We start from the raw sequence: 55728 nt of genomic DNA, 5'->3' as shown, positions 1-55728 counted from the left end.
CGGTCTGCGACAGCGGCTACCAGGCCGGCATCAGCTGCCGCTACCTGAGCCCGCATCATGCCTTGTCGGATTTCATCTTCGACCCGAGCTGCCAGCTCTACACCGTGGACGATGTGGAGCTGCTCGACGAAGCGCGCCAGATCGCCGTATTCTCGCTCTACAACGAGGTCCGGGCCCACGTGCGCACCGCCATCGTGGTGGCCGGCAGCCAGGCACCGCTGGCCATGCCGGTGCGCGAGGACCTGCGCACCCGGCTGGGCTGGGGCCTGGTCTACCAGCTCGCGCCGCTGTCGGACGAAGACAAGATGACGGCGCTGGTGCAGGCTGCGCGCGAACGCGGCCTGCAGCTTTCGCCGGAAATCCCGCACTGGCTGGTCACGCGCAAATACCGCGACATGCCCAGCCTGATGGCGCTGCTGGACGCGCTGGACACCTATTCGCTGGAGCGCAAGCGCGCCGTCACCCTGCCCTTGCTGCGGGAAATGTTTGCCGAGTTGCGGGAGTGAGCGCGGGCTGCCGGCACGGCGCGCACGGCACTTGGCATGTCCCGTGCTTGTATTCGTTGCCAGCCGGTCACGTTAAAGAAACGGCCACAGTCACGTTAATGTAAAATCGCCGCCCATGAATCTGGCATTGTTCGACCTCGACCACACCTTGCTCCCGACCGACAGCGACCACGAATGGGGCCGCTTCCTCGTGCGCCTGGGCGCTGTCGACGAGGAATCCTACCGCCGCAGGAACGATGAGTTCTACGGCCACTACAAGGCTGGCACCCTGGATATCCAGGCTTTCCTGCGTTTCGCGCTGGCGCCGCTGGCGGCCAACCCGCGCGACCGGCTCGAAGCGTGGCGGGGTCAGTTCATGCGGGAAGTGATCGATCCGGTGATGACGCCGCAGGCGCGGGCGCTGGTCTACAAGCATCTCGACGCCGGCGACCTGTGCGCGGTAGTCACCGCCACCAACAGCTTCGTCACCGCCCCGATCGCGGCGGCCTTTGGCATCAAGCACCTGGTCGCCACCGAGCCGGCCACCGCCAACGGCAAGCCCGACGGCGCCTTCACCGGCGAAGTCGCAGGCATTCCATGCTTCCGCGAGGGCAAGATCGCCCGCGTCGAAACCTGGCTCAAGAGCATGGGCACCCAATGGGATGCCTTCGAAAACACCACCTTCTACAGCGATTCGGCCAACGACCTGCCGCTACTGGAAAAGGTCAGCGAACCGATCGCCGCCAACCCGGACGATCGCCTGCGTCACCACGCCGCCGCGGCCGGCTGGCGCATCATGGATCTGTTCTGACGTGATCAAGAAGCTAATCAACCGGCTGCTCGGCAAGCCGGGCACCCAGCAGCGCCCCACCAAACGCCGCGGCGGACGCGCCCATACGCCGAATATCGTTGCGCATGCCGAGCACCAGATCGACCAGTCGCTGATCTCGCGCAACGCCATCAAAGTCACCTCCACGCTGCAGCAGGCGGGCTACCAGGCCTTTATCGTCGGCGGCGCGGTGCGCGACCTGTTGCTGGGCATCAAGCCCAAGGACTTCGACGTCGCCACCAACGCCACGCCCGACCAGGTGCAGGCGCTGTTCCGCCGCTCGCGCATCATTGGCCGGCGCTTCCAGATCGTGCACGTGACCTTCTACGGCGGGCGCGATCAGGAGATCATCGAGGTCTCCACCTTCCGCGCGCTGGTCGACGCGGTTGCCAGCGAGACCCTGCCCGAAGGGCGCCGTCTCAAGCGCGCGGAGCTCGACAGCAAGACCCACGCGATCGACGCCTTCGGACGCGTGCTGCGCGACAACGTATGGGGCTCGCAGGCGGAAGACGCGGAACGCCGCGACTTCACCATCAATGCGATGTACTACGATCCGGCCGAGCAGACGGTGTATGACTACCACCACGGCATGGAAGACATCCGCGCGCGCACGCTGCGCATGATCGGCGACCCGGTCACGCGCTACCGCGAAGATCCCATCCGCATGCTGCGCGTAGTGCGTTTCGCCGCCAAGACCGGTTTCACCATCGACGAGGAAACCCGCCAGCCGATCGCCGACCTCGCCTCGCTGATCCATAACGTGCCCAGCGCGCGCCTGTTCGACGAGATGCTCAAGCTGCTGATGTCCGGCCACGCATGGGCCTCGCTGCAGGAGTTGCGCAAGGCCGGCCTGCACCGCGGCCTGCTGCCGCTGCTGGACGTCGCGCTGGAGCAGCCGATGGGCCAGCGCTTCGTGCAGCTGGCGCTGGACAACACCGACCAGCGCGTGCAGGTCGGCAAGCCGGTGTCGCCGGGCTTCCTGTTCGCCGCGCTGCTGTGGCACCACGTGCTGCAGCGCTGGACCACGCTGCGCGAGGAAGGCGAGCACGCCATCGCCGCGCTCAATATCGCGATGGACGATGTGCTGGAGCGCCAGACCGGCCAGCTCGCCATCCAGCGCCGCTTTGTCACCGACATGCGGGACATCTGGGGCATGCAGCCGCGCTTCGAGAAGCGCGTGGGCCGCATGCCGTTCCGCCTGATCGAATCGCCGCGCTTCCGCGCCGGGTTCGACTTCCTCTACCTGCGCTGCCAGTCCGGCGAGCAGCCGGCCGAGCTGGCGCAGTGGTGGCAGGATTTCCAGGACGCCGATAGCCATGGCCGCGAGGACCTGATCGATGCCGTGCGCCCGGTGCGCGGTGGCGGCAGGCAAGGCGGCGGCGGCAGCGGCGGCGCCGAGGGCGGCGAGCCGGCCGACGATGGCGAAGGCGGCGCTCCGGCGCGCAAGAAGCGCCGCAGGCGCAGTCCGCGGAAATCGGATACAGTTTCTTCGCGGAGTGATTTGGACGCGAGCCCGGATTCCGGCTCCACTGCAGACCGGAAAGCCGGCAAGGTACGCGTCCAGCCGGAGGAATCGTAATGACACTTGCCTTTATCGGCATCGGAGCCAACCTGGGCGACGCCCGGCAAGCCCTGAAAGATGCCATCGTATGCCTGGCCCAGCAGGTCGGCATCACGGTGATGGCGAGATCATCGCTCTATCGCACGGCTCCGGTCGATGCGACGGGCGGCGACTATTACAACGCGGTGGTCAAGGTGGAAACCTCGTTCACCGCTGCGCAGCTGCTGCGTATCTGCCACCACATCGAGGACCAGTTCGGGCGCGAACGGCCATTCCGCAACGCGCCGCGCACCCTCGACCTGGACCTGCTGGTGTTCGGCGACGAGATCCACCAGGATGAAAAGCTCGTGGTGCCGCATCCGCGCGTGGCCGAGCGCGCCTTCACGCTGGTGCCCCTGCTCGAACTGGATGCCGGCCTGGTCATCCCGGGACTTGGCCCCGCGGCGGATTACCTGGCTGCGGTCAGCGGGCAGCGTGTCGAGAAAGTCTCGTTCTGCCAATGCACGCGGCAGCGGGATGCGCGCGACGCTTCCTGATGCCATGACCGGCCCAGGCCAGCCGGCCCCGCTTCATCCGCCCTCTTAGCCTGGCATCAGCCGACCGGACCCGCCCATGCTCGAACACCTGCGCCGCATTGTGGTGGAAGGCCCCATCGGGGCCGGCAAGACCGCGCTCGCGCAACGCCTGGCGCAAACCCTGCGTACCGGCGAGCTGCTCGACGCGGCACGCGAAAACCCCTTCCTCGAACGCTATTACCGCGAGCCAGCGCGTTACGCGCTGCCGCTGCAGCTTTCGCTGATGAACCAGCGCGCGCAGCAGCTCCAAACCTGGCAGGCGGCATTGCTGGCGGGACAGCGCATGGTGGCGGATTTCCTGTACACCAGGAGCCGTCTCTACGCCGGGCTGACCTTGCCCGAGGACGAACTGGCGCTGTACGACGCCCTTGCCGCGCGCCTGCCAGCCCAGGGCCAGCGCGTGGACCTGGTCATCGTGCTGCAGGCCTCGCCTGCCCTGCTGCGCGAGCGGATCGCGCGCCGCAACGCGCCCGGCGAGTCCAGCATCGACGAAGCCTATCTGGAGCGCCTGTCCGACGCCTACGGCGAGCTGTTCCATCGCTACGACGAGGCGCCGGTAATGATCGTCGACACGGCCCACTTCAGCCCGGTAGACAACGACGCCGATTTCCGTACACTACTGTCGCGCATCGAAAACATGCGCGGCCGCAAGGCCTTTCTCAATCTCGCTGCGCCCTGACAGGTTCCCGCCTGCCAGCCTTAACCATAACGACAACAGTCGCTGCCGCGAAGCCAGCGCCCGTCCAGATCGGGCCGCGTACCTCGCTGCGAAGCAAACTGAAGGGGGCAAAAGCCTTGCCGCAAGGATGCAGATGCGCTGATGCACTGAGCTTGGATGCACTGCGGCATTGCGGCCGGCCCGACTCCCGTCTCTCTACCGGCCCAACGTCATGAGTTACCTCCTCGACCCCTCCCGCAAGACCGTCACCATCCCCAGGCTGCAGGCCATGCGCGCCGCCGGCGAAAAAATCGCCATGCTGACCGCGTACGACTCCAGCTTCGCCGCGCTGCTCGACTACTGCGGGGTCGAGGTGCTGCTGGTCGGCGACTCCCTCGGCAATGTCATGCAAGGCCAGCAGACCACGCTGCCCGTGACGCTGGAGCACGTGGTCTATCACACCGAATGCGTGGCGCGCGGCAACCAGAGCGCCCTGCTGGTGGCGGACCTGCCGTTCGGCACCTACCCCACCCCGGAAGCCACCTACGCCAGCGCCGTGGCGCTGATGCGGGCCGGCGCGCACATGGTCAAGCTGGAGGGCGGCGACTGGCTCGCGCCCACTGTCAAATTCCTGGTCGAGCGCAGCATCCCGGTGTGCGCCCACATCGGCCTGACGCCACAATCGGTGCACGCGCTGGGCGGCTTCAAGGTACAAGGCAAGACCGACGAGAGCGCCGCGCAACTCAAGCGCGATGCGCTCGCGCTACAGGCAGCGGGCGCCCAGCTGATCGTGATGGAAGCGGTGCCGGCAGCGGTGGCTGGCGTAGTCACCGGCTTGCTGACCATCCCGACCATCGGCATCGGCGCCGGCGCGGATTGCTCGGGCCAGGTGCTGGTACTGCAGGACATGATCAACGTCTACCCAGGCCGCAAAGCCAAGTTCGTACGCAACTTCATGGATGGCGCCAGCTCGATCGAGGCTGCGGTACGCGCCTATGTGGCGGCCGTGAAGGACGGCAGCTTCCCCGCCGTCGAGCACACCTTCTCGGCCTGACCGGCCGGCTCCGGACATGGAGATCGGTGCCGCCACAGCTACGGCCTTCCATCTGCTGGCCAGCGGCGACGGCGCCTTGTGGTTCATCGTCTGGACCTCGCTGGTGGTGGCCGTGCTGGGGCTGGCGCTCGCCACCGTGCCCGCCATCGGCGCGGCCTACCTGATCGCCACCCACGATTTTCCCGGCCGCCGGGTAGTCGTGGTGGTGGCGCAGGCCTTCCTTTCCTTCCCGACCGTGCTGGTCGGGCTGATCCTGTATCTGCTGTTCACCCGCCAGGGACCGCTGGGCGATTTTTCATTGTTGTTCACCCGTAGCGGCATGGTCTTCGGGCAGGCGGTGATCGGCTTCCCGGTGGTCCTGGCCTTTGCCCTGTCCACCCTGCAGGGGGCGGACGTTCGCCTGCGTGAAACGGCGTGGGTGCTGGGCGCTGGCCGCTGGCGGACCTTCTTTACGGTGCTGCGCGAGCTGCGCTTTGGCCTGATGGCAGCGCTGGTGGCCGGATTTGGGCGGGTCATTGCCGAAGTCGGCTCCGCGCTGATGATCGGCGGCAATATCGAAGGCGCTACCCGAACCATCACCACCGCCATCGCGCTGGAAACCAGCAAGGGCGAATTTGCCCAGGGCATCGCGCTGGGCATCGTACTGGTGGCGCTGGCACTGCTGGTGAATGTGATGCTGGCGTGGCTGCAAGGCGCGGGAGGATTTCGCCGATGAGCACACTGCCCGCACGCCAGACTCCCGACGGACACGCGCTGCCGCCTGCGCAATTGCCCCCGCTGCTGACCGTGCGCGGCCTGCGGCGGCAGGTCGGCGCACGGTGTCTGTTCGACATCGGTGAACTGGCCTTTCCCCGCGCCGCCGCCGTGGTGCTGACCGGTGTCAACGGCGCCGGCAAGACCACGCTGCTGCGCATGGTGGCGGGGCTGGAGCGCGCGCCCGGTGCCAGGGTGTCCTGGACCGGTGCGGACGGCCAGCCGCACGAGGCGGCGCTCGATCCGCTGCCGGCGGCGCTGCGGCAGCGCATCGCCTATCTCCACCAGCATCCCTACCTGTTTCGCACCTCGGTACGGGAGAATATTGCCTACGGCCTGAAAACCCGCGGCCTGGCCGCCGACGAGATCCGGCGGCGCGTGGGAGCCGCGCTGGGCTGGGCCGGCATCACGCATGTGCAGAACACCGCGCCCGAACGCCTGTCCGGCGGCGAGATACAGCGCGTGGCGCTGGCACGCGCCAAAGTGCTGGAGCCCGACTTGCTGCTGCTGGATGAACCCACCTCCAGCCTGGACGGCCACGCGCGCGAACAGGTGATCGCACTGGTGCGCGAACTGGCCGCCGAGGGCCGCACCGTGGTGATGATCTGCCACGACCGCGACCTGATCAACCTGCCGGGCGTGGTGCGCTGGAAGCTCACCGACGGACGCCTGGATACGCGCCATCGCTGAGCGGCCGGATCAGTCCTCCGGGCGCAATTCCGCCGGCAATACCGCCGGCAATACCCCGCGCAGCGAGTTGGCCAGCGCCAGCGCTTCGGCGCGGCGCAGCATGGCCCGCGTGATCACCGCCTCGCTCACCGGTCCGCCCAGGTAGCGCGCGCCGTCGGCCAGCACCGCCGCGCGCATCACGCCGGGCAGGATGTCCGCGGTCAACGGCGGCGTCAGCCACGCCCCGTCCACTTTGACGAACACTGAACTGCGGCCACCCTCAAGCAGTTCGTCGCGGGCGTTGAAGAACAGGCTATCGAAGGCGCCTGCGCGCTCTGCGGACTGCCAGCCGCCATCGTAGACGGCGCGCGCGCTGGTCTTGTGGCGGCGCAGCGGATCAGCGCATGCCAACGCCTGCGGCGCCAGCGTGACCAGCACGGGGACGGCGCCCAGCGGCGCCAGCGGGCCGTGGGCGATGGCGAAACCGCCGGCCTTGTCCAGCGCCAGGCGCAAGCGCCAGGTACCGGCGCCGAGATCCGTCACGGCACCCTGCACGGCCGCCAGCGCGCGGTCCCGCTCGAAGCGAAAGCCCAGGTGACCGGCGGAAGCGGCCAGCCGCGCCAGATGATGGGCCAGGCGCTGGCACTTCCCATCCTCCACGCGCATGGTCTCGAACAAGGTGAAGCCCGGATCGTGCGCGGTCAGGAAGCGGGCCTTCCAGCCGCATTCGGCATATTCTCCCGCGGCGTCGCTGTCGTGCACGATGCCGCCGCCGACGCCCATCTCGCCCGCGCGCAGGCCATCCGCGCCCGGCGCGCCCAGCACCAGCGTGCGGATCGCCACGGACAGGGCGAAGGCGCCGGGCCACCCATCGGCCTGTTTGCCGCCGGGCGCATCGATCCAGCCCAGGGAGCCCGTATAGAGGCCGCGCGGCGCCTGCTCCAGTTCACCGATGATCTGCATGGTGCGCCGCTTGGGCGCGCCGGTGATGGAGCCGCAGGGAAACAGCGCGCGCAACAGGTCGGCCAGGCTGGTGCCGGGACGCGCGGCGGCGGTGACGGTGGAGGTCATCTGCAGCACCTGGCCGAACGGCTGCACCGCGAAGCGGTCCGGCACGGCCACCGTGCCGGGCACGGCGACGCGGCCGAGATCGTTGCGCAGCAGGTCGACGATCATCACGTTCTCGGCGCGGTTCTTCGGGTCCGCCGCCAGCGCTGCGGCGGCCTCGGCATCGCGCGCGCTGTCGCCGGTACGCGGGGCGGTGCCTTTCATCGGGCACGCCAGCAACCGGCCTTGCCCGTCATGCCGGACAAACAGCTCGGGCGACAGCGACAACACCCAACCATCGCCCGGCAGCCGCGCCAGCGCGGCGTAGGGCACCGGCTGAGCGGCGCGCAGCGCGGCATACAACGCCAGCGGGTTGCCGAAAGCGGCAAAGCGCAGCCGCTGCGTGAAATTGACCTGGTAGGTATCGCCAGCCTCGATCCACTGGTGGATCCGGGCAATGGCCGCGTGGAAAGCCGCTTCCGGCGTGTCGGCTGTGACGTCCATCACGCCGGCCGGTTCGCCCGAGGACGGCGCCAGCCACTGCGCGACCTCCCGCGTGTCCAGCCGCCGCATCTGCCGGAACCACAGCAGGCGCAGCGCGCCGTCATGGAAAGGCAGCGCGCGGTCGACATGGACCGGCACGCCGACCAGCGGGCCGCCGAATTCGTAGGGGGCGAACAGCGTGGCATGCCAGCCCTGGCGCCAGCCTTCTGCCAGCATGGCGTCGAGCGCGCCGAGCGCGGAGGCATCGGGCAGCGCGTCTTCACGGGCGAAGCCGGTGTACAGGCGCGAAGAGGCCTCGGCGGGGGCGGCGGTGGCGTCGTCGAGCAGGACGAAGGGCTCGGCGGCAATGGCGATCGGATCGTGCGATGACGCGAGGGTGGGGGTTGGCGAAGCCGGAGAAGAAAACGAATGCATCGGGGGCACAAGCACGGAGAAAGCGCGGGCACCGGCGGAACCGGCGCGCGGGGAGGACACCGCATTATCGCCCCCAAAACAAAAAAGCCGGCCACACATCAACGCGTGGCCGGCCGCATGCCGTTGCCGGATCAGCTGAAGAAGCTCTTCACCTTATCCAGCCAGGATTGCTCCTGCGGGCTGTGGCGCGAGCCGCCTTCGTGCACCGAGCGGTCGAACTGGCGCAGGATGTCCTTCTGCGCCTCGGTCAGCTTGACCGGCGTCTCCACGTTCACATGCACGTAGAGGTCGCCCGGATAGCCCGAACGCACGCCCTTGATGCCCTTGCCGCGCAGACGGAACGTCTTGCCGGGCTGGGTGCCTTCGGGCACCGGGAAGCTGGCCTTGCCGCCCAGCGTGGGCACTTCCAGGTCGCCGCCCAGCGCCGCGGTGGCGAAGGAGATCGGCATCTGGCAGTGCAGGTCGTCGCCGTCGCGCTCGAACACCGAGTGTTGCTTGATGTGGACTTCCACATACAAATCGCCCGGGGGCCCACCGTTGATGCCCGGCTCGCCGTTGCCCGTGGAGCGGATGCGCATGCCCTCGTCGATGCCGGCCGGGATCTTCACTTCCAGCGTCTTCTGCGACTTCAGCTTGCCCTGGCCGTGGCACTTGGTGCAAGGCTTGGGAATGTGCTTGCCGGTACCGTGGCACTTGGGGCAAGTCTGCTGCATCGAGAAGAAACCCTGCGACACGCGTACCTGGCCCGCGCCATGGCAGGTCGGGCAGGTTTCGACGTTGGTGCCGGGTTCGGCGCCATTGCCATGGCAATGCTCGCACTCGTCCCAGTGCGGCACGCGGATCTGCGCGTCGTGGCCGTGGGCGGCCTGCTCCAGCGTGATCTCCATGCTGTAGCGCAGGTCGGCGCCGCGGTACACCTGCGGCCCGCCGCCCCGGCGTCCGCCGGCCTGGCCCTGCTGGCCGAAGATATCGCCGAAGATATCGCCGAAAGCTTCGGCGAAACCGCCATAGGCCTGGCCGCCACCACCGAAACCGCCCGCCATGTTGGGGTCGACGCCGGCATGGCCGTACTGGTCGTAGGCTGCCTTTTTCTCGGGATCGGAGAGCATCTCGTAGGCCTCTTTGACCTCCTTGAATTTCTCTTCGGAATCCTTGCTGTCCGGATTGCGGTCCGGGTGGTGCTTCATCGCCAGCTTGCGATACGCCTTCTTGATGTCGTCGTCGCTGGCGTTCTTGCCCACCCCGAGCACTTCGTAAAAGTCACGTTTTGCCATGGTGGCTGCTTACCTGATTGGCCCGGAAGCGCGTGCAAAACCCGCCCGAGCAAAATAGCAAAAAAGCCGAGCGAGGCATTCGACGGCGGTAACCCGCTTGGTCCAATGTCCGTCGCCCGGCGTCGGGATGGGGGCTGGCGCAGCTTGTGTGCCGCGCCCCCGCCCCGCTCTTCCATTACTTCTTGTCGTTGACTTCCTTGAATTCGGCGTCCACGACGTTGTCGTCCTGCGGCTGGGCATGTTGCTGCTGGCCCGCGCCGGCAGCACCGGCACCGGCCGCGCCCGCCGCACCGGCGTCGCCGGCCTTGGCTTGCATGTCGGCGTAGACGCGCTCGCCCAGCTTCTGGCTGGCGTCGGACAGCGCGCTGACCTTGGCATCGATCTCGGCCTTGTCGCCACCGCGTGCGGCGTCTTCCAGTTCCTTGATCGCGGCTTCGATCTTTTCCTTCTCGCCCGCTTCCAGCTTGTCGCCGTATTCGGTGACAGCCTTCTTGGTCGAGTGGATCAGCGCATCGGCCTGGTTGCGGGCGTCAGCCAGCTCGCGGGCCTTCTTGTCTTCCTCGGCGTTGGCCTCGGCGTCCTTCACCATGCGCTGGATCTCGTCTTCCGACAGGCCAGAGTTCGCCTTGATGGTGATGCGGTTTTCCTTGCCGGTCGCCTTGTCCTTGGCGCCCACGTGCAGGATGCCGTTGGCGTCGATGTCGAACGAGACTTCGATCTGCGGCAGGCCGCGCGGTGCCGGGGCAATGCCTTCGAGGTTGAACTCGCCCAGCAGCTTGTTGCCGGTCGCCATCTCGCGCTCGCCCTGGAACACCTTGATGGTCACGGCCGGCTGGTTGTCGTCGGCGGTCGAGAACACCTGCGCATGCTTGGTCGGGATGGTGGTGTTCTTGGTGATCATCTTGGTCATCACGCCACCCAGGGTTTCGATACCCAGCGACAGCGGCGTCACGTCCAGCAGCAGCACGTCCTTGCGGTCGCCCGACAGCACCGAACCCTGGATCGCGGCGCCAACGGCCACGGCTTCGTCCGGGTTCACGTCCTTGCGCGCTTCCTTGCCGAAGAACTCCTTGACCTGTTCCTGCACCTTCGGCATGCGGGTCATGCCGCCGACCAGGATCACGTCGTCGATCTCGCTGACCTTGACGCCAGCATCCTTGATGGCGATGCGGCACGGCTCGATGGTGCGGGTGATCAGTTCCTCGACCAGCGATTCCAGCTTGGCGCGGGTCATCTTCAGGTTCAAGTGCTTCGGACCGGAGGCATCCGCCGTGATGTACGGCAGGTTGATTTCGGTCTGCTGCGAGCTCGACAGTTCGATCTTGGCCTTTTCAGCGGCTTCCTTCAGGCGCTGCAGCGCGAGCACGTCCTTGGACAGGTCGACGCCCTGGTCCTTCTTGAACTCACCGATGATGTAGTCGATGATGCGCTGGTCGAAGTCTTCGCCGCCCAGGAAGGTGTCGCCATTGGTCGACAGCACTTCGAACTGCTTCTCGCCGTCAACGTCGGCGATCTCGATGATCGAGATGTCGAACGTGCCGCCACCCAGGTCATACACGGCGATCTTGCGGTCGCCCTTTTCGTTCTTGTCCAGGCCAAAGGCCAGCGCGGCCGCGGTCGGCTCGTTGATGATGCGCTTGACGTCCAGACCGGCGATGCGGCCAGCGTCCTTGGTGGCCTGGCGCTGCGAGTCGTTGAAGTAAGCCGGCACGGTGATCACGGCTTCGGTCACCGGCTCGCCGAGGTAGTCTTCGGCGGTCTTCTTCATCTTGCGCAGCACTTCGGCGGACACCTGCGGCGGCGCCAGCTTCTGGTCGCGCACCGATACCCATGCGTCGCCGTTGTCGGCCTTGACGATGGAGTACGGCATCAGGCCGATGTCCTTCTGCACTTCCTTTTCTTCGAACTTGCGGCCGATCAGGCGCTTCACCGCGTACAGGGTGTTGCGCGGATTGGTGACCGCCTGGCGCTTGGCAGGCGCGCCGACCAGGATCTCGCCGTCTTCCATGTAGGCGATGATCGACGGGGTGGTACGTGTGCCTTCGGCATTTTCGATCACCTTGGGCGTATTGCCTTCCATGATCGCGACGCAGCTATTGGTGGTACCGAGGTCGATACCGATGATCTTACCCATTTATTCTCTCCTCTTGAGCCCCGCTATCCGCGGGGACTGCAATTCGTCCTGAGGGCGAAATGTGGCCGTCCGGGGCCATTTCAAGGGCCGGACGCGCAAATCCGACTAAATTTCTCGACTTCTCCCTCCGGCCAGCGGCGGCTCGGCCGGCCAAGTTGAGGGGCGTTCCGGGACGTTGCGCGACGGCCGGGCTTTTTGTGCTCTTTGGATCACCAAAAATCGAGGCTACCTTGATGGCTAGCGGCCCCGCTGCCACAAGACATCGCTGCCCCCGCCCGCCCGGTTGAGCACGCGCGCCAGCACGAACAACAGGTCGGAGAGCCGGTTCAGGTACTGGCGCGGCGCCTCGTTCAGCGCCTCCTGCGCGCCCAGCGCCACCAGCGCCCGCTCGGCACGCCGGCAAACCGTGCGGCATACGTGCGCCACCGCCGCGGCGCGGCTGCCGCCCGGCAGGATGAACTCGGCCAGGCGCGGCAGGCCGGCGTTGTAGTGGGCCAGCCATTCGTCGAGCTGCAGCACCTGCTCGGGCTTGACCAGCTCATAGCCGGGGATGGACAGCTCGCCGCCGAGATCGAACAGGTCGTGCTGGATATGCAGCAAGGCCGAGCGGACGTCTTCGGGCAGCGCCTCGGTGAGCAGCACGCCGAGATTCGAATTGAGCTCGTCGACATCGCCGATGGCGGCGATGCGCAGGCTGTCCTTGCTGGTACGGCTGCCGTCGCCGAGCCCGGTGGTGCCGGCGTCTCCGGTGCGGGTGGCGATCTTGGTCAGGCGGTTGCCCATGCGGGTCTCCGGCGTTGGCGAATCTTGCATTATGGCGCGCTTCTGGTCGGCGACGGGAGAACCCGCGATACCTCTCAAGTGGCCGTTGCGGCGCCCCGGCAACGACCCAGGCCGGGGGGCGGCGTAGAATAACGGGATTCGCTTGAAACGCTACCGGGTGCAAGCGCAGGCACCGTTGCGCGCGGCTACGAAAAAGCCGCCGCCGCACGGCATCCAGCCACTTCAGCCCCGCCGGAGACGCCATGAACCATCCCCTTTCCCACGCCACGCTGGTGCGCCAACCCCTGCCCGCCGCCGTGCGCGACGCCCTGCAGGCCCGCTTCGGCGAACGCTTCTCCACCTCGCCCGGCGTGTGCGACCACCACGGGCGCGATGAGTCGCCCTTCCCGCCGGCGGCGCCGGACGGCGTGGTGTTCGCCCGTACCACCGAGGAAGTGGCCGAGGTGGCCCACCTGTGCAACGCGCACCGCGTGCCGCTGATCGCCTACGGCGCCGGCTCCTCGCTCGAAGGCCACCTGCTGGCGGTGGCGGGCGGCATCAGCCTGGACCTGTCGCAGATGAACCGGGTGCTGTCGGTACAGGCCGAGGACCTCAACGTGACGGTGCAACCGGGCGTGACCCGCAAGCAGCTCAATCAGGAAATCAAGGACAGCGGCCTGTTCTTCCCGATCGACCCGGGCGCCGATGCCTCGCTGGGCGGCATGTGCGCCACGCGCGCCTCGGGGACCAATGCGGTGCGCTACGGCACCATGCGCGAGAACGTGCTGGCGCTGACCGTGGTGACCGCCGACGGCCGCATCATCAAGACCGGCACCCATGCGCGCAAATCTTCGGCCGGCTACGACCTGACGCGCCTGATGATTGGCAGCGAAGGCACCCTGGGCATCATTACCGAAGTGACGGTGCGGCTGTATCCGCAGCCCGAAGCCATCTCGGCTGCCATCTGCGCCTTTCCCAGCATGGGCAGCGCGGTGCAGGCGACCATCGACACCATCCAATTGGGCGTGCCCGTGGCGCGCGTGGAATTCGTCGACGCGCTGGCCATCCGCGCCATCAACCGGCACGACAACCTGTCCATGCCGGAGATGCCGCACCTGTTCTTCGAATTCCACGGCACCGAGGCCGGCGTCAAGGAACAGGCCGAGACCGTGCAGCAGATTGCCGCCGAGCACGGCGGCCAGGGCTTCGAGTGGGCCACGCGGCCCGAAGACCGCAGCCGGCTGTGGAACGCGCGTCATACCGCCTACTTCGCCATGCTGCAGCTCAAGCCGGGCTGCCGGGCGGTGACCACCGACGTCTGCGTGCCGATCTCCCGGCTGGCCGATTGCGTGACCGAGACCGAGCGCGACCTGAACGCATCCAGCCTGCCCTGCCCCATCGTGGGCCATGTGGGCGACGGCAATTTCCACGTGGCGATCCTGACCGATCCCGAAAAGCCCGAGGAACTGGCCGAAGCCGAGACCATCAACCGGCGCATCGTGGAGCGCGCGCTGGCGATGGGCGGTACCTGCACGGGCGAGCATGGCGTGGGCCTGCACAAGATGGATTTCCTGGTCAGCGAGCACGGCGAGGACGCGCTGGACCTGATGCGCGCCATCAAGAACGCGCTCGATCCCAACCACATCCTCAACCCGGGCAAGATCTTCCGCGCGGTGCGCTGAGGACCGGCGCGGCATGGCTTCCGTGTTCAACCGCGTTCCGCCGCTGCACCTGCTGATCGCGTTCGAGGCCGCCGCCCGGCTGGGCAGCTTCGCGCGCGCGGCCGAGGAGCTGTCGGTCACACCCAGCGCGGTATCGCACCGGATCAAGAACCTCGAGGAATTGTGGGCCGAGGATCTGTTCGTGCGCTCCAATGCCGCGCTGCGGCTGACCGCGTCGGGCACGCGCTACCTGCGCAATGTGCAGGACGCCCTCAAGTCGCTCAACGAACTGGCCCGGCCGGAGTACAACAAGCAGCGCACCCGGCTGCGCGTGGCGATCCCGCCCACCTTCGGCCGCCAGCACCTGGTGCCGCGCCTGCCCGAGTTCACGGCGCTGTATCCGCATATCGACACTGAGTTGCACCTGGCCATTCCGTTCCTCGACGTGAAGGCGGAAGACACCGATGTGGAAATCCGCTATGGCACCGGACGCTATCCCGACCTGAAAACCACCAAGCTGCTGGTCGAGCCTGTGTTCCCGGCGTGCGGGCGCGAGTACTACGAGCGCATCGATGGCCGCGCCATCACCAGGCCCGAGCACCTGCACAACCTGGTGCTGCTGCGCAGCCCGCTGGAGCCGTGGAAGCCCTGGTTCGAAACCGCCGGACTGGACTGGCCCGAGCCGCAGACCGGCCCGCAGTTCAACGATATCGGCCTGATGCTGGAGGCCATCGCTTCCAACCAGGGCGTGGCCCTGGTGCGCCAGCGCATGGCCCGGCACTGGCTTTCGCTGGGCCAGATGGTGCGGCTGCTGGATATCGAGTCGGTGTCGCCGCACGGCTACTACATCGTCGAGCGCGAACAGGCGCCGCTCAAGCCGGAGGCTAGGTACTTCGTCGACTGGCTGCTGGGCCTGGACTGGTAGCGCCCGAACTGCAACAGAAACCAAATAAGACAGAAACCCGGATGAAAGAGGATCCTCGCCCATGCTCGCCCTGAAGTTGCTGCTGGTGCCCGCCTTCATCGCCTGCATCTCCGTGGCGGGCAAGCGCTGGGGACCGGCCGTGGCCGGCTGGCTGGCCGGCCTGCCCGTGGTGGTTGGCCCGATTCTTTTCCTGCTGGCGCTGGAACGCGGTGCGCCTTTCGCCGCTGCGGCGGCCACCAGCGCCCTTTGCGCGGTATTCGCCTCGGTTGCGTTCAGCCTCGCCTATGCCTGGAGTTGCCGCCGGCACGGCTGGCCGCTGGCGCTGGCGGCGGCGCTGGCTGCCTGGCTGGCCGCCGTGGCACTGCTTGGCTGGCGGCCCTTCTCACCGTTCGCTGCGCTGGCGCTGGCGCTGGCGCTGGCCACGCTGTTCATTTGCCCATCCCTCTTCCCGCCGCCGGGTGCCGCCGCCCGCGCTGCGGGCATATCGCGCACAGGTCTGCTGGTCCGCATGCTGGCCGGCGCCGGCCTTACGCTCGCGGTGACGACCTTGTCCGCATCGATCGGATCCACGTGGAGCGGACTGCTGGCGCTCTTTCCAGTCCTTGGCATCGTGCTCTCGGTATTCTCGCACCGGGCGGCCGGCCCGGACTTTGTTGTCGCGTTGCTGACGTCGATGGCCGGCGGATTGTTTTCCCTTGTCGCCTTTTGCTTCACCCTGGCCGTGCTGTTGCCGCGAAGCACCATCGCCATCGCCTTTGCCACAGCCATCCTCGCGACCGCCGCGACCCAATGGGCCGTGAAAGCGGTCGGGGACAGACGTGCCAGGAAACAGCCCGGGATTGCCGAACAGGAGACCGCATGATGCCCACGCAGATCCGCCTGCTTACCCCCGCCGATGCCGGAGCTTTCCAGGCGTTGCGCCTGGAAGGCCTGCTGGAGGCGCCCGCCGCCTTCGGCTCCAGCTTTGAGGATGAGCGCGAATTGCCACTGGCCACCATCGCCGGCCGGCTGGCGGCGACGCCCGGAAAGGCCGTGATCGGCGCCTTCGAGCACGGCGATGGGGCCGCCGCGCTGGCCGGCGTGGTCGGCGTCATGCGCGAGGACAAGGTCAAGCAGCGCCACAAGGCCTTTGTCTGGGGCATGTATGTGGCGCCGGCCTATCGCGGCCGGCGCCTTGGCCGGCAGCTGATGGCGCAGGCACTGGCCGTTGCCGCCGCCATGCCGGACCTGCGCCAGGTCACGCTGAGCGTCACCGCCGCCAACGCGCCCGCGATCGCGCTCTACGAATCGATGGGCTTCCGGCGCTACGGCGTCGAGCCCCAGGCGCTCTATGTGGCACCGGATTATCACGACAATCTGGAAATGGTGCACATGCTGGCGCCGCGCTGATGGCGCGCCGAGAAAAAAGAGCCCCATTACCGCCTTGCATCGCGCCGGTGCTAAGCTGGATTTGAACTGGCCCGGCCGCCGCGCCACGCCCCGCATGGCACGCTCCGGCCCAACGCCGTCATGAGCGATTTTGATCGGCCTGCCATGCGGAATTCACGTCGCCATGAGGTTTCGCAGCCACCAGGCTGCGCTATAGTCCTTGCTCCCCACCCGCTTGCGCCCTGCCATGGCGGACGCCCGCGGCCATTACAGGAGTTGCCATGAACGCCCCGCACGAAGTCTCTCTGGTCGCCGACGACGCGCGCCGCAACGCGCTGCTCGAAGGCCTGGCGAAAATCCTGCCCGATGCGGCCCTGTTGTGGAAGCCCGAAGACACCGTGCCCTACGAGTGCGACGGCCTGGCGGCCTACCGCCAGATCCCGCTGGCCGTGGCACTGCCCGATAACGAGGAACAGGTCTGCGCGATCCTGCGCCTGTGCCACTCGCTGCAGGTGCCGGTGGTGCCGCGCGGCGCCGGCACCAGCCTTTCGGGCGGGGCCATGCCGATCGCCACCGGCCTGGTGCTGTCGCTGGCCAAGTTCAAGCGCATCGTCACCGTGGATGCACGCTCGCGCACGGCGGTGGTCCAGCCCGGCGTGCGCAATCTCGCTATCTCCGAGGCCGCCGCGCAGTACAACCTGTACTACGCGCCCGACCCCTCGTCCCAGATTGCCTGCACCATCGGCGGCAACGTCAGCGAGAACTCGGGCGGCGTGCATTGCCTCAAGTACGGCCTGACGGTACACAACGTGCTGCGCGTGCGCGCCGTGACGATGGAGGGCGAAGTGGTGGAATTCGGCTCCGAAGCGCCCGACGCGCCGGGGCTGGACCTGCTGGCCGCCGTGATCGGCTCCGAAGGCATGCTGGCGGTGGTGACCGAAGTGACCGTCAAGCTGATCCCCAAGCCGCAGCTGGCACAGGTGATCATGGCCAGCTTCGATGACGTGGCCAAGGGCGGCAATGCGGTGGCCGACGTGATCGGCGCCGGCATCATCCCCGCCGGGCTGGAAATGATGGACAAGCCCGCTACCGCCGCGGTCGAGGAATTCGTGCGCGCCGGCTATGACCTCGATGCGGCCGCCATCCTGTTGTGCGAATCCGATGGTACGCCGGAAGAAGTGGCCGAGGAAGTGGAACGCATGAGCGAGGTGCTGCGCGCCTCCGGCGCCAGCCGCATCCAGGTGTCGCAGAGCGAGGCCGAGCGGCTGCGCTTCTGGAGCGGGCGCAAGAACGCCTTCCCCGCGGCCGGGCGCATCTCGCCGGATTACTACTGCATGGACGGCACCATCCCGCGCAAGCATATCGGCACGCTGCTCAAGCGCATCGAGGAGATGGAGCGCAAGTACGGCCTGCGCTGCATGAACGTGTTCCATGCCGGCGACGGCAATATGCATCCGCTGATCCTCTTCGATGGCGCCGACCAGGACGAATGGCACCGCGCCGAGCTGTTCGGCTCCGACATCCTGGAGAGCTGCGTGGAACTGGGCGGCACCGTCACCGGCGAGCATGGCGTGGGCGTGGAGAAACTCAACTCCATGTGCGTGCAGTTCTCGCCGGAAGAGCGCGAGCTGTTCTTCGGCGTCAAGGCCGCCTTCGACCCGGCACGGCTGCTCAATCCCGACAAGGCCATCCCCACGCTGGCGCGCTGCGCCGAGTACGGCCGCATGCATGTGAAACGCGGGCTGCTGCCGCACCCCGAACTGCCACGCTTCTGAACATGCCAGGTCAAAACGCCACGCAGCGCGCCCACAGCAGCGCGCAGACCCGCCAGCGCCTGGGCAAGCCCGAATCGGGCTGGCGCGAGCGCTGGTACACCATCATTTTCGAAGCTGACACGCGCTACGGCCGCCTGTTTGATATCACCCTGCTGGTAGCCATCGTCGCCAGCGTGCTGATCGTCGTGTTCGACAGCCTGCCGGCGATCAGCCTGCGGCTGGGCCGGATATTCACCGTGCTGGAATGGCTGTTCACGCTGCTGTTCACCGCCGAGTATGTGATGCGCATCCTGGTGGTGCGGCGTCCCTTGCGCTATGTGTTCAGCTTCTTCGGCGTGGTCGACTTCCTGTCGATCATCCCGACCTGGCTCGCCTTCTTCGTGCCGGAGCTGGCCTTCCTGATCGACGTGCGCCTGCTGCGGCTGCTGCGCGTGTTCCGGATTCTCAAGCTGACGGTGTACTTCGAAGAAGCGCAGATCCTGTATCGCGCGCTGGCCAACAGCCGGCGCAAGATCTTCGTCTTCCTCGGCACCGTGTTCATCATCACCGTGATCCTTGGTACGGTGATGTACGTGGTGGAAGGCCCGCAGCACGGCTTCACCAGCATCCCAGTGAGCATGTACTGGGCGGTGGTGACGCTGACCACCACGGGTTTCGGCGACATGGTGCCCAAGACCCCGCTGGGCCAGTTCATCACCTCGCTGACCATCCTGCTGGGCTACGGCATCATCGCCTTCCCGACCGGCATCGTCGGCGCGGAGCTGGCCGCGAGCATCATGAAGCGGCCGCTGACAACGCGCACCTGCAACCATTGCCTGACTGAAGGGCACGATCCCGACGCCGTCTACTGCAAGCACTGCGGCAGTGCATTGCCGCATTACCAGAACGAGAGCGAGCACGCGCAGATCGCGCCCGGCGCGCCGCCGGACCGCCCGTCTTCCTCCGCCTGATCTCATTCACGCCAACCTCAGCCAGCCACCATGCCAGCCGACCTGCAAGCCACCCTCACCGCATTTCGCGACGCCATCCGGCACGCCACCGACACGCGCGCGCCGCTGCGCCTGCGGGGCGGCGGCAGCAAGGACTTCTACGGGCAGCAATTGCAGGGGGAAGTGCTCGACACGCGCGCCTATAGCGGCATCGTCGATTACGACCCGCCCGAACTGGTCATCACCGCGCGCTGCGGCACGCCGCTGGCGGAGATCGAGGCGGCGCTGGCGGAGCGGCGCCAGATGCTGGCGTTCGAGCCACCGCATTTCAGCACGGGCGCCAGTGGCGGCGACGTGGCAACCCTGGGCGGCGCGGTGGCCGCGGGCCTGTCCGGCCCGCGCCGGCAGGCGGTCGGCGCGCTGCGCGATTTCGTGCTGGGCACGCAGGTGATGGACGGCCGCGGCGACATCCTGAATTTCGGCGGCCAGGTGATGAAGAACGTGGCCGGCTACGACGTATCGCGCCTGATGTCGGGATCGCTCGGCACGCTGGGGCTGATCCTGGAAGTCTCGCTCAAGGTCCTGCCGATGCCATTCGACGACGCCACGCTGCGCTTTGCGCTGGGCGAGGCCGAGGCGCTGGACCGTCTCAACCAATGGGGCGGCCAGCCGCTGCCGATTGCCGCTTCGGCGTGGCACGACGGCGTGCTGCACCTGCGCCTGTCAGGTGCGGCCGCGGCGCTGCGTGCCGCCCGCGCGCGGCTTGGCGGCGAAGCCGTGGAACCCGGCGAAGCCGATGCGCTGTGGCGCGCGCTGCGCGAGCAAGGCCATCCCTTCTTCGCCCCGGTGCAAGCCGGCCGGGCCCTGTGGCGCATTGCCGTGCCCACCACCGCGGCGCCGTTGGCGCTGCCCGGCGGGCAACTGATCGAATGGGGCGGCGGCCAGCGCTGGTGGCTGGGCGGCGCCGATAGCGCCGCCGACGGCACCATCGTGCGCGCCGCCGCGAAGGCCGCCGGCGGCCACGCCACGCTGTTCCGCAACGGCGACAAGTCGGTGGGCGTGTTCACGCCGCTTTCGGCGCCGCTGGCCGCCATCCACCAGCGCCTCAAGGCCAGCTTCGACCCCGCCCGCATCTTCAACCCGCAGCGCATGTACGCCGGCCTCTGAGCCACGCGTCACGCCCTTCCGATCCCCAGCCAAGGCACCAGAGAGTCCCCGAACCATGCAAACCACCCTGGCCGAATTCCTGCGCGACACGCCCGATGGCGAAGAAGCCAAGTCCATCGTCGGCAAATGCGTGCATTGCGGCTTCTGCACCGCGACCTGTCCCACCTACCAATTGCTCGGCGACGAACTGGACGGGCCGCGCGGCCGTATCTACCTGATGAAGCAGGTGCTCGAGGGCCAGCCCGTCACGGAAAGCACACGCCTGCACCTGGACCGCTGCCTGACCTGCCGCAACTGCGAATCGACCTGCCCTTCGGGTGTGAAGTACGGCAGGCTGGTCGACATCGGCCGCAAGGTCGTCGATGACCGTCTCGAAGCGCAAGGCATCCAGCGCCCCGCGCGCGAGCGGTTCGCGCGTTGGGCGCTGCGCGAGAGCATGACCCGGCCCGCGCTGTTCGGGCCGGCCATGCGCCTGGGCCAGCGTTTTCGCCCGCTGCTGCCGCAGGCCCTGCGCAACAAGGTGCCGCAGCCGGTGGATGCCGGCACCTGGCCGCGCAACACGCATGCGCGCAAGATGCTGTTGCTCGACGGTTGCGTGCAGCCATCGATGTCGCCCAACATCAATGCCGCCACGGCCCGCGTGTTCGACCGCCTCGGCGTGCAGCTTGTCGTGGCGCGCGAGGCCGGCTGTTGCGGCGCGGTGCGCTATCACACCGGCGACCACGACGGCGGCCTCGACAATATGCGGCGCAATATCGACGCCTGGTGGCCGGCGGTGCAAGCGGGCGCCGAGGCCATCGTGATGACGGCGTCGGGCTGCGGCGTGATGGTCAAGGAGTACGGGCACCTGCTGCGCAACGATGCGCGCTATGCGGAGCGCGCGCGCCAGATCTCGGCGCTGACCAAGGATCTGTCGGAGTTGCTGCCGGATTTCTCCGACACACTGCAAGCCCTCGCCACCGAGGCACGGGAGGGCAAGAGCGGCAACGGCCAGCGGGTCGCCTACCACCCGCCCTGCACGCTACAGCACGGCCAGCAGATCCGCGGCAAGGTGGAGACGTTGCTGACCGGCCTGGGCGTGGATGTCAAGCTCTGCGCCGACAGCCACTTGTGCTGCGGCTCTGCGGGCACGTATTCGGTGCTGCAGCCGGAGTTGTCGTACCGCTTGCGGGATGAAAAACTCGCCAACCTGCAGGCTTCGGGGCCGCAGGCCATTGTCTCGGCGAATATCGGCTGCATCACGCATCTGCAAAGCGGCACCGGAACGCCGGTGATGCACTGGATCGAACTGGTGGACCGGATGTTGGGGTAAGTGGCCGGAAGCCTGGGACGAAGCTGACCGGCTGCGCCCACGGCGTCTGGCACAGCGCTGGCCGTCGCGCCTTCCCGCGCAAGCGGGAGAGGGGCGCAAACCCGCTGCCAGAAGAGGCCACTACGAGTTACCATGCGAGGGCTCCAATCCCGGCTGTCCGCGCCCCGCTCTCACATGCTTCAAACCTTTGCCATCCTCCTGGTTTTCCAATCCGTCGGGGAGGCGCTCAGCTACGCCCTGAGCCTGCCCGTGCCAGGCCCGGTGATCGGCATGATCCTGCTGTTCGGCTGGCTCACCTTCGACGACCGGCTGCTGCCGGTGATCCAGGGCACCACGTCCGAACTGCTCAAGCACCTGTCGCTGCTGTTCGTGCCGGCCGGCGTGGGCATCATGGTGCATGCGCATCGCATCGGCGGGGAATGGATGCCGATCGTGGTGGCGCTGGTGCTCTCCACGTGGCTTGCGATCGCTACCACGGCGCTGGTGGCGCGTGCCCTGATGGGCAAGGCGAGGCCGCCCGAGGCCGCCGCACCCGCGGCGCCGGGAGAACAGGCATGATGACGCCGCGCCTCAACGAGATCTGGGTCTACCTGGCCGCCAGCCCGCTACTGGGGCTGACCGCCACGCTGCTGGCCTATGTATTCGCCTTCCGCGTCTACGAACGCGCGCGTTTTTCGCCGCTGGCCAATCCCGTGATGATCGCGGTAGCCATCCTGGTCACGCTGCTGACGGTGACCGGCACGCCTTACAAGACGTATTTCGACGGCGCGCAGTTCGTCCACTTCCTGCTCGGGCCGGCCACCGTCGCGCTGGCGGTGCCGCTCTACATGCAACTGCCCAAGCTGCGCCGGCACGTGCTGCCGCTGCTGGGCGGACTGCTGGCCGGCTCGCTGGTGGCGGTGGTATCCGCCGTGGGCATCGCCTGGCTGCTGGGCGCGTCGCCCGAGACGATGCGCTCGCTCGCGCCCAAGTCGGTCACGATCCCCATCGCCATGGGCGTGGCCGAGAAGATCGGCGGCCTGCCCTCGCTCACCGCCGTGCTGGTGATGGGTACGGGCATCATCGGCGCGGTCAGCGCCACCAAGCTGCTCAACCTGTTGCGCATTTCCGACTACACCGTGCGCGGCTTCGCCACCGGCGTGGCGGCGCACGGCATCGGCACCGCGCGCGCCTTCCAGGTCAACCAGGAGGCCGGCGCGTTCGCCGCGCTCGGCATGGGCCTGAACGGCGTGCTGACCGCCGTGATGGTGCCGATGCTGGCGGCGTGGATGCCGCGCTGATCCCTGCTGACAGGACGTTGTCAGTAGCCCCCGCGCATGATCCATCCCTCCAACACCTCCCGAGAGAGACCATCATGAGCGGACTGATCAACTGGCTTGAAATCCCCGTCACCGATATGCAGCGCGCGATCCGGTTCTACGAACAGGTCTTCGAAACCACCCTCAAGCGCGAGACCATGGCGCAAATCGACATGGCTGTCTTTGCCAGCCATGAGCCTGGCGGCGCACTGGTGGCCGGCGAAGGCTTCCGGCCATCGGCCGATGGCTGTCTGCCCTACCTGCACGCGGCGCAACTCACGGCACTGCTGGCGCGCGTGCAGGCCGCCGGCGGCAAGACGGTATTCGGCCCGCTGCAACTGCCCGGCGATATCGGCCATATTGCGCATATCATCGACAGCGAAGGCAACCGCGTGGGCCTGCACCAGCCCCTGGCCGGCTAGGCGATGGCCGCGACCGTTTTGCCGATATCCGCTTAGAACCAAGATGAAACCTCGATGAGCCGCCGTGCCGACCGCCTTTTCCAGATTGTCCAGGTACTACGCGGGCGCCGCCTGACCACGGCGGCGCTGCTGGCGCAGCGGCTCGGGGTGTCCGAGCGCACGGTGTACCGGGATATCCAGGCACTGTCGCTGTCGGGCGTGCCGGTCGAGGGCGAAGCGGGCATTGGCTACCGGTTGCGGGCCGACTATGACGTCCCTCCGCTGATGTTCACCGCGATTGAAGTCGAAGCGCTGGTGGCCGGGCTGCGGCTGCTCAAGGCCTGGGGCGGCGGCGCGCTGGCCGCCGCGGCCGATCCCGCGCTGGAGAAACTGGTGGCGGCGCTGCCGCCGGCGCGGCGTCATGCGGCGCAGCAAAGCCGCGTGTTCGCCCCGGAATTCGTCAATCATCCGCAGGTGCGCGACGCCTTTGACGTGGTGCACGGCGCCATGAACGCGCAGCGCCTGCTGCGCCTGGACTACACCGACGCGCAACAGCGCGCTACCGACCGCATCGTGCAGCCGCTGGGCCTGTTCTTCTGGGGCAATAGCTGGCTGCTGGCCGCGTGGTGCACCACGCGCACCGACTACCGCAGCTTCCGGCTGGACCGCTGCCGCGGCATCGTCATGCTGGACGAACGCTTCCACGAAACGCCGGACCGCTCGCTCAACGGCTTCCTGCGCGCAGTGCAGCAGACCAGCGGCTAGCCGCCGCGGACTAGGCCGGCTCGGCCAGCAGCTTCTCGATGTCGCCCTTGATGTCCTCGGGCTTGGTGGTCGGCGCGTAGCGCTTGAACACCGTGCCATCGCGGCGCAGCAGGAACTTGGTGAAATTCCACTTGATTGCTTCCAGGCCGAGCACGCCCGGCTTCTCGGAAGTCAGCCAGCGATACAGCGGATGCGCGTTGGCGCCATTGACGTCGATCTTGCCGAACATCGGGAAGGTGACGTGAAAGCGCGACTCGCAGAACTGGCCGATCTGCGCGGCGTCGCCCGGCTCCTGCTTGCCGAACTGGTTGCAGGGAAAACCCAGCACTTCCAGGCCGCTTTGCGCGAACTGCTCCTGCAGTGCCTGCAGGCCGGCGTATTGGGGCGTGAAGCCGCACTCGCTGGCGGTATTCACGATCAGCAGCACCTTGCCGCTGAATTGCGACAGCGGTACCGGCTGGCCGGCAAGGGAACTGGCTTCGAACTGGTAGACGTTGCTCATGGCGGGCTCCTCTCATGGCGCGGCGGGGTGCCGGCGGCGCGGACAGTGTACTAGAGCCGCAAGCGCCGCGCTGGCGGCAGATCAGATCACATTCAGATGTTCGGTGCCGGCGCCGAGGTCGGTCTCGCGGTCCATGGTGCCGTGCAGCTTGATCATCAGCCGCAGGTCGTTGAGCGAGTCGGCGTTGCGCAGCGCGTCTTCGTAGCTGATCTTGCCGGCCTCGTACAGGTCGAACAACGCCTGGTCGAACGAGACCATCCCCTGCTCGCGCGATTTCTTGATGACTTCCTTCAACGCGTGGATCTCGCCCTTAAAGATCAGGTCGGCCACCAGCGGCGTGCCGATCATGATTTCCACCGCTGGCACGCGGCCCTTCTGCCCCTTGCGCGGCAACAGCCGCTGCGACACCATCGCCTTCAGGTTGAGCGACAGGTCGATCAGCAACTGCTGGCGCTTTTCCTCGGGGAAGAAATTGACCACACGGTCGATGGCCTGGTTGGCGTTGTTGGCGTGCAGCGTGGCCAGGCACAGGTGGCCCGTTTCCGCATACTGCATCGCGTATTCCATGGTTTCGCGATCGCGGATTTCGCCGATCAGGATCACGTCGGGTGCCTGGCGCAGGGTGTTCTTCAGGGCCACGTGCCAGGACTCGGTATCGATGCCGACCTCGCGCTGCGTGACGATGCAGTTCTGGTGCGCGTGCACGTATTCGATCGGGTCCTCGATGGTGATGATGTGGCCGTAGGAATGCGCGTTGCGATGGTCGAGCATGGCCGCCAACGAAGTCGACTTGCCCGAGCCGGTGGCACCGGTAACGATCACCAGGCCGCGCTTGGACATCACGATGTCATGCAGCGCCTGCGGCAGGTCAAGATCTTCCACCGAGGGAATGCGCGTATTGATGGTACGCACCACCATGCCCGCCTTGCCCTGCTGGATAAAGGCCGAGACCCGGAAGCGCCCGGCATTGGACGCGGAGATGGCAAAGTTGCACTCGCGGCTGCCCTCGAACTCGCCCGCCTGGCGCTCATTCATGATCGAGCGCACCAGCCCGAGCGCCTGGGTGGGATTGAGCGGCTGCTGCGACACCGGCGTGATCTTGCCGTCGACCTTGATCGCGGGCGGAAAATCCGCGGTGATGAACAGGTCCGAGCCGCGGTTGCCGACCATCAGCACAAGCAGGTCGTTGATGTACTTGGCGGCGGATTCTCGATCGAGCATGGCGTTGTCCTGGTTTGGATGCGGCGGACTCGCCTCAGCCCGTGAAGGAATCGGGGTTCTTGGCGGTGGCGCGTGCGTCGTTGTAGCTGATCAGCCCGCGCTTGATCAGGTCCGACAGGCACTGGTCCAGCGTCTGCATGCCAAGCCCACTGCTGGTCTGCATCATCGAGTACATCTGCGCGATCTTGTTCTCGCGAATCAGATGGCGGATCGCCGGCGTGGCGATCATGATCTCGTGCGCCGCGGTACGGCCATTGCCGTCACGCGTCTTGAGCAGCGTTTGCGAGATCACCGCTTCGAGCGACTCCGACAGCATGGTGCGCACCATGTCTTTCTCTTCGGGCGGGAACACGTCGACGATCCGGTCGATGGTCTTGGCTGCCGAACTGGTATGCAGCGTGGCAAATACCAGGTGGCCGGTTTCCGCGGCGGTCAGCGCCAGCCGGATGGTTTCCAGGTCGCGCAGTTCGCCCACCAGCACCACGTCGGGATCCTCGCGCAAGGCGGAGCGCAGCGCGTTGGCGAAGGAGTGCGTGTGCGGCCCCAGCTCGCGCTGGTTGATCAGGCTCTTCTTGGACGTGTGCACGAACTCGATCGGGTCTTCCACGGTGAGGATGTGGCCCATGTCGTGATCGTTGCGGTGGTCCACCATCGCCGCCAGCGTGGTGGACTTGCCTGAACCGGTCGGGCCGGTCACCAGCACCAGGCCGCGCGGCTTCATGCAGAGGTCGGCGAATACCGCCGGCGCGCGCAGGTCTTCCAGCGTCAGAACCTTGGAGGGAATGGTCCGGAACACCGCGGCCGCCCCGCGCTGCGTATTGTATGCATTGACCCGGAAGCGCGAGAGGCCGGAGATCTCGAAGGAGAAATCGATTTCCAGCCGCTCTTCATACTGCTTGCGCTGGGTGTCGCTCATGATGTCGTACACGAGGGCGTGGACATCCTTGTGGCCCATCGCCGCTACGTTGATGCGGCGCATGTCGCCGTGGATACGCACCATCGGCGGCATGTCTGCCGAGAGATGGAGATCGGACGCCTTGTTCTTGACGGCGAAAGCTAATAGCTGCGCGATGTCCATCTATAATGACCCCACCCTATTATTGTCGTACTTTGTTGTACTTCTTGATATGTTCGCCGGATTATGTCTGTAATCGCCGCCAACTTGCAAGCCGTCAACCGGCGCATCGCGGCAGCCGCACAACAGGCCGGGCGACCGGCCGGTGAAGTCGCGCTTCTGGCGGTTTCCAAGACCTTCCCCGCCGCCGACGTACGGGCTGCCTTCGATGCGGGCCAGCGCGCCTTTGGCGAGAACTACGTACAGGAAGGCCTGGACAAGATCGCCCGGCTTGCCGACCTGCGCGGCGAGTTGTGCTGGCATTTCATCGGCCCCCTGCAAAGCAACAAGACACGTGCCGTGGCCGAGCATTTCGACTGGGTCCACGCCATCGACCGCCTGCGCATCGCCGAGCGCCTGTCGGCGCAGCGGCCCGCCGGCATGGCGCCGCTGCAAGTTTGCCTGCAGGTCAATATCAGCGGAGAAGCCAGCAAGAGCGGCGTGACGCCCGACGAAGTGCCGGTGCTGGCGCGCGCCGTGGCGGCACTGCCCGGCCTGCGGCTGCGCGGCCTGATGGCGATTCCCGAAGCCGTTGCCGAGGTAGCGGCCCAGCGCCGGCCCTTCGCCGCGCTGCGCGCGCTGCTCGATGCCCTGCGCGCGGACGGGCTGGACGTGGACACGTTGTCGATGGGCATGTCTGCCGACATGGAAGCCGCCATTGCCGAGGGCGCCACCCTGGTGCGCATCGGCACCGCCATTTTCGGCGCGCGCGACTATGCCGCAGCGCCTGCATCCGGGGCCGCCGAGACAGCCTCTGCTGCGACAACGCCCGCAGCGCCCATTACGCACGGCTAGAACGCCGGCATCACTTCTTCCCAGAACACTCCCTGCAAGAGACACCCATGCTCAACACCCTCACCTTTGGCTTCCTTGGCGGCGGCAATATGGCCACGGCCCTGATCGGCGGCCTGATCGCCCGGGGCGTGCCGGCCACTTCGATCCGCGTGGTCGATCCTTTCGAGGAAGCCCAGGCGCGCCTGCGGCGCGACCTGGGGGTGCATGCCGCAGGCGCGCCGGATGCGGCCTTCGGCGCCAGCGATGTGCTCGTGCTGGCGGTCAAGCCGCAGCAGTTCCGCGACGCGGCGGCATCTTTGCTGCCGTACCTGGGCGACAACCTGATCGTCAGCGTGGCGGCTGGCATCCGCCTGGCCGATATGCAGCGCTGGTTTGGCGGCCGCACCCGCCTGGTGCGCGCCATGCCGAACACGCCGGCGCTGGCCGGCATGGGCATGACCGGCCTGGCCGCCGTGCCCGGCCTGGCGCAGCGGGACCGCGAGATTGCCGGCGCGCTGGCTGAAGCCGTGGGTAAATGCGAGTGGGTGGAAGGCGACGCGCAGATCGACGCGGTCACCGCCATCTCCGGCAGCGGCCCGGCCTATGTCTTTTATTTCATCGAAGCGATGGAAAAAGCCGCCTCGGAACTCGGCCTCACCGCCAGCCAGGGACGCGCGCTGGCGGTGGAAACCTTCCGCGGCGCGGCGGTGCTGGCGGCGCAGTCCGAGGAGCCTGTCAGCCTGTTGCGCGAGCGCGTGACGTCCAAGGGCGGTACGACATATGCGGCGCTCACCGCGATGCAAACCGCCGGCATCGGCGAGGCTTTCGTCAAAGCGATGCATGCCGCCGCGGCGCGGGCTACGGAGATGGGGGCGGAGTTCGGGAAGGACTGACGTTTTTTCAGGCACGACGGCATAGGGAGCGCCCGCCCACTCCCCTCAACGCAGCGCGTATGCCACCGCCGTTCCGGCAAACACACAAGCTCCCAGCCAGTTGTTGTGCCGGAACGCGGCGAAGCAGCGCATGCGATCGCGATCGCGAATCAGCGTGTAGTGATACAGCGCGCATCCCGCCGCGGCTGCCAGCCCAAGCCAGTATGGCCAGCCCAGTCCGAACTGCGCGCCAGCCCAAGCCATCAGCCCAAGAAACACCGCATAGCAAATCATGATGGCGGCCACATCGAAGCGCCCGAACGTGATGGCCGAAGTCTTCATGCCCAGTAGCAGATCGTCATCCCGGTCCACCATGGCATAAGCGGTGTCGTAGGCCACCGCCCAGAACACATTGGCCAGCAGCATCACCCATGCCACGGCGGGCACATGGTCCTGGACCGCGGCGAACGTCATCGGGATGCCGAAGCCGAAGGCAATGCCGAGGTAGGCCTGCGGGATGGCAAAGAAGCGCTTGAAGAACGGATAGGTGCCGGCCAGCACCGCGGCCACCACCGCCAGCCACTTGGTCAGCGCATTGAGCGGCGTGATCAACGCGAAGGCCGCGAGCGCCAGCACCACCGCCACCATCACCGCTTCCCAAGCCGCGATCTTGCCGGCAGTCAACGGCCGTTCCTTGGTCCGCTTCACATGCTTGTCGAAGTCGCGGTCGGCCCAGTCGTTCATCGCGCAACCGGCCGATCGCATCAGGAAGGTACCGACAAAGAAGATCCAAAACAAGTGCCACGCCGGCGGCCCGCCCGTGGCCATCCACAATGCCCACAGCGTGGGCCACAGCAGCAGCAGCGTGCCGATGGGCTTGTCGATGCGCACCAGGCGCGCGTACAGGGCTAAGCGTTCAAACATGGTAGTGGCCCGCGTACCTCGGTACGGGGCAAGGCAAGGACAATAAACGAAAAACGCGCCGCGTCCCGGCCAGGGCGCGGCGCGCATGGCCGGCAGCACATCGTGCCGCCGGCGGCGTCGATTCAGGCCATCAGGCCAGCATCGAGCGCAGCATCCACGCGGTCTTTTCGTGCGTCTGCATGCGCTGGGTCAGCAGGTCGGCCGAGGGTTCGTCGCCTGCCGCATCGATCACCGGGAACAGCGAGCGCGCGGTGCGCACCACGGCCTCCTGGCCTTCGACCAGCTTGCGGATCATCTCGGTGGCTTCGGGCACGCCCTCTTCCTCGGGGATCGACGACAGGCGGGCGTATTCCTTGTAGGTGCCCGGTGCCGGGTAGCCCAGCGCGCGGATACGCTCCGCGATGGAGTCGACGGCCAACGCCAGTTCGGTGTACTGCGTCTCGAACATCAGGTGCAGCGTGTTGAACATCGGACCCGTCACGTTCCAGTGAAAGTTATGGGTCTTGAGATAAAGCGTGTAGGTATCCGCCAGCAACTTGGACAGGCCTTCCGCGATCTTCTTGCGCTCTTTGTCGGAAATGCCGATATTCACGCTCATCTCATTCTTCTTTGCCATGATAGGTACGCTCCAGTCTGGGGGTGGCCACAGTGACTGCCGCGCCTGGCGACGCGGCACAACCCGCACATTATGGCATCACCGGGTAAATCCGGACAAACTCGTGGCCGCGTCCAGGAACATCGGGACAGCACCCAGGGCGATCACCGCCAGCCCGATTTCCGTGCGCCACAGCTTGCGCTGCAGGCGCGCCGCGTCGCCGCCGCGGGAGCCGTCGCCAGCGTCTTGCTGCACTTGCCGCACTTGCCGCATTTGCTGCAACTCACCGATGAACATGCTGAACATAGCCATGATGCTTCTCCTTGCCTGGTGCATCGGGTGGCGCCGCTGGCGCGGGACCACCCGATGCCCTTGCTGCCTTACTTCAGGTTGAGGGCGCGCCTGACGCCTTCGCCGTAGGCCGGATCGGCCTTGGTGAAGTGCTCCAGTTGCACCCGCACGATCTCTTCCGGCACCCCTTGCATGGCTGCCGCGATGTTCGAGAACAGCTGCTGGCGCTGGCCCTCATTGAACAGGCGGAACAGCGCGCCCGGCTGGCTGTAATAGTCGGTGTCCACACGGTGGTCCCAACGGTCCGCCGCGCCATCCACGGCTAGCGGCGGCTCGGCGGCGCGCTCGCTGGCGGCGTAGGCGCCCTCGCGGTTGGGCTCGTAGTTGAGCTTGCCGCCCTGGTTGCCGTCCACGCGCATCGCGCCGTCGCGGTGGAACGTATTGTGGAACGGGCACTTGGGCGCGTTCACCGGAATCTGGTTGTGGTTCACGCCCAGGCGATAGCGCTGCGTGTCGCCATATGAGAACAGCCGGCCCTGCAGCATCTTGTCGGGCGAGAAGCCGATGCCCGGCACCACGTTGGACGGGTTCATCGCCACCTGCTCCACTTCGGCGAAGTAATTGTCCGGGTTGCGGTTAAGCTCCAGCACGCCGACGTCGATCAGCGGATAGTCCTTGTGTGGCCACACCTTGGTCAGGTCGAACGGGTTGATGTGGTACTTGGCCGCATCGGCTTCGGGCATGACCTGCACGCGCACATTCCAGCGCGGGAAGTTACCCTTTTCGATGTTCTCGAACAGGTCGCGCTGCGCGCTTTCGCGATCGCCCGCCACCACCTTGGCGGCTTCCTCGTTGGTCCAGTTGGCAATGCCCTGCTGCGACTTGAAGTGGAACTTCACCCAGAAGCGTTCGTTGGCTGCGTTGAGAAACGAAAAGGTATGCGAGCCAAAGCCATGGATCTGGCGATAGTTCTGCGGCAGGCCACGGTCGCTCATCAGGATGGTGACCTGGTGCAGCGATTCAGGGTGGCGCGACCAGAAGTCCCACACCGCGATGGGGTCGCGCAGGTTGGTGCGCGGATTGCGTTTCTGCGTGTGGATGAAATCGGGGAACTTCAGCGGATCGCGCACGAAGAACACCGGCGTGTTGTTGCCAACCACGTCCCAGTTGCCTTCGTCCGTGTAGAACTTGACCGAGAAACCGCGCACATCGCGCTCGGCATCGGCCGCGCCGCGCTCGCCCGCCACCGTGGAAAAACGGATGAAGATCGGCGTCTGCTTGCCGACGCTGCCGAACACCGATGCCTTGGTGAAGCGCGTGATGTCATGCGTGACGGTAAAGGTGCCGTGGGCGCCTGAGCCCTTGGCGTGCACGCGCCGCTCGGGAATCACCTCGCGGTCGAAGTGGGCGAGCTTTTCCAGGAACCACACGTCCTGAAGCAGCATCGGGCCGCGCGGGCCGGCGGTCAGCGAGTTCTGGTTGTCGGCAACCGGGGCGCCGGCGGCGGTGGTGAGAGTGTCCTTGTCCTTGCTCATCTTGACCTCTTTTCGTGGGGTAAATCGGGAGTTGGGCTGGGGCGGGAGTTGGGAACCGCCGGGTTATTTCAGTACACCGTGGCGTAACTGGCAAGACAGTCGGCCACACAGCTCGCCAGCGCGCCCAGGATGTCTCCCGCGGCGACAGGGCTGACTGGGTTGGGATCCGTGCCGGTCATGTACGACTCCTTGTGGGTAACCGCGCGCAGTGCGCCGATACAGGAAGTGTACGGATTAACTATCGAATAAAAAATTCAATTATTTCTAACTATGGAATAGAGCATGCCTATTTCCCGCGCACGCCAGCATGGCACACGGCAAAGGCACAGTGAAGTTACAAAAATCGACGGCGGAAAAAAACGGAGGTGGGCAAAGATGGGCGATGACGCTGCCAGCGACTGCGCGCTGGCAGCATGGCATGACCGATCCCCGGCGCGAGGACGGGCAGCCAGCGGGGCAGGTCAGGCCGCCTTGGCCAGTTCCTTGGCAGCCAGCATGCTGACCCCGGGCAGGTCGCAGGCGGTCACGGCGCGGCGCAGCGCTTCCATGGCGGGCAGCCGGGTAAAGCTCTTGCGCCAGGCCAGGACCACGCGCCGGTCGGGCACCGGGTCGGTGAAGGGCACGTAAGCCAACAGGTCGTTCTTGCCGGACTTGAGATCCGGTACTGACGTGCGCGGCAGCACAGTGATGCCGACACCACTTGCCACCATATGCCGGATGGTTTCCAGCGAGGAACCTTCAAAGGTCTTCTGGATGCCGTCGGCCGCCTGGGAAAAGCGCGACAACTCGGGGCACACGCCCAGCACCTGGTCACGGAAGCAGTGCCCGCTACCCAGGAGCAGCATGGTCTGCTGCTTCAGTTCGTCGGGGTCAACATGGCTGGCGTTTTCCAGATGGTGACCGCGCGGCACCGCTACCACGAAGGGCTCGTCGTACAGCGGCTGCACGGTCAGGCCGGAATCGGCGAAGGGTTCGGCCATGATGGCGCAGTCGATCTCGCCTTGCTTGAGCAACTCGATCAGCTTGACCGTGTAGTTCTCCTGCAGCATCAGCGGCATCTGCGGCACGGTTTGGATCATTTCCTTGACCAGCGCGGGCAGCAGGTAGGGCCCGATGGTGTAAATCACGCCGAGGCGCAACGGCCCGGCCAGCGGGTCCTTGCCCTGCTTGGCGATCTCGCGGATGGCCATGGTCTGCTCCAGCACGCGCTGGGCCTGCGCCACGATCTGCTCACCGATCGGCGTCACCGAGACCTCGGAAGTGCCTCGCTCGAAGATCTGCACGTTGAGTTCGTCTTCCAGCTTCTTGATGGCCACCGACAACGTCGGCTGCGACACGAAGCAGGCTTCGGCCGCCCGGCCGAAATGGCGCTCGCGCGCCACGGCGACGATGTACTTGAGTTCGGTGAGCGTCATGACTTATCAATTTCCATTAGGCGATAGATTTTACCTTCGATTCGGGGTTCTGTCAGAGATGAAGGGCAATGCGGCGCAGGCGATACTTGCCGCCGCGCGCCCATGCGAAGCATGCTGCCCTTTGCCTCAGGCCTTCAGGAAATGCTCCCTGCCGCCCAGCCAGCGCAGCAGGTGCGCCTCCACCGCCTCCGGATAGCGGGTCAGCATCAGTTCCGCCGCCTCCTGGGCATAGTCGACCAGCCAGGCGTCGGTGTTGAGATCGGCGAAGCGCAGCATCGCCTCGCCGGACTGGCGCGCGCCGAGGAACTCGCCGGGGCCGCGTATCTGCAGGTCGCGCCTGGCAATCTCGAAGCCGTCGGTGGTCTCGCGCATGGTCGCCAGGCGCTCGCGCCCGGTGGGCGACAGCGGCGCCTGGTACATCAGCAGGCAGACCGATTCCGCGCTGCCCCGCCCCACCCGGCCGCGCAACTGGTGCAGCTGCGCCAGGCCGAATCGCTCGGCGTGCTCGATCACCATCAGCGAGGCGTTTGGCACGTCCACCCCCACCTCGATCACGGTGGTGGCTACCAGCACCTGCAGGCGGTTGGCCGTGAAGTCTTCCATCACGGCAGCCTTATCCGCCGGCGGCAAGCGCCCGTGCACCAGACCTACCTTGAGCTCCGGCAAGGCGGCCACCAGGGTCTCGTAGGTTTCCACGGCGGTCTGCAACTGCAGCGCCTCGCTCTCTTCAATCAGCGGGCACACCCAGTAGACCTGCCGGCCATCGGCGGCGGCATGGTGCACGCGCTCGATCACCTCGTCGCGGCGCGCGTCGTTGACCAGCCGCGTCACCACCGGGGTGCGGCCGGGCGGCAGCTCGTCGATCACCGAGACGTCGAGATCGGCGTAGTAAGTCATTGCCAGCGTGCGCGGGATCGGCGTGGCCGACATCATCAGCTGATGCGGCACGGTCTCGGCGGCCTTGCCGGCCTTGTCCGGCGGCGCTGCCGCATCGGGCTCCGCCTTGCCGCGCAGCGCCAGGCGCTGGGCCACGCCGAAGCGATGCTGCTCATCCACCACCGACAAACCCAGGCGCGCAAACTTGACGCTGTCCTGGATCAGCGCGTGGGTGCCGATGGCCAGTTTGGCTTCGCCGGACTCGACCTGCGCCGCCGCCTCGCGCTTGGCGCGCGCCTTCAGGCTGCCGGCCAGCCACACCACGGTCACGCCAAGCGGCTCCAGCCACGCGGAAAGCTTGCGGTAGTGCTGCTCGGCCAGGATTTCAGTGGGCGCCATCAGCGCGGCCTGGTAGCCGGCGTCGATGGCCTGGCAGGCCGCCAGCGCCGCGACAATGGTCTTGCCGCTGCCGACGTCGCCCTGCAGGAGTCGGTGCATCGGATGGGGCGCGCCCATGTCCCTGGCGATCTCTTCCACCACGCGCTGCTGGGCGCCGGTCAGCTTGAACGGCAGCGCCGCCAGGAAGGCCGTCAGCAGGCCGCCGGCGCGGCGCGGCATGGGCGGCGCGCTCTTGTCGCGCCGCGCCGCCTGGGAGCGCTTGAGCGAGAGTTGCTGCGCCAGCAGTTCGTCAAACTTGATGCGCTGCCAGGCCGGGTGCGAGCGCTCGATCAGCGCGGCTTCATCGACATCCTGCGGCGGCGAGTGCAGCAGGCGCAGACTATCCGGCAATGGCTGCAGCCTGAGCTGCGCGAGCGGACCTTTCAGGACCGGCAATGGCAGGGTCTCGGGCAGCGGCGTGCGCGAAAGCGCCCCGCCGATGGCCTTGCGCAAGTAGGTCTGCGGAATGCCCGCGGTACTCGGGTACACCGGCGTCAATCTATCGGGCAGCGCCTCGCCTGGCGTCACCGGGCGCACGGTGGGATGGACCATCTCCGCGCCGAAGAAGCCACCGCCGCGCAGTTCGCCGCGCACGCGCAGGCAGGTGCCTTCGGCCATCTGCTGGGCCTGGCTGCCGTAGAAATTCAGAAAGCGCAGCGTCAGCTCGCCGGTATCGTCGGCGATCTTGACCACCAGCTGGCGGCGCGGGCGGAAGCTCACCTCATTGGACGTGACCACGCCCTCGACCTGCACCGCCAGGCCCAGGCCCGCGCGGCGGATGGCATCGGCGATCGGCAGCAGCGTGGTCTCGTCCTCATAGCGCATCGGCAGGTGCAGCACCATGTCAACGTCGCGCTTGAGGCCAAGCTTATGCAAGCGCGCCATGGCCGAGGACGGCTTGCCGGCGGCACCTTTGGCGGCCCCCGGCCCCTTGCCCGGCCGGCCGGCCTTGTCCCCGGCGGGCGCCGCGGGCAGGCTGTCGGTGGTTTCCGGGATCGGGTCGGGAGCGGTTCCTGGCATCGGGCGGCGTGGCTACGGATTCGGGTCGGGGTTCATGCCTGGCGGCAAGGGAGGGTGGCGCAAATAGGCGATATCATGCGCGCCCGGGCGGCCGTGCTGCCCCAAGCCTTACAATATCGGATTCGCCGATTGTACCTATGCCGGCCGCGCCACCGCGCGGCCAGTGGCCGTTTTTGCCCCCATGATGCTGACGCTGTCCGACTTCGACTTTGAACTGCCGCCCGAACTGATCGCCCAGACCGCCTTGCCGGAGCGCGGCGCAAGCCGGCTGCTGGTGGTGGATACGGACGCGCGGGACGGCACCACCCGCCTGGCCGACCGCACTTTCGCCGATATCGTCGGCTACCTGCGCCCGAACGACCTGCTGGTATTCAACGACACGCGCGTCATCAAGGCACGCTTCTTCGGCCACAAGGGCAGCGGCGGCAAGGTCGAGGTGCTGGTCGAGCGGGTGCTGGACAGTCATACCGTGCTGGCGCAGGTGCGCGCCTCCAAGACGCCGCCCGAGGGCAGCAAGCTGCGCCTGGTGGATGCCTTCGACGTCACCGTGGGCCCGCGCGTGGACCAGTTCTTCACGCTCACCTTCCCCGAGCCGGCGCTGGACCTGATCGAGCGCCACGGCCGCCTGCCGCTGCCGCCATATATCACCCACGACCCGGACGCCTTCGACGAGACCCGTTACCAGACCGTCTACGCCCGCGCCCCCGGCGCGGTGGCGGCCCCCACCGCCGGCCTGCATTTCGACGAGGCGCTGTTCGCCCGGCTCGATGCGCTGGGCGTGCGCCGCGGCTTCCTGACCCTGCACGTGGGCGCCGGCACCTTCCAGCCGGTGCGTACCGAGAACCTTGCCGAACACAAGATGCACGCCGAGTGGTATGAGGTGTCCGAGGCACTGGCCCAGGCCGTGCGCGACACGCGCGCCGCCGGCGGCCGCGTGATCGCGGTCGGCACCACCTCGCTGCGCGCGCTGGAATCCGCCGGCACTGCCGATGGCACGCTGACCGCCGGGCGCGGGGACACCGATATCTTCATCACGCCGGGCTACCGGTTCCGCGTGGTGGATGCCCTCATCACCAACTTCCACCTGCCCAAGTCGACCTTGCTGATGCTGGTATCGGCGCTGGCCGGGGTGGAGCCCATCCGCGCCGCTTACCGCCATGCGGTGGCGCAGCGCTACCGCTTCTTCAGCTACGGCGACGCCATGCTGCTGACGCGCCAGCCCCAGCCCTGAGCGCGCCGCGCCAGCTCCGTACCGACTGCCCGAACCCGATTCCAGCCATGCTCAACTTCGAACTGCTCACCACCGACGGCAACGCCCGCCGCGGCCGCGTCACCCTCAACCACGGCGTGGTCGAGACCCCGATCTTCATGCCGGTCGGCACCTACGGTTCGGTCAAGGCGATGTCGCCGCTCGAACTGAACGAGATCAATTCGCAGATCATCCTGGGCAACACCTTCCACCTGTGGCTGCGCCCCGGTTTGGAAGTGGTGGAGGCCCACGGCGGCCTGCACCGCTTCATGGGCTGGGACAAGCCGATCCTGACCGATTCGGGCGGCTTCCAGGTGTTTTCGCTGGGCGCGCTGCGCAAGATCACCGAGGATGGCGTGACCTTCGCCTCGCCGGTCAACGGCGACAAGCTGTTCCTGTCGCCCGAGATCTCGATGCAGATCCAGCGCACGCTGAACTCCGACATCGTGATGCAGTTCGACGAGTGCACGCCATACGAGATCGAAGGCCGTCCCGCCACCCATGCGGAGGCGGCGACTTCCATGCGCATGAGCCTGCGCTGGGCCAAGCGTTCGATCGACGAATTCAAGCGCCTGGCCAACCCCAACGCGCTGTTTGGCATCGTCCAGGGCGGCATGTTCGAAGACCTGCGCGACGAGTCGCTGGCCGGGTTGTCCGAACTGGACTTCCACGGCTACGCCATCGGCGGGCTGTCCGTTGGCGAGCCCAAGGAAGACATGATGCGCGTGCTGGAGCACGTGGCGCCGCGCCTGCCGGCCCACAAGCCCCACTACCTGATGGGCGTGGGCACGCCGGAAGACCTGGTGGCGGGCGTGGCGGCCGGTGTCGACATGTTCGACTGCGTGATGCCGACCCGCAATGCCCGCAACGGCTGGCTATTCACCCGCTTCGGCGACGTCAAGATCAAGAACGCCGTCCACCGCAACGACACGCGGCCGCTGGACGAGAGCTGCGGCTGCTATACCTGCCGCAACTTCTCGCGCGCTTATCTGCATCACCTGCACCGGGTCGGCGAGATCCTCGGCGCGCGCCTGAACACCATCCACAACCTGCATTACTACCTGCAACTGATGGCCGAAATGCGCGAAGCCATCGAGCAGCACCGCTTCGAAGCCTTCCGCCTGCAGTTCGCCGCCGACCGCGCGCGCGGGCCGCAGTGAGCCGCACCCGGCGCGCCGGCGTGAACTTTCCGCCGGGCGCCGGTCGAATAGCGGTGCCCGGCTGCCGCAAGCGGCGCCCAAGGCGCTCCGAACAAACCCGTAAACCACTGCAATTGCCCTTATCCGGCGTGCAGTGCGGTTGCAAGCGGGTGGTAGAATGATCGACTAACTGACTGACTTTGTGACGGAGAAGCAACGTGCTGATTTCTAACGCATTTGCCCAGACTGCCGGTGTCACCGGCGGCGCGGCGGGTGGCCTGATGAGTTTCCTGCCTATCATCCTGATGTTCGCGGTGCTGTGGTTCATCATGATCCGCCCGCAGATGAAGCGCCAGAAAGAAGCGAAGGCAATGATGGAAGCCCTGGCCAAGAATGACGAAGTGGTCACCGCCGGCGGTATCCTTGGCCGCGTCACCAAGGTCAACGAGCAATACGTGACCCTCGAAATCGCCGCGGGCACCGAAATCACGGTGCAGAAGAGCGCGGTCACCACGGTGCTGCCCAAGGGCTCGCTGAAGTCGCTCTGAGCACCGCGATAGCGGGTGGATCGTTGCCATATTCCGGCTTTTACCGCTCTCCCGCCCGTTAGCCTGCTTTTTCGCCCTTCCCGGCACGCCTTTAGCGCGCGTGCCCCCGCAGCCGCCTGATCCAGCCCGGGTTATCCGTGGATGCCAGGCGGCTGTTTGCCAACCGGTGCGGTGGTGCCGACCTCCCTGCTGACGGTAACGTCGGCCCCGCCAACCGAAGAACGACTGGCCAAAGATGAATCGTTATCCGCTTTGGAAATACCTCGTGATCCTGGTGGCGCTGGCCATCGGCATCACCTATACGCTGCCGAACTTCTTCGGCGAGGCGCCTGCCGTGCAGGTCTCCTCCGCCAAGGCCACGGTCAAGATCGACCTGGCCATGCAGAAGCAGATCGAGCAGATCCTGGCACAGAACAACCTGCAGCCCGACGGCATGTTCTTCGACCTGAACGGCCAGTCCGGCTCGGTCAAGGCACGTTTCCGCACGCCCGACGAGCAGCTCAAGGCCAAGGACATCCTGACGCGCACGCTCAACCCGGACCCCAGTGACGCCACCTACGTGGTCGCGCTCAACCTGTTGTCGGGTTCGCCGCGCTGGCTCACCGCCATGCACGCGCTGCCGATGTACCTGGGGCTGGACCTGCGCGGTGGCGTGCACTTCCTGCTGCAGGTGGACATGAAGGGCGCGGTCGACAAGAAGCTCGACAGCCTCGCCGGCGACGCCCGCACGTTGCTGCGCGACAAGGGCATCCGCCATGGCGGCATCGACCGCGACGGCGATCGCCTGACGGTGCGCTTCAATAACGCCGACGACGCCACCAAGGCGCGTGCCATCCTGGCCGATAGCCTGCGCGAGCTGGCGTTCACCCCGGACGGCAGCAACATCGCCGGCGTATTCACCGAGGCCGCCCGCAAGGCGGTGCAGGATGCGGCGGTCAAGCAGAACATCACCACCCTGCACAACCGGGTCAACGAGCTCGGCGTGGCCGAGCCGGTGATCCAGCAGCAAGGCGCCGACCGCATCGTGGTACAGCTGCCGGGCGTGCAGGACACCGCCAAGGCCAAGGACATCATCGGCCGCACCGCTACGCTGGAAGCCCGCCTGGCGGACCCCGAGGCACCTCGCAACCCGCGTCCGGGCGACCCGATCCCCTTCGGCAGCGAGCTGTTCACGCAGGGCAACGGCGCCCCGGTGGTGCTCAAGAAGCAGGTCATCTTCACCGGCGACCGCATTGAAAGCGCCTCGGCCGGCTTCGACCAGAACCAGCGTCCCTCCGTCAACATCAAGCTCGACGCCCAGGGCGGCCGCGTGCTGCGCGACGTCTCGCGCGAGAACATTGGCAAGCCGATGGGCATCGTGCTGTTCGAGAAGGGCAAGGGCGAGGTCCTGACTGTCGCGACCATCCAGTCCGAACTCGGCTCCAGCTTCCAGATCACCGGCTCCTACTCCACCGAAGCCGCCAACGACCTGGCCCTGCTGCTGCGCGCCGGCTCGCTGGCCGCGCCGATGGAAATCATCGAGGAACGCACCATCGGCCCGTCGCTGGGCGCGGACAACATCAAGAAGGGTTTTGACTCCGTGGCCTACGGCTTCGGTGCCATTGCCGTCTTCATGATGCTGTACTACATGCTGTTCGGCGTGTTCTCGGTGGCCGCGCTGGCCGTCAACCTGCTGCTGCTGGTGGCGGTGCTGTCGATGCTGCAGGCCACGCTGACGCTGCCCGGCATCGCCGCTATCGCGCTGGTGCTCGGCATGGCCATCGACGCCAACGTGCTGATCAACGAACGTATCCGCGAGGAACTGCGCGCGGGCGCTACGCCGCAGATGGCAATCGCCGTCGGCTTCGACCGCGCCTGGGCCACCATCCTGGACTCGAACGTGACCACGCTGATCGCCGGCCTGGCGCTGCTGGCCTTCGGCTCCGGCCCTGTGCGCGGCTTCGCCGTGGTGCACTGCCTGGGCATCATGACCTCGATGTTCTCGGCGGTGTTCTTCAATCGTGGCCTGGTCAACCTCTGGTACGGTCGCAAGAAGAAGCTGCAGAGCGTGGCGATCGGCCAGATCTGGAAGCCGGGCTCGGACAGCCAGGGCACCGTCGCCAAGTAAGCATCATGGCTGCCGCGCCGGGCGCGCGGCAGCCAACCAGCATAGACCTGCAGTACAAAACAGCAGCACAGCTGCCGTATTAAACAGGATTCAACATGGAATTCTTCCGCATCCGGCGCGACATTCCGTTCATGAAGCACGCGTTGATCTTCAACGTGATTTCCTTCCTGACGTTTGCCGCCGCCGTATTCTTCCTCGCGCACAAGGGCCTGCACCTGTCGATCGAGTTCACGGGCGGCACGGTGATGGAGGTCAACTACCAGCAGCCGGCCGATCTCGAGCATATCCGCGGCCAGGTCGGCAAGCTGGGCTACAGCGACGTGCAGGTGCAGAACTTCGGCACCTCGCGCGACGTGATGATCCGCCTGCCGCTGCAAAAAGGCCCTGACGGCAAGCCCGTCACCTCGGCCCAGCAGAGCGAGCAGGTGATGGGCGCGCTGCAGGCCGCCGCACCGGATGTCAAGCTCCAGCGTGTCGAGTTCGTCGGTCCGCAGGTCGGCAAGGAACTGGCCACCGACGGCCTGCTGGCGCTGCTGTGCGTGGTGGCCGGCATCGTGATCTACCTGTCGTTCCGCTTCGAGTGGAAGTTCGCTGTCGCCGGCATCATCGCCAACCTGCACGACGTGGTGATCATCCTGGGCTTCTTCGCCTTCTTCCAGTGGGAATTCTCCCTGTCGGTGCTGGCGGCGATCCTGGCGGTGCTGGGCTACTCGGTCAACGAATCGGTCGTGATCTTCGACCGGATCCGCGAGAACTTCCGCAAGTACCGCAAGATGACCACGCATGAGATCATCGACAACGCGATCACCAGCACCATCTCGCGGACCATCATCACCCACGGTTCGACCGAAATGATGGTGCTGTCGATGTTCTTCTTCGGTGGCCCCACCCTGCACTACTTCGCACTGGCGCTGACCGTCGGCATCTTGTTCGGCATCTACTCCTCGGTGTTCGTTGCCGCGGCGCTGGCCATGTGGCTGGGCGTCAAGCGCGAGGACCTGGTCAAGGGCGAGAAGAAGCCGGGCGACGTCGACCGCGACGACCCGAACTTCGGCGCGCAGGCCTGACGGCCCCGCAACGGATTCTCCGTCAATGAAAAATGGGCACCTTCGGGTGCCCATTTTTCATTGCCGCGCCTGCCCGCTTCGATCCGGGCACCGTATGTCGCCAGCGCGTCAGAACTGCTCGATCCACACCGCCAGGCGATCCGCGGAAAACTCGGCCGTGCGCTCGGCGGCGCGGTAGACGATCGAGCCGCCCTCGCGCACGGCCTTCAGCGCCCCGCCGGCTTCATCCAGCCACAGCAGTCCGGCCAGCCAGGCCACATGGCGCGCGGAGACCTCCTTGTCCACCGGCTCGCCCAGGTATTCGCCAAGCGCGGCACCGTGAATCCACACCAGGGCATCGCCATCCCGGCGCACCACGTCCACCCCGCCGGCCTCGGCCAGCGTCTCGGCCAGTAGCGCCACAGCATCGCCCGCGCCACGGCCGGTGAATTGCGTACGCAGGCCCGCGAGCCTTGCCGCCACCGCATAGCCGAAGCTGCCGCTGCGCCGGCTTTCCGCCGCCACCAGGTCGGCGTAGTCCATCAGCAGCCAGTCCGGCTCGGGATTCTGTACGCCTGCCAGCGCGGCCGAAGCCAGGTAGGTTTCCACCGGCTGGAAACGCTCCGGGCCAATCAGGCTGGCCGACAGCGTGCGGATCAGGCCGATGCGCGCGGCGATGGTCTGCCTTTGCAGCACGCTCAGCTTCTCGCGCAGCAACTGGTCGCGTTCCTTGCGCAGGCCTGCCATCTCCAGCGCCTGCTTGAGCTCCATGCGCAGCGCGGTAATGTCCCACGGCTTCTTGATGTAGCGGTGGATCTGGCCTTCGTTGACCGCGGCGACGGTGTGCTCGATCTCCGAGTAGGCCGTCGTCAGGATCCGCACGATATGCGGATAGCGCTCGCGCGCGTAGCGCAGCAGTTCGTTGCCGTACTCGCCTGGCATCCGCTGGTCGGAGACCAGGACCGCCAGGCTGTCGGCGTGCGCATCCAGCAGCGCCTTGCCTTCTTCCACCGAGCCGCCGGTCACGACCGGCGCCAGGGCTCCGATGGCACGCTGGAAATACTTGACGGCCGTCGCCTCGTCATCGACGAACAGAATCGCCGGTGATGGTGCCTGCGTGGCATTCGGTTCGTTCATCGATTACTCCTGTGCATTCGACTCTTGGTATTTGGAAAATCCAGTGTTACGGTGGTGCCCGCACCGGACGTCGACTCGATCCGGATGCCGCCACCGAAAGACTGCATGACACGGTTGCAGAAAATCATGCCCAGCCCGTTGCCACCCGTATTCGCATGGGTGGTGACCGGGTCCACCAGCAGGCGCCCCATCACTTCCGGCGGTATGCCCGGGCCGTTGTCGCAAATGCGGATCGCGGCCTCGGGCTCGGCCGCCACCACGAAGCGCAGCGACGGCGCGGCGACGCCATCGAGGGCGCGCAGCGAGTTGGACAGCAGCGACGACAAGACCAGCGCCACGCAATTGGGCAGCGTGCGCACGGCAAAGTCGTCTTGCATCTCGACCTGCACCCACTCGCGCTGCGGCCCCGCGAACGGGTAGGTATCGAGCAGCGCGGCGATCAGGGCGCCGGCAGTCACTTCCCGGCTGGCATTGGGCTGCGTGCTGGGCCGGCCCCCGCTGCTGCGCACCGACTGCAGGAAAGACGAAATCACGGCCAGGCAATACTGCGCGTTGTCGTGCATCGACGTTGCCGCCTGGCCGATCTCGCTCTGGCGCTGCGGATTGTATTCCGCCGCGATCCGGCTTTCGATGCCGCGGGCAAAATTTGCGATCGCCGCCAGCGGTGTATTCAGTTCATGGGCGAGAAAGGCGAGCGTCTCGTCGATCGCCATCAGGCGCTGGTGGCGCACCGAACGCTCGCGGTAACGTTCCGCCGCCAGTCGCAGCGTCTCGCGCACCTGCCCCAGTTCGAGGGGCTTCTCCAGGATGCGGAACACCTCGCCGGTGTTGACCGTCTGCAACAGCATGTCTTTGTCCGCATAGGCGGTCACCAGGATGCGGACGATCTGCGGGTACTCGAGCGCCACCTGTCGCAGCAGGTCGCCGCCATTACGGCCTGGCATGCGGAAATCCGTCACCAGCACGGCGACGCGCGCGCTCTCCCGGCGCAGGACGACGATTGCCTCATCGGCGCCGCTGGCGACCAGCACCTCGTACTCCGTGCCAACCGCGCGGGCGAAGTACTTGCATGCCATCTCCTCGTCATCGACGTAGAGGACGGTAAGCTTCGGTTGCCGGGCATCGCTCATGACGCTCCTCAGTCGGCTCGCGGCAGGTCGAAGCTGAACGAGGCCCACTGGCCCAGCTCGCTTTCAGCAAACAGCACGCCACCATGGCGCTCGATCACCGCGTAGCTGATCGACAGGCCCAGGCCTAGGCCCTGCCCGACTTCACGTGTCGTGAAGAACGGCTCGAACACGCGCGCCAGGTGCTCGGACGCGATGCCGGGGCCATTGTCCTTGACCGTGACATGCAACCGGCGCTCGACCCACTTCACCGTGGTGTGGATCGCCGGGCTCTGCGTGCCGGCCTTGCGCATGGCCAGCGCGGCATTGGAAAACAAATTGATCAGCACGCCGATCACCGCCGCTTCGTCGCCCAGTACCAGCGTATCGGTGGGCAACTCGCGCGTGACGGCGACCCCGCGCAACTCATGCGCGGTCAGCCGGATCGACGAATCGAGCGCCTTTTCGAACAGGAACGGCGTGCCTTCGGCTTCGGCGCCGGGCTTGCGATAGGCAAAAGTCTTCAGGTCCGACACGATATGCTGGATACGTTGCATGCCCTGCTTGGCATCGACCAGGCACTCCTGCAGCATCGGCTCATTCTTGGCTACCGGCTCTTCCAGCGCAACCTCGATCGCCATCAGGCAAAAGTTGACCGGGTTGTTGACCTCATGCAGCAGGCCCGCGGCCAGCGTACCGATGGCGGCCATCTTTTCCTGCTGCAGCATCTGGCCCTTGATGTCGACCAGCTTGCGGTTGATGACTTCGAGCTCGGCGTTCTTTTCCGCCACTTCGGCCTTCAGGCGGAAAAGCATGAAGCGCGCCCGCTCGTTGAAGAAGGTATAGACCGCGCTGGCCGCCGCGGCAAACAGCAGGAACAGCGAATTGACGATAAAGGTGCCGGCCGGCTCGATGCCGCCGGAATGCAGCAGGCAGGCAAGCAGGTAGAACAGGTAGGAAAGGACCCCGAACACCAGGTTCTGCCACAGGCCGAAAGGCAATGCGATGCCGGAGGCGAAGATGGCCAGGTTCAGCCCCACGTAGTAGGGCGATTCCACGCCGTCCGTATGCCAGATCATCCAGGAGATCATGATCTGCGGCAGCAGCAGCCATGACAAGGTCAGCCACGGCGCGAAGCGCCGCCCCGCGGTGCTGTACAACAGCATGACAATGCCGGCGATCAGCAGCGACACCAGCACGCGCGCCACCGCGAACGGCGCCTGCAGCTGCGGGTACTGGCCATAGTCCAGCCCCACGCCGAGCAGCACCAGCACGATGGCGGTATACGCGCCGCCGCGGCTGAAGGCCAGGCGGAAATCCGCCAGCTCGGTCTGGTAACCCGCGTAAAGTTGATTCGTGCTCATGGCTGGGCCGGCTACTGGTGTTTCAGAGGATGATCGCTTCGGCGAACACATTGACTCCGGTCTGGTCGACATAGAGCTTATGGTCGCGGGATTGCTCGGGCAGCAGCATACTCATCCTGGCCTCGTCGCGATAGATCAGGTACCACTCCAGCAAATGTTCCATGCCGAACTTCTCGGGGTTGGCGGAGTGGACATTGGTCACCAGCAGCTGGCCGCCAGGCCGTGTACGCGCGGCAAAATAGCTTAGCAGCCGGGAACACACCTTATCCGACAGGTAGTCGAACAGCCCCGCGCAATACACCGCGTCGAACTCGCGCAGCGCGGCATCGTCCGGCGAAATCTTGCGCTTGAGCAGTTCATGCACCGACTGGTGCACCATCTCCACCGATACCTTGTGCCCCGCCGAGGCCGCCGAATTTTCGATGGAGGACTTGGTGTAGGCCAGCGTCTCCTCGCTGAAATCGACCAACTGGAACGACAGCAGCTCGGGCTGCGCATATTCACGCACGAAGCGCTGGATCTCGAAGGCCGGGCCGCAACCGACATTGAGCACGCGGAACGGCCTGCCGGCCGCACGGGCGGCGTCCGCCTGGCGCGACAGGAAGTCCACCAGCAGGTCGATCCGGTTGCGGTGGGCGGTGGCTACCGCCGCCTTGAGGAAGGCCGTGTTGACAATCTGGAAGTAAGTGGTCGGGCCCTGCTGCGGGTCGCTCAGGATCTGGTTGACCATCTCGTAGTCGCCGGCGTAGCCCAGCGGCTTGGTGAAGGTGCGATAGACAAAGGGGGCGCGCAGCAGCAACGGATGCAGGGCCGACTGCGCATAGGTACGGTGCACGGGCGCGATCTCGGCGTCCACCTGCTCGGCCTCGCCTTCCAGCCGGTCCAGGTAGGACTTGGTCTTGAGCATGATCGGCGTGGCCAGCTCGTAGAACACGTCCTCCCGCAACCGTCCATCGGTCTTGGGCAGGTTTTCGGTCAGGTCGACCTGCTCGACCCAGCGCGATACTTCAGAGAGAAACGCGCGCATTTCATTGACCACGATCTGGTAATCGCGCCGGATATTGAAGCGCGCGTCCCAGTCTTTGATAAACAGTTCTGCTTCGCGCCCGACCGATTTCGGCTCGTTGGGCAGGTCGCTCAACTCGCGCCATTCGTCGATCAGCGTGAGCGATACCACCGCGGTGAGGCCGGTGTTCACCAGGCTCATCACCACCGCCTTGCCCAGGTAGGCGTTCTTGGTCCCCATGCGCACACTCAGCTCGCTCAGCACCTCGCTGACCTGGACGATCGAGTATGGGTTGTAGATTTCCATCACCAGAGACTTTCTCTGGAGATTGATAATTGTGCCCCGCACCTGCTCGCCCTGCGAGTTGCGGAAACTGACCACCGGATCGATTTGCGTTTGGGAGTACACGGTATTGCGCCAGAGAAATCCGAGAAACGCTGCCGGCCGCCCAGTTCAACAGTGTGGCATTGACTGGCCGGGTACAGCTCGTAGGGCGATGGATCGCTACGCTAGACCAGTATCAGGGGGTACTGCTGGGATACATGTCGGTAATCGGTTGCGGGCATGGGCGTCCTTGACTGATGGCAGGCAGGCACGCACGCGACTACACCCTGGTAACGGTGACTGAGACTGTGACTGAGTGAGACTGTAACTGAATACTAGCGGATCATTGTACTGTGGCCGCCAGGTGCGGACAACACAACCTGGGCGATGCCCGCGCAGGCTTGCCCAATGTGCTGGTAACAAAGAAAAAGGCCGGGATTGCGCCCCGGCCTTTTTCTTTGTTACCCAGATGCGCGAAGTCGGGGGCAACCCCCGGACCTCGCGACGTATCTGTCGTCCGTCTTAGTCGGCCTTCACGCCTTCGACCTGGATCGCCAGCTTGACCTCGGGCTTGAAACCCATCTTCACGCCGTAGTCGATACCGAAATCGGCACGGCTGAAGCTACCCACGGCATCGGCGCCGCAGGCTTCGCGCTTGAGCATCGGATGCTGGATGCACTTGAAATCGCGGATCTCCAGCTTGACCGGCTTGGTCACGCCATGCAGGGTCAGCAGACCATCGACTTCGGTCGGCACGTCGCCATTGAACTTGGTGAACTTGCCCTTGTAGGTGGCTTCCGGGAAGGCTTCGACATTGAACATGTCGGGGCCCTTCGCGTGCTGGTTCAGCTTGCTGTTGCCGAAGTCGACCGAGGCGGCGTCGATCTTGATGTCCACCGTGCCGGTCTTGGCAACGCGATCCAGCGTCACCACGCCGCTCGACTTCTCGAACTTGCCGCGCCAGGTCGACAGGCCGCCAAGGTGGTCGGCTTCGAAGCTCGGGTACGTGTGGGTCGGATCGAGGTTGTAAGTCACCGTGTTGGCGGACGCCACGCCGACGGCGGCGCTGGCGGAAAGGGCCGCGACAGCGGCGAGGATGGTGCGCAGTTTCATGAGAACTCCCGGCAAAAAGTTGGGGATGAACAGCAAAGGTACAAAGGTGCGACAGGGAATACGGGCGCTGCGCGCTTACTTCCTGGCCGCGGTCACGATACGAAATTTGATCTGGACATCGTCGGCAACGACGGAAGTATCCTTCCACTCGCCATCGCCGATGTTATACACGGTGCGCTTGATCGGCAGCACACCTTCGAACACCTGGCCGCCGGCGTCCTGGCGATAGCTTGCCGGAATCACCACGTCCTGGGTCTTGCCCTTGATGGTGAGCTTGCCCGCCACCTCATACTTGCCGGCTGCGCCGGCCTTGATGCTGGTCGACTGGAACACCGCCTTGGGGTACTTGGCCGCGTCGAACCAGTCGCGCCCCTTTACCTCCTTGGTGGTCTCTGCATCGCCGATCTCGAAGCTGGACACGTCGATCTCGACCTTGGCCGAGGACGCTGCCAGCTTGGCGGGATCGAACGATACCGCGGCATCGAATTTCTTGAACTTGCCTTCCATCGGCACGCCGATCTGGCGGGCTGTCGCGGTGACCGAGCTCTTGGCCGCGTCGACCTGGGCCCAGGCGTAATTCGCCCCGATGCCGGCGGTGGCCAGCGTGGCCGCCATCAGGAGCGCGCTCGCGCGGGGAATGCGTTTCATGAAAAGAACTCCTGTCGCTAGGAGGGCCGTGCGGCCCTCGGTCAATGGTCAGTCAGGGCGGAGAAACGGGACGGGGCCCCGCCTTGCCCTACTTGAGGAACGGCAGCATGCGCGCCAGTGTACCGTCGCGCTCGATGAACTGATGCTTGAGGGCGGCGGCCGCATGGACTACGACGATGACGGCCATCAGGTAGTTCAGCCAGATATGCGCCAGCTTCAGGATTTCCTTGAGCTCATCGTTTTTCTCGAGCAGCGCGGGCAGTTGCCAGATGCCAAGGTAGACCACGGGAACGCCTGAGGCTGAGCTGTACAGGTAGCCGGTAACCGGCACCACCACGATCAGCACGTACAGCAGCACGTGGGCGGCGTGGGCCGCCTTGGCCTGCCAGGCCGGGGTGCCGGCTGCCGGAGCCGGAGCGCGGTGCGTAGCGCGCCAGAGCACGCGCAGCGCGGCAAAGGCGAATACCGTCACGCCGATCCACTTGTGCCATGAAAACAGCTTGAGCTTGAGCATCGACAGGCCCGGGATGCTGGTCATGTACAGGCCCAGCCCGAAGGCGGCAAAGATCAGCAAGGCGATGATCCAGTGCAGGCCGATCGCGGTCGCGCCATAAGCGGACGCCGATGACGGCCCTGGAGCGGTGCCGGCGTGGGCACTGGCTTTGGCTTGGGAATGCATGGAAGAAGACCCCTGCCCTATGCGGGCGTTTCATAAACTTTTACTGAATGGCAATCATGCGTGCCGTTGAATTCTCGCATTATTGTGCGCCCGGCGTGTTGCGGAACGGTCTGAAATTCATGGAATCATTCAAATGGTTTGAAGTGACAATTCGTCGCAACCAGGACGCGGCGCCTGCCCGCCTGTGCGCATGCCGGGCGCGTAACAAAAAAACCACCCATGGGGTGGCTTTATTGCAACGTGCCTGCCGGCAAGGTGCGATCCGAAACGCTCGGACCGCCCACGCCGGGAAGATTACACCCGTTCGGCGAGGCTCACCGCGCGGCCGATATAGCTGGCCGGGGTCATTTCCAGCAGCAGCTTCTTGGCATCGTCGGGAATCGCCAGGCCGCCGATGAAGGTCTGCAGCGCCTCGCGCGAGATGCCCTTGCCGCGCGTCAGCTCCTTGAGCTGCTCGTAGGGGTTGGGCACGCCGAAGCGGCGCATCACGGTCTGGACCGGCTCGGCCAGCACTTCCCAGCAGTTGTCGAGGTCTTCGTCCAGGCGCTCGGGGTTGGTTTCCAGCTTGCCCAGGCCGCGCAGGCAGGCCTCGTAGGCCAGCAGGCTGTAGCCAAAGGCCACGCCCATGTTGCGCAGCACCGTGGAATCGGTCAGATCGCGCTGCCAGCGCGACAGCGGCAGCTTTTCCGACAGGTGGCGCAGCACCGCATTGGCCAGACCCAGGTTGCCTTCGGAATTCTCGAAGTCGATCGGGTTGACCTTGTGCGGCATGGTCGACGAGCCGATTTCGCCAGCCTTGGTGCGCTGCTTGAAGTAGCCCAGCGAGATATAGCCCCAGATGTCGCGGTTCAGGTCCAGCAGGATGGTGTTGGCGCGGGCAATGGCGTCGAACAGCTCGGCCATGTAGTCGTGCGGCTCGATCTGGATGGTGTAGGGATTGAAGGTCAGGCCCAGGCGGGTCTCGATCACTTGCTTCGAGAAAGCTTCCCAGTCGAAGGCCGGATACGCCGACAGGTGCGCGTTGTAGTTGCCCACCGCGCCGTTCATCTTGCCCAGCAGTTCCACGCGCTGGATGCGTTCGATGGCACGTGCCAGGCGCGCCGCCACATTGGCCATTTCCTTGCCCAGCGTGGTCGGGCTGGCCGGCTGCCCGTGGGTGCGCGACAGCATCGGCTGGCGGGCGTTGGCGTGGGCCAGTTCCACGAGGCGCGCATGCACGCGCTGCAGCGCCGGCAGGATCACGCCTTCGCGGGCGCCCTTGAGCATCATGCCGTGCGAGGTATTGTTGATATCTTCCGAGGTGCAGGCGAAATGGATGAATTCGCTGGCGGCTTCCAGCTCGGCGTTGCCCTTGACCTGCTCCTTGAGCCAGTACTCCACGGCCTTCACGTCATGGTTGGTGACCGCCTCGATCTCCTTGATGCGCGACGCGTGGGCTTCGGTGAAATTGTCCACCAGGGCCAGCAGGGCCGCTTCGGATGCCGGCGAGAACTTGGGCATATCCGGCAGGCCGGCTTGCGACAGCGCGATCAGCCAATGCACTTCGACCTTGACGCGGTTGCGCATGAAGGCAGCTTCCGAGAGCCACTCGCGCAGCGCATCGGCCTTGGAGGCGTAGCGGCCATCGATGGGGGACAGGGCGGTGAGCGGAGAAAGCGAGGAAGAAGACATGCTGGGAGACCGGAGGGATAGGGGAACTGGTTACGCAAGCGTGGCCGGGCGGGCAAATTGCGCGGGCACGTGGCCTGGCGCCACCCCTGGCGAGCCGAAGCGGTCAGCGACAAGACCGGAACGGATCAAAAGAGGTGAAAAAGCACCGAAACGATACCGAAGCGGCACGAAAAGAGCCTAATCAGGCGCGCCAACCGACTGGCAGCGCGGCGGAAAGCGGGCATTTTACCATCGTGGCTGTCCTTCTGTGGACGCGTTCGCGGGCCCGGCCACCCCGCGCGTATCGGCACCACGACACTGCTGCGCCCGCCCGGGGCACATCCGGGGCGGGGCACGGGTATACTCGCGCTCGCCGATCCGCTAGCCTGTTATGAAGTGCATCGGGCATGCCGGCCGGACGCACCGGCGTGGCCGCCGTGCCTGGAGCGCCGATGCACTTCATAACAAGCTCGAGGGGAGTCCATGAAGCTGTATGCATCGCAAACCAGCCCTTACGCGCGCAAGGTGCGCGTGGTGATGGCGGAAAAGAAGATCGACTACCAGATGGTCGAGGTGGACGTGTGGTCGCCGGATACCACCATCGGCCAGTTCAACCCGCTGGGAAAGGTACCGTGCCTGGTCATGGAAGACGGCGGCGCGATTTTCGATTCGCGCGTGATCGTCGAGTATGTCGACACGCTGACGCCGGTCAGCCGGATGATTCCGCAAGCCGGGCGCGAGCGCGTCGAGGTACGCTGCTGGGAAGCGCTGGCCGACGGCCTGCTCGATGCCGCCCTGCTGGCGCGCCTGGAACACACCCAGCGCGAGCCGGAGCAGCGCAGCGAGCGCTGGGTCAAGCGCCAGCTCGGCAAGATCGACGCCGCGGTGGCCGCCATCGCCGACGGCATGGCCGACCGGCCCTGGTGCTCGGGCAACCATTACTCGCTGGCCGACGTGGCCGTGGGTTGCGCGTTGTCGTACCTCGACTTCCGCTTCCCGGACATCGCCTGGCGCGAGCGCCACCCGCGTCTCGCGGTGTACCAGGACAAGCTCGGCAAGCGCCAGTCGTTTATCGACACCGAGCCGCCGCGCGGCTGAGCCGTTCCGGGCTGCCCATGAAAAAACCGGCCAGACGGCCGGTTTTTTCATGCCCTGGCAGCGCCGCGCATCACTGGATGATGCCGCCGCCCAGGCAGATGTCGCCGTCGTACAGCACGGCGGACTGGCCCGGCGTGACCGCCCACTGCGCCTGCGCGAAGGTCAGTTGCAGTGCATCGCCGGTGGACGCCGCCACCGTGCACGGAGCGTCGCTCTGGCGATAGCGCGACTTGGCCGACAACGTGGTGCCAGCCGCCGGGCCCTCGCCCGCCACCCATGACAGGTCGGCCGCATCAAGCGTGGGCGTGAGCAGCCACGGATGCTCGTGGCCCTGCACCACATACAGCGTATTGCTGGCCATGTCCTTGCGCGCCACGTACCAGGCATCGCCATTGCCGGTGCGGCTGCCACCCAGGCCGATGCCCTTGCGCTGCCCCAGCGTGTAGAAAGCCAAGCCGATATGCTGGCCGACTTCCTTGCCGTCGGGTGTCATCATCGGGCCCGGCCTGGTCGGCAGGTAGCGGTTGAGGAAGTCGCGGAAAGGCCGCTCGCCGATAAAGCAGATGCCGGTGGAGTCTTTCTTCTTCGCATTGGGCAGGCCGATCTCGGCGGCGATCTCGCGCACCCGCGTCTTGGGCATCTCGCCCAGCGGGAACAGCGTGCGCGACAACTGCGCCTGGTTCAGCCGGTGCAGGAAATAGCTCTGGTCCTTGGTGTGGTCGAAGGCCTTGAGCAGTTCGAACCGGCTCCCGCCCGCCCCTGCCGCCACTTCGCGCACGCGCGCGTAGTGGCCGGTGGCGATGGTGTCCGCGCCCAGCGACATGGCATGGTCCAGGAAGGCCTTGAACTTGATCTCGGCATTGCAGAGCACGTCGGGGTTCGGCGTGCGGCCCGCCGAGTATTCGCGCAGGAAATCGGCGAAGACGCGATCCTTGTACTCGGCGGCGAAATTGACTGCCTCCACGTCGACGCCGATCAGGTCGGCCACCGACACCACGTCCAGCCAGTCCTGCCGGGTCGAACAGTACTCGCCGTCGTCGTCGTCTTCCCAGTTCTTCATGAACAGGCCGATCACCTCGTAGCCCTGCTGCTTGAGCAGCCACGCCGTCACCGAGGAATCCACCCCGCCCGACATGCCCACCACCACGCGCTTGCCCGCGCTCATGACCGCGCTCCGCCGGCCACCACCGAGGGATGGGTGTAAAGCGCGTCGAGCGCGAAGCGCTTGCCCGCCAGGTAGTCATCGATGCAGGCCATCAGCAGCGGCGTGCGATGCCGATCGGGACAGGCACGGATCTCATCGGCGCTCATCCACACCGTGCGCACGATGCCCACGTCGAGCTGGCGCCCGGCATCGAGCGCGCCCAGTTCGCCGGTAAAGGCAAAGCGCACATAGGTGATGTCGCCACCCGGCCGCGCCGTGGTGCCGGCCGAATGCGCGCGGGCGGTATAGCAGCCCAGCAGCGCGCGCGGCTCAAAGGTGTGCGCGGTTTCTTCCAGCGTTTCGCGGATGACGGCGTGGATCAGGCTTTCGCCCGGATCGAGATGGCCGGCGGGCTGGTTCAGCCGCAGGCCATCGGGGGTTTCTTCTTCCACCAGCAGGAAGCGGCCGCCGCGCTCGATAACCGCGGCGACCGTGACGCTGGCATTCCAGTCGTGTGACATGATGCACAAATTTTAGGCAATCCGGCATTCTACCGGTTGCCGCCCTTTCGCGCATCCGCGCCACCCGGCCGCGGCGGTGGCTCCGTCACTAAGCCAAGAGCAAAGTGCGCTCTGCGGCCTCCGCCGGCGGCAGCGAAGCGATCGCCCGGTCGAGCTGTTCGCACAACGCCCGGCTGGCTGGCGCCAGCGGCCGCCTGACTTCGGAGCCGATCAGGCCGCACAAGGCCAATGCCGCCTTGACCGGCACCGGATTGGGCTCGGAGAACAGCAGCGAGATCAGCGGTGCCAGTCGCGCGAACAGCGCGCGCGCGGCTTCGTGGCGGCCTGCCGCCACCAACTGCAGCAGGCGCACGAACAAATCCGGGCGGATGTGCGCGCAAGCCGGCACCACGCCGTCGCCGCCGGCCAGCAGGTGGTCGAGCATGGCCGCATCTTCGCCACAGAACACGGCGAGCAGGTCGTTGCACGCCAGTTCACGCAGCCCGGTGGCATCGCACTCCTTGACCGCCACGATGCGTGGATGCAGCGCCAGCCGCCGCACCAGTGCCGGGGACAGCGAGCAACCCGTGCGCTTGGGCACGTTGTACAACATCAGCGGCCGCCAGGTCGCGTCCGCCACGCGCTCGAAATGCCAGGCGATGCCTTCGTCGCCCGGCCGCAGGTAGTACGGCGGCGGCACCAGGTAGCCAGCCAGGTCGAAGCGATCGAGCTGGCGCACCTGCTCGCAGACGGCGCGGGTATCTACGCCGCCGGCACCGGCCAGCACGGGCACCGTGCCGTCCACCGCCTCCAGTACCGCGGCGGTAAACGTCAGCCGCTCCGCCGGGGAGAGCAGTCCGCCCTCCCCGGTCGTGCCCAGGATGACCAGCCCGTCCACGCCACTTGCCACATAGTGCGCGGCCAGGCGCTGCGCCCCGGGCAGGTCCAGCTCGCCGCCTCGCATCGGCGTGACCAGCGGCAGCCACAGCGCCGCGGGGGACTTTTCGCGCTGCGCCGGCGCAAAACCCGCCCGCGCGGCAGCGCTGTCTTCGCGCGCAGCCCCGCCGGTGTCAATGCGCGGCATGGTCTTGCCCCAGCATCGTCGTGACACCGAACTCGGCAGCCGGCAAAGCCATCATGATGGCGTGCATGGCGGCATCGCGGCCACCGCGCTCGACTTCCACATGCAGTGTGGTCTCGCCATGGCGATGGTCCACTTCGACCACGTAGATGCGCGCAAGCTGGCCGATCGCGCGGTGCAGCGACTGGCGCAGCGCGAAGACCTGGCCCGACGCCACCGCCAGCCGCAGCCGGATCCAGCTGTGCACGGTGTCCACGGCCATCCCCGGCGCGGTGGCCGGTGCAGCTTCGATGCCGGATGCGGGGAGGCGTCCGGTGCGGGAATCGTTGCGTGATTGGCCACGGGAAAGACGGCGGCGCGGCACGGAAGCAAAGGCCACGGCAAGGCTCGACTGTCGCATTTGAGCGGGACCCGCGTTGGGCGGGTCGTCTGTTGGAGATGGATCCATGCTAGGCAGGGCGGCCTCAAGTTGATGCAGTATTCGCCGCCGGCGCCATCAAAATGTCATCAAGATGGCAAGGCGGCGGCGTCCTGCTCAGAACGTCTTGGTGATCGAAGCCCAGGCGGTAGCCTTGCCGATGTAGCGGCCAGGCACGTTGGTATAGACCGACTTGTGAGCGTTGGTGTCGATATAGGCGACCGCCAGCGCGAAACCCTTGCCCAGGTCCTTGGTCAGCCCCAGCTTCCAGTCGGTGTACGAGGCGCTGTTCACGTGTTTCACGTTCTGGTAGCCCACGTGGGCATTCAGCGTCAGGTCCCAGAAATTCAGCGGCACATTGGCCGACAGGTCGGCGTAGTAGCTGTACTTGCTGTCGGCGAATCCGAACAGGTTGGTCAGCGCCTGCGAATACTTGAAGAACACAGGACCGTAGCCGGCGCCGACATACACTTC

At 66.3% G+C, this 55728-nt stretch carries 54 protein-coding genes (1 of these 54 only partly in view); 28 read left to right on the top strand and 26 right to left on the bottom strand.

Translation table 11 applies throughout. The features are described from left to right. The 8 genes from hda to AC1DS6_RS11770 all read left to right on the top strand — a co-directional run. Positions 1-506 carry the 3' portion of a DnaA regulatory inactivator Hda gene (gene hda / locus AC1DS6_RS11805; protein WP_035867422.1) on the top strand. 202 nt of this gene lie to the left of the window's left edge, so the window shows 506 of its 708 coding nt (coding positions 203-708); its start codon lies beyond the left edge, outside the window; it ends in the stop codon at positions 504-506. 115 nt (positions 507-621) lie between these two features. Beyond that, a complete protein-coding gene (locus tag AC1DS6_RS11800) occupies positions 622-1296 on the top strand; it encodes a histidinol-phosphatase (RefSeq protein ID WP_441626329.1) in 675 nt (224 codons plus the stop codon). 1 nt (position 1297) lies between these two features. Beyond that, on the top strand, positions 1298-2893 hold the full coding sequence (gene pcnB / locus AC1DS6_RS11795) for a polynucleotide adenylyltransferase PcnB (protein WP_477102528.1): 1596 nt from the start codon (positions 1298-1300) through the stop codon (positions 2891-2893). Next, positions 2893-3411, top strand: a complete 519-nt coding sequence (gene folK / locus AC1DS6_RS11790; RefSeq protein WP_035867429.1) for a 2-amino-4-hydroxy-6-hydroxymethyldihydropteridine diphosphokinase — start codon at positions 2893-2895, stop codon at positions 3409-3411. The genes pcnB and folK overlap by 1 nt, the downstream gene beginning before the upstream one ends. 76 nt (positions 3412-3487) lie before the next feature. Next, on the top strand, positions 3488-4129 hold the full coding sequence (locus tag AC1DS6_RS11785) for a deoxynucleoside kinase (protein WP_035867433.1): 642 nt from the start codon (positions 3488-3490) through the stop codon (positions 4127-4129). Positions 4130-4340: 211 nt separating this feature from the next. Beyond that, positions 4341-5162, top strand: coding sequence for a 3-methyl-2-oxobutanoate hydroxymethyltransferase (panB, locus tag AC1DS6_RS11780; protein ID WP_441626325.1), 822 nt, complete (start codon positions 4341-4343; stop codon positions 5160-5162). Between the two features lie 16 nt (positions 5163-5178). Beyond that, positions 5179-5877 (top strand): ABC transporter permease, encoded by a 699-nt coding sequence (locus tag AC1DS6_RS11775; RefSeq protein WP_441626323.1) that lies wholly within the window; start codon positions 5179-5181, stop codon positions 5875-5877. Continuing rightward, complete coding sequence (locus AC1DS6_RS11770) at positions 5874-6605, top strand: ATP-binding cassette domain-containing protein (RefSeq protein ID WP_441626321.1); 732 nt, start codon at positions 5874-5876, stop codon at positions 6603-6605. The genes AC1DS6_RS11775 and AC1DS6_RS11770 overlap by 4 nt, the downstream gene beginning before the upstream one ends. A gap of 9 nt (positions 6606-6614) precedes the next feature. Here AC1DS6_RS11770 and AC1DS6_RS11765 read toward each other — a convergent pair whose 3' ends face one another. From AC1DS6_RS11765 to AC1DS6_RS11750, 4 genes are all read right to left on the bottom strand, one after another. Further along, the gene (locus AC1DS6_RS11765) at positions 6615-8549 is read right to left on the bottom strand and encodes a chorismate-binding protein (protein ID WP_441626319.1); all 1935 of its coding nucleotides are present in this window, start codon (positions 8547-8549) and stop codon (positions 6615-6617) included. A 131-nt stretch (positions 8550-8680) separates the two neighbouring features. Next, on the bottom strand, positions 8681-9823 hold the full coding sequence (gene dnaJ, locus AC1DS6_RS11760; protein ID WP_441626317.1) for a molecular chaperone DnaJ: 1143 nt from the start codon (positions 9821-9823) through the stop codon (positions 8681-8683). Between the two features lie 175 nt (positions 9824-9998). Then, positions 9999-11957 carry a molecular chaperone DnaK gene (gene dnaK / locus AC1DS6_RS11755; protein ID WP_035867443.1) on the bottom strand — a complete coding sequence of 653 codons (1959 nt, stop codon included), beginning with the start codon at positions 11955-11957 and terminating at the stop codon, positions 9999-10001. 237 nt (positions 11958-12194) lie between these two features. Continuing rightward, positions 12195-12740: a cob(I)yrinic acid a,c-diamide adenosyltransferase gene (locus AC1DS6_RS11750; RefSeq protein WP_441626314.1), complete on the bottom strand. Its 546-nt coding sequence runs from the start codon at positions 12738-12740 to the stop codon at positions 12195-12197. Positions 12741-12982: 242 nt separating this feature from the next. Here AC1DS6_RS11750 and AC1DS6_RS11745 point away from each other — a divergent pair, with 242 nt between their 5' ends. From AC1DS6_RS11745 to AC1DS6_RS11690, 12 genes are all read left to right on the top strand, one after another. Continuing rightward, positions 12983-14401, top strand: a complete 1419-nt coding sequence (locus tag AC1DS6_RS11745) for an FAD-binding oxidoreductase (RefSeq protein WP_441626312.1) — start codon at positions 12983-12985, stop codon at positions 14399-14401. Positions 14402-14414: 13 nt separating this feature from the next. Continuing rightward, positions 14415-15305, top strand: a complete 891-nt coding sequence (locus tag AC1DS6_RS11740; protein WP_045237607.1) for a LysR substrate-binding domain-containing protein — start codon at positions 14415-14417, stop codon at positions 15303-15305. A 61-nt stretch (positions 15306-15366) separates the two neighbouring features. Continuing rightward, a complete protein-coding gene (locus AC1DS6_RS11735; protein ID WP_441626310.1) occupies positions 15367-16167 on the top strand; it encodes a hypothetical protein in 801 nt (266 codons plus the stop codon). Next, the gene (locus AC1DS6_RS11730) at positions 16164-16694 is read left to right on the top strand and encodes a GNAT family N-acetyltransferase (protein ID WP_441626308.1); all 531 of its coding nucleotides are present in this window, start codon (positions 16164-16166) and stop codon (positions 16692-16694) included. Before AC1DS6_RS11735 ends, AC1DS6_RS11730 begins: the two co-directional genes overlap by 4 nt. A 260-nt stretch (positions 16695-16954) precedes the next feature. Further along, complete coding sequence (locus AC1DS6_RS11725) at positions 16955-18448, top strand: FAD-linked oxidase C-terminal domain-containing protein (RefSeq protein WP_035867456.1); 1494 nt, start codon at positions 16955-16957, stop codon at positions 18446-18448. Positions 18449-18450: 2 nt separating this feature from the next. Beyond that, entirely contained in the window at positions 18451-19398 is a 948-nt protein-coding gene (locus AC1DS6_RS11720) for an ion transporter (RefSeq protein ID WP_441626306.1), read from the top strand. Between the two features lie 30 nt (positions 19399-19428). Further along, positions 19429-20544: a glycolate oxidase subunit GlcE gene (gene glcE, locus AC1DS6_RS11715; protein WP_441626304.1), complete on the top strand. Its 1116-nt coding sequence runs from the start codon at positions 19429-19431 to the stop codon at positions 20542-20544. A 55-nt stretch (positions 20545-20599) separates the two neighbouring features. Next, positions 20600-21856, top strand: a complete 1257-nt coding sequence (gene glcF, locus AC1DS6_RS11710) for a glycolate oxidase subunit GlcF (RefSeq protein ID WP_441626302.1) — start codon at positions 20600-20602, stop codon at positions 21854-21856. A 174-nt stretch (positions 21857-22030) separates the two neighbouring features. After that, positions 22031-22414 (top strand): CidA/LrgA family protein, encoded by a 384-nt coding sequence (locus tag AC1DS6_RS11705; RefSeq protein ID WP_035867463.1) that lies wholly within the window; start codon positions 22031-22033, stop codon positions 22412-22414. Beyond that, the gene (locus AC1DS6_RS11700; RefSeq protein WP_081862229.1) at positions 22411-23136 is read left to right on the top strand and encodes an LrgB family protein; all 726 of its coding nucleotides are present in this window, start codon (positions 22411-22413) and stop codon (positions 23134-23136) included. Before AC1DS6_RS11705 ends, AC1DS6_RS11700 begins: the two co-directional genes overlap by 4 nt. A 74-nt stretch (positions 23137-23210) precedes the next feature. Next, positions 23211-23576, top strand: a complete 366-nt coding sequence (locus tag AC1DS6_RS11695; protein ID WP_441626299.1) for a VOC family protein — start codon at positions 23211-23213, stop codon at positions 23574-23576. 54 nt (positions 23577-23630) lie between these two features. Further along, positions 23631-24320 carry a helix-turn-helix transcriptional regulator gene (locus AC1DS6_RS11690; protein WP_045237600.1) on the top strand — a complete coding sequence of 230 codons (690 nt, stop codon included), beginning with the start codon at positions 23631-23633 and terminating at the stop codon, positions 24318-24320. Between the two features lie 10 nt (positions 24321-24330). On the opposite strand, the gene AC1DS6_RS11685 is transcribed toward AC1DS6_RS11690, so the two are convergent. The 3 genes from AC1DS6_RS11685 to AC1DS6_RS11675 form a co-directional block, all read right to left on the bottom strand. Next, positions 24331-24822 carry a glutathione peroxidase gene (locus AC1DS6_RS11685; RefSeq protein ID WP_477102527.1) on the bottom strand — a complete coding sequence of 164 codons (492 nt, stop codon included), beginning with the start codon at positions 24820-24822 and terminating at the stop codon, positions 24331-24333. An 81-nt stretch (positions 24823-24903) separates the two neighbouring features. Beyond that, positions 24904-26043 carry a PilT/PilU family type 4a pilus ATPase gene (locus AC1DS6_RS11680; protein ID WP_441626295.1) on the bottom strand — a complete coding sequence of 380 codons (1140 nt, stop codon included), beginning with the start codon at positions 26041-26043 and terminating at the stop codon, positions 24904-24906. Between the two features lie 34 nt (positions 26044-26077). Next, complete coding sequence (locus AC1DS6_RS11675; protein WP_035867472.1) at positions 26078-27121, bottom strand: type IV pilus twitching motility protein PilT; 1044 nt, start codon at positions 27119-27121, stop codon at positions 26078-26080. Between the two features lie 63 nt (positions 27122-27184). On the opposite strand from AC1DS6_RS11675, the gene AC1DS6_RS11670 reads away from it, so the two are divergent. Both AC1DS6_RS11670 and proC read left to right on the top strand, forming a co-directional pair. Further along, positions 27185-27952: a YggS family pyridoxal phosphate-dependent enzyme gene (locus AC1DS6_RS11670; protein WP_477102526.1), complete on the top strand. Its 768-nt coding sequence runs from the start codon at positions 27185-27187 to the stop codon at positions 27950-27952. Between the two features lie 47 nt (positions 27953-27999). Continuing rightward, positions 28000-28824, top strand: a complete 825-nt coding sequence (proC, locus tag AC1DS6_RS11665) for a pyrroline-5-carboxylate reductase (protein WP_441626291.1) — start codon at positions 28000-28002, stop codon at positions 28822-28824. 45 nt (positions 28825-28869) lie between these two features. On the opposite strand, the gene ubiA is transcribed toward proC, so the two are convergent. The 6 genes from ubiA to recG form a co-directional block, all read right to left on the bottom strand. Beyond that, entirely contained in the window at positions 28870-29727 is an 858-nt protein-coding gene (ubiA, locus tag AC1DS6_RS11660; protein WP_045237594.1) for a 4-hydroxybenzoate octaprenyltransferase, read from the bottom strand. Positions 29728-29857: 130 nt separating this feature from the next. Next, positions 29858-30343, bottom strand: coding sequence for a Dps family protein (locus AC1DS6_RS11655; protein ID WP_035867478.1), 486 nt, complete (start codon positions 30341-30343; stop codon positions 29858-29860). A 78-nt stretch (positions 30344-30421) separates the two neighbouring features. Further along, entirely contained in the window at positions 30422-30634 is a 213-nt protein-coding gene (locus tag AC1DS6_RS11650; RefSeq protein ID WP_441626288.1) for a hypothetical protein, read from the bottom strand. 68 nt (positions 30635-30702) lie between these two features. Continuing rightward, positions 30703-32148 carry a catalase gene (locus AC1DS6_RS11645; RefSeq protein ID WP_441626286.1) on the bottom strand — a complete coding sequence of 482 codons (1446 nt, stop codon included), beginning with the start codon at positions 32146-32148 and terminating at the stop codon, positions 30703-30705. 461 nt (positions 32149-32609) lie between these two features. Then, complete coding sequence (locus tag AC1DS6_RS11640; RefSeq protein ID WP_035867485.1) at positions 32610-33563, bottom strand: LysR substrate-binding domain-containing protein; 954 nt, start codon at positions 33561-33563, stop codon at positions 32610-32612. Positions 33564-33689: 126 nt separating this feature from the next. Beyond that, a complete protein-coding gene (gene recG, locus AC1DS6_RS11635) occupies positions 33690-35897 on the bottom strand; it encodes an ATP-dependent DNA helicase RecG (protein ID WP_441626283.1) in 2208 nt (735 codons plus the stop codon). Positions 35898-36081: 184 nt separating this feature from the next. Here recG and queA point away from each other — a divergent pair, with 184 nt between their 5' ends. The 5 genes from queA to secF all read left to right on the top strand — a co-directional run bounded on the left by queA (position 36082) and on the right by secF (position 42007). Then, positions 36082-37128: a tRNA preQ1(34) S-adenosylmethionine ribosyltransferase-isomerase QueA gene (gene queA, locus AC1DS6_RS11630; RefSeq protein ID WP_477102535.1), complete on the top strand. Its 1047-nt coding sequence runs from the start codon at positions 36082-36084 to the stop codon at positions 37126-37128. 47 nt (positions 37129-37175) lie between these two features. Next, complete coding sequence (tgt, locus tag AC1DS6_RS11625; protein ID WP_441626281.1) at positions 37176-38306, top strand: tRNA guanosine(34) transglycosylase Tgt; 1131 nt, start codon at positions 37176-37178, stop codon at positions 38304-38306. 197 nt (positions 38307-38503) lie between these two features. Further along, positions 38504-38833, top strand: coding sequence for a preprotein translocase subunit YajC (yajC, locus tag AC1DS6_RS11620; protein ID WP_035867491.1), 330 nt, complete (start codon positions 38504-38506; stop codon positions 38831-38833). Between the two features lie 235 nt (positions 38834-39068). Then, on the top strand, positions 39069-40940 hold the full coding sequence (secD, locus tag AC1DS6_RS11615; RefSeq protein WP_441626279.1) for a protein translocase subunit SecD: 1872 nt from the start codon (positions 39069-39071) through the stop codon (positions 40938-40940). Positions 40941-41035: 95 nt separating this feature from the next. Further along, positions 41036-42007: a protein translocase subunit SecF gene (secF, locus tag AC1DS6_RS11610; protein ID WP_441626277.1), complete on the top strand. Its 972-nt coding sequence runs from the start codon at positions 41036-41038 to the stop codon at positions 42005-42007. 108 nt (positions 42008-42115) lie between these two features. Here the strand turns inward: secF and AC1DS6_RS11605 are convergent, their stop codons facing one another. The 8 genes from AC1DS6_RS11605 to purB all read right to left on the bottom strand — a co-directional run bounded on the left by AC1DS6_RS11605 (position 42116) and on the right by purB (position 51034). After that, the gene (locus tag AC1DS6_RS11605) at positions 42116-43123 is read right to left on the bottom strand and encodes a response regulator (RefSeq protein ID WP_441626275.1); all 1008 of its coding nucleotides are present in this window, start codon (positions 43121-43123) and stop codon (positions 42116-42118) included. After that, positions 43120-44253: a hybrid sensor histidine kinase/response regulator gene (locus AC1DS6_RS11600; RefSeq protein ID WP_441626273.1), complete on the bottom strand. Its 1134-nt coding sequence runs from the start codon at positions 44251-44253 to the stop codon at positions 43120-43122. Before AC1DS6_RS11600 ends, AC1DS6_RS11605 begins: the two co-directional genes overlap by 4 nt. Before the next feature lie 8 nt (positions 44254-44261). Then, on the bottom strand, positions 44262-45593 hold the full coding sequence (locus AC1DS6_RS11595) for a sensor histidine kinase (protein ID WP_035867504.1): 1332 nt from the start codon (positions 45591-45593) through the stop codon (positions 44262-44264). Positions 45594-45615: 22 nt separating this feature from the next. Beyond that, positions 45616-47007, bottom strand: coding sequence for a class I SAM-dependent methyltransferase (locus AC1DS6_RS11590; protein ID WP_441626269.1), 1392 nt, complete (start codon positions 47005-47007; stop codon positions 45616-45618). 438 nt (positions 47008-47445) lie between these two features. Further along, positions 47446-48036 carry a YceI family protein gene (locus AC1DS6_RS11585; RefSeq protein WP_045237582.1) on the bottom strand — a complete coding sequence of 197 codons (591 nt, stop codon included), beginning with the start codon at positions 48034-48036 and terminating at the stop codon, positions 47446-47448. Between the two features lie 75 nt (positions 48037-48111). After that, positions 48112-48684 carry a YceI family protein gene (locus AC1DS6_RS11580; protein ID WP_441626267.1) on the bottom strand — a complete coding sequence of 191 codons (573 nt, stop codon included), beginning with the start codon at positions 48682-48684 and terminating at the stop codon, positions 48112-48114. Positions 48685-48772: 88 nt separating this feature from the next. Next, a complete protein-coding gene (locus AC1DS6_RS11575; RefSeq protein WP_441626265.1) occupies positions 48773-49363 on the bottom strand; it encodes a cytochrome b in 591 nt (196 codons plus the stop codon). Between the two features lie 294 nt (positions 49364-49657). Next, positions 49658-51034: an adenylosuccinate lyase gene (purB, locus tag AC1DS6_RS11570; protein ID WP_035867515.1), complete on the bottom strand. Its 1377-nt coding sequence runs from the start codon at positions 51032-51034 to the stop codon at positions 49658-49660. 462 nt (positions 51035-51496) lie between these two features. On the opposite strand from purB, the gene AC1DS6_RS11565 reads away from it, so the two are divergent. Then, positions 51497-52111 (top strand): glutathione S-transferase family protein, encoded by a 615-nt coding sequence (locus AC1DS6_RS11565; protein WP_035867518.1) that lies wholly within the window; start codon positions 51497-51499, stop codon positions 52109-52111. 70 nt (positions 52112-52181) lie between these two features. On the opposite strand, the gene mnmA is transcribed toward AC1DS6_RS11565, so the two are convergent. The 5 genes from mnmA to AC1DS6_RS11540 form a co-directional block, all read right to left on the bottom strand. Then, positions 52182-53276: a tRNA 2-thiouridine(34) synthase MnmA gene (gene mnmA, locus AC1DS6_RS11560; protein ID WP_441626262.1), complete on the bottom strand. Its 1095-nt coding sequence runs from the start codon at positions 53274-53276 to the stop codon at positions 52182-52184. Next, positions 53273-53776, bottom strand: a complete 504-nt coding sequence (locus tag AC1DS6_RS11555; RefSeq protein ID WP_441626260.1) for an NUDIX hydrolase — start codon at positions 53774-53776, stop codon at positions 53273-53275. The genes mnmA and AC1DS6_RS11555 overlap by 4 nt, the downstream gene beginning before the upstream one ends. Before the next feature lie 88 nt (positions 53777-53864). Continuing rightward, the gene (gene dapA / locus AC1DS6_RS11550) at positions 53865-54839 is read right to left on the bottom strand and encodes a 4-hydroxy-tetrahydrodipicolinate synthase (protein ID WP_441626259.1); all 975 of its coding nucleotides are present in this window, start codon (positions 54837-54839) and stop codon (positions 53865-53867) included. Continuing rightward, a complete protein-coding gene (locus AC1DS6_RS11545; protein ID WP_035867524.1) occupies positions 54826-55236 on the bottom strand; it encodes a hypothetical protein in 411 nt (136 codons plus the stop codon). Before AC1DS6_RS11545 ends, dapA begins: the two co-directional genes overlap by 14 nt. A gap of 135 nt (positions 55237-55371) precedes the next feature. Next, positions 55372-55728: TorF family putative porin (locus AC1DS6_RS11540; protein ID WP_441626258.1), on the bottom strand; the 357-nt coding region annotated here is incomplete at its 5' end.

The sequence above is a fragment of the Cupriavidus sp. 05L310 genome, from assembly GCF_056398185.1.
The sequence above is the reverse complement of the archived record's forward strand: the minus strand, read 5'-3'. Positions and strand labels throughout refer to the sequence as shown.

What these genes read in the sequence shown, in the direction of transcription:
- AC1DS6_RS11575 (WP_441626265.1), bottom strand. Translation starts at nt 49,363, where the DNA reads ATGCATTCCCAAGCCAAAGCCAGTGCCCACGCCGGCACCGCTCCAGGG.
- AC1DS6_RS11545 (WP_035867524.1), bottom strand. Translation starts at nt 55,236, where the DNA reads ATGCGACAGTCGAGCCTTGCCGTGGCCTTTGCTTCCGTGCCGCGCCGC.
- AC1DS6_RS11675 (WP_035867472.1), bottom strand. Translation starts at nt 27,121, where the DNA reads ATGGACATCGCGCAGCTATTAGCTTTCGCCGTCAAGAACAAGGCGTCC.
- AC1DS6_RS11730 (WP_441626308.1), top strand. Translation starts at nt 16,164, where the DNA reads ATGATGCCCACGCAGATCCGCCTGCTTACCCCCGCCGATGCCGGAGCT.
- secF (WP_441626277.1), top strand. Translation starts at nt 41,036, where the DNA reads ATGGAATTCTTCCGCATCCGGCGCGACATTCCGTTCATGAAGCACGCG.
- AC1DS6_RS11695 (WP_441626299.1), top strand. Translation starts at nt 23,211, where the DNA reads ATGAGCGGACTGATCAACTGGCTTGAAATCCCCGTCACCGATATGCAG.
- AC1DS6_RS11595 (WP_035867504.1), bottom strand. Translation starts at nt 45,593, where the DNA reads ATGAGCACGAATCAACTTTACGCGGGTTACCAGACCGAGCTGGCGGAT.
- glcE (WP_441626304.1), top strand. Translation starts at nt 19,429, where the DNA reads ATGCCAGCCGACCTGCAAGCCACCCTCACCGCATTTCGCGACGCCATC.
- AC1DS6_RS11720 (WP_441626306.1), top strand. Translation starts at nt 18,451, where the DNA reads ATGCCAGGTCAAAACGCCACGCAGCGCGCCCACAGCAGCGCGCAGACC.
- folK (WP_035867429.1), top strand. Translation starts at nt 2,893, where the DNA reads ATGACACTTGCCTTTATCGGCATCGGAGCCAACCTGGGCGACGCCCGG.
- dnaJ (WP_441626317.1), bottom strand. Translation starts at nt 9,823, where the DNA reads ATGGCAAAACGTGACTTTTACGAAGTGCTCGGGGTGGGCAAGAACGCC.
- AC1DS6_RS11600 (WP_441626273.1), bottom strand. Translation starts at nt 44,253, where the DNA reads ATGAGCGATGCCCGGCAACCGAAGCTTACCGTCCTCTACGTCGATGAC.
- secD (WP_441626279.1), top strand. Translation starts at nt 39,069, where the DNA reads ATGAATCGTTATCCGCTTTGGAAATACCTCGTGATCCTGGTGGCGCTG.
- AC1DS6_RS11745 (WP_441626312.1), top strand. Translation starts at nt 12,983, where the DNA reads ATGAACCATCCCCTTTCCCACGCCACGCTGGTGCGCCAACCCCTGCCC.
- AC1DS6_RS11580 (WP_441626267.1), bottom strand. Translation starts at nt 48,684, where the DNA reads ATGAAACGCATTCCCCGCGCGAGCGCGCTCCTGATGGCGGCCACGCTG.
- AC1DS6_RS11555 (WP_441626260.1), bottom strand. Translation starts at nt 53,776, where the DNA reads ATGTCACACGACTGGAATGCCAGCGTCACGGTCGCCGCGGTTATCGAG.
- dapA (WP_441626259.1), bottom strand. Translation starts at nt 54,839, where the DNA reads ATGCCGCGCATTGACACCGGCGGGGCTGCGCGCGAAGACAGCGCTGCC.
- AC1DS6_RS11640 (WP_035867485.1), bottom strand. Translation starts at nt 33,563, where the DNA reads ATGACGCTCACCGAACTCAAGTACATCGTCGCCGTGGCGCGCGAGCGC.
- mnmA (WP_441626262.1), bottom strand. Translation starts at nt 53,276, where the DNA reads ATGAGCGCGGGCAAGCGCGTGGTGGTGGGCATGTCGGGCGGGGTGGAT.
- AC1DS6_RS11775 (WP_441626323.1), top strand. Translation starts at nt 5,179, where the DNA reads ATGGAGATCGGTGCCGCCACAGCTACGGCCTTCCATCTGCTGGCCAGC.
- AC1DS6_RS11725 (WP_035867456.1), top strand. Translation starts at nt 16,955, where the DNA reads ATGAACGCCCCGCACGAAGTCTCTCTGGTCGCCGACGACGCGCGCCGC.
- AC1DS6_RS11800 (WP_441626329.1), top strand. Translation starts at nt 622, where the DNA reads ATGAATCTGGCATTGTTCGACCTCGACCACACCTTGCTCCCGACCGAC.
- AC1DS6_RS11735 (WP_441626310.1), top strand. Translation starts at nt 15,367, where the DNA reads ATGCTCGCCCTGAAGTTGCTGCTGGTGCCCGCCTTCATCGCCTGCATC.
- glcF (WP_441626302.1), top strand. Translation starts at nt 20,600, where the DNA reads ATGCAAACCACCCTGGCCGAATTCCTGCGCGACACGCCCGATGGCGAA.
- recG (WP_441626283.1), bottom strand. Translation starts at nt 35,897, where the DNA reads ATGCCAGGAACCGCTCCCGACCCGATCCCGGAAACCACCGACAGCCTG.
- AC1DS6_RS11700 (WP_081862229.1), top strand. Translation starts at nt 22,411, where the DNA reads ATGATGACGCCGCGCCTCAACGAGATCTGGGTCTACCTGGCCGCCAGC.
- purB (WP_035867515.1), bottom strand. Translation starts at nt 51,034, where the DNA reads ATGTCTTCTTCCTCGCTTTCTCCGCTCACCGCCCTGTCCCCCATCGAT.
- AC1DS6_RS11705 (WP_035867463.1), top strand. Translation starts at nt 22,031, where the DNA reads ATGCTTCAAACCTTTGCCATCCTCCTGGTTTTCCAATCCGTCGGGGAG.
- AC1DS6_RS11690 (WP_045237600.1), top strand. Translation starts at nt 23,631, where the DNA reads ATGAGCCGCCGTGCCGACCGCCTTTTCCAGATTGTCCAGGTACTACGC.
- panB (WP_441626325.1), top strand. Translation starts at nt 4,341, where the DNA reads ATGAGTTACCTCCTCGACCCCTCCCGCAAGACCGTCACCATCCCCAGG.
- proC (WP_441626291.1), top strand. Translation starts at nt 28,000, where the DNA reads ATGCTCAACACCCTCACCTTTGGCTTCCTTGGCGGCGGCAATATGGCC.
- AC1DS6_RS11750 (WP_441626314.1), bottom strand. Translation starts at nt 12,740, where the DNA reads ATGGGCAACCGCCTGACCAAGATCGCCACCCGCACCGGAGACGCCGGC.
- AC1DS6_RS11785 (WP_035867433.1), top strand. Translation starts at nt 3,488, where the DNA reads ATGCTCGAACACCTGCGCCGCATTGTGGTGGAAGGCCCCATCGGGGCC.
- AC1DS6_RS11650 (WP_441626288.1), bottom strand. Translation starts at nt 30,634, where the DNA reads ATGGCTATGTTCAGCATGTTCATCGGTGAGTTGCAGCAAATGCGGCAA.
- AC1DS6_RS11585 (WP_045237582.1), bottom strand. Translation starts at nt 48,036, where the DNA reads ATGAAACTGCGCACCATCCTCGCCGCTGTCGCGGCCCTTTCCGCCAGC.
- AC1DS6_RS11740 (WP_045237607.1), top strand. Translation starts at nt 14,415, where the DNA reads ATGGCTTCCGTGTTCAACCGCGTTCCGCCGCTGCACCTGCTGATCGCG.
- AC1DS6_RS11565 (WP_035867518.1), top strand. Translation starts at nt 51,497, where the DNA reads ATGAAGCTGTATGCATCGCAAACCAGCCCTTACGCGCGCAAGGTGCGC.
- ubiA (WP_045237594.1), bottom strand. Translation starts at nt 29,727, where the DNA reads ATGTTTGAACGCTTAGCCCTGTACGCGCGCCTGGTGCGCATCGACAAG.
- AC1DS6_RS11655 (WP_035867478.1), bottom strand. Translation starts at nt 30,343, where the DNA reads ATGGCAAAGAAGAATGAGATGAGCGTGAATATCGGCATTTCCGACAAA.
- AC1DS6_RS11645 (WP_441626286.1), bottom strand. Translation starts at nt 32,148, where the DNA reads ATGAGCAAGGACAAGGACACTCTCACCACCGCCGCCGGCGCCCCGGTT.
- tgt (WP_441626281.1), top strand. Translation starts at nt 37,176, where the DNA reads ATGCTCAACTTCGAACTGCTCACCACCGACGGCAACGCCCGCCGCGGC.
- AC1DS6_RS11685 (WP_477102527.1), bottom strand. Translation starts at nt 24,822, where the DNA reads ATGAGCAACGTCTACCAGTTCGAAGCCAGTTCCCTTGCCGGCCAGCCG.
- AC1DS6_RS11670 (WP_477102526.1), top strand. Translation starts at nt 27,185, where the DNA reads ATGTCTGTAATCGCCGCCAACTTGCAAGCCGTCAACCGGCGCATCGCG.
- AC1DS6_RS11770 (WP_441626321.1), top strand. Translation starts at nt 5,874, where the DNA reads ATGAGCACACTGCCCGCACGCCAGACTCCCGACGGACACGCGCTGCCG.
- AC1DS6_RS11605 (WP_441626275.1), bottom strand. Translation starts at nt 43,123, where the DNA reads ATGAACGAACCGAATGCCACGCAGGCACCATCACCGGCGATTCTGTTC.
- queA (WP_477102535.1), top strand. Translation starts at nt 36,082, where the DNA reads ATGCTGACGCTGTCCGACTTCGACTTTGAACTGCCGCCCGAACTGATC.
- AC1DS6_RS11680 (WP_441626295.1), bottom strand. Translation starts at nt 26,043, where the DNA reads ATGCTCGATCGAGAATCCGCCGCCAAGTACATCAACGACCTGCTTGTG.
- AC1DS6_RS11765 (WP_441626319.1), bottom strand. Translation starts at nt 8,549, where the DNA reads ATGCATTCGTTTTCTTCTCCGGCTTCGCCAACCCCCACCCTCGCGTCA.
- dnaK (WP_035867443.1), bottom strand. Translation starts at nt 11,957, where the DNA reads ATGGGTAAGATCATCGGTATCGACCTCGGTACCACCAATAGCTGCGTC.